This is a genomic window from uncultured Sphingomonas sp., from assembly GCF_964021865.1.
GTDB lineage: Bacteria > Pseudomonadota > Alphaproteobacteria > Sphingomonadales > Sphingomonadaceae > Sphingomonas.
The window spans coordinates 1-42344 of the sequence record NZ_CAXIAM010000026.1; the positions used below are offsets into that span (position 1 = coordinate 1).

At 67.9% G+C, this 42344-nt stretch carries 36 protein-coding genes and 1 tRNA gene; 20 read left to right on the forward strand and 17 right to left on the reverse strand.

What is annotated here, in order from left to right:
- The 9 genes from AADI75_RS08795 to hflX form a co-directional block, all read left to right on the forward strand.
- Positions 1-233 (forward strand): fructose-bisphosphatase class II (locus AADI75_RS08795; RefSeq protein WP_341208660.1); only part of this gene is annotated, 233 nt, incomplete at its 5' end.
- Positions 230-952, forward strand: a complete 723-nt coding sequence (locus AADI75_RS08800) for a CPBP family intramembrane glutamic endopeptidase (protein ID WP_341208661.1) — start codon at positions 230-232, stop codon at positions 950-952. The genes AADI75_RS08795 and AADI75_RS08800, both read left to right, overlap by 4 nt.
- An 88-nt stretch (positions 953-1040) precedes the next feature.
- Positions 1041-2033 carry a tRNA dihydrouridine synthase DusB gene (gene dusB, locus AADI75_RS08805; RefSeq protein ID WP_341208662.1) on the forward strand — a complete coding sequence of 331 codons (993 nt, stop codon included), beginning with the start codon at positions 1041-1043 and terminating at the stop codon, positions 2031-2033.
- Positions 2033-3094: an ATP-binding protein gene (locus AADI75_RS08810; protein ID WP_341208693.1), complete on the forward strand. Its 1062-nt coding sequence runs from the start codon at positions 2033-2035 to the stop codon at positions 3092-3094. The genes dusB and AADI75_RS08810 overlap by 1 nt, the downstream gene beginning before the upstream one ends.
- Complete coding sequence (gene ntrC, locus AADI75_RS08815; RefSeq protein WP_341208663.1) at positions 3091-4512, forward strand: nitrogen regulation protein NR(I); 1422 nt, start codon at positions 3091-3093, stop codon at positions 4510-4512. Before AADI75_RS08810 ends, ntrC begins: the two co-directional genes overlap by 4 nt.
- Positions 4513-4663: 151 nt before the next feature.
- A complete protein-coding gene (locus AADI75_RS08820; RefSeq protein WP_341208664.1) occupies positions 4664-6901 on the forward strand; it encodes an ATP-binding protein in 2238 nt (745 codons plus the stop codon).
- Between the two features lie 5 nt (positions 6902-6906).
- Positions 6907-8277, forward strand: a complete 1371-nt coding sequence (locus tag AADI75_RS08825; protein ID WP_341208665.1) for a sigma-54 dependent transcriptional regulator — start codon at positions 6907-6909, stop codon at positions 8275-8277.
- 311 nt (positions 8278-8588) lie between these two features.
- Complete coding sequence (gene hfq, locus AADI75_RS08830) at positions 8589-9170, forward strand: RNA chaperone Hfq (RefSeq protein ID WP_341208666.1); 582 nt, start codon at positions 8589-8591, stop codon at positions 9168-9170.
- A 10-nt stretch (positions 9171-9180) separates the two neighbouring features.
- A complete protein-coding gene (hflX, locus tag AADI75_RS08835) occupies positions 9181-10473 on the forward strand; it encodes a GTPase HflX (protein WP_341208667.1) in 1293 nt (430 codons plus the stop codon).
- Between the two features lie 15 nt (positions 10474-10488).
- On the opposite strand, the gene mazG is transcribed toward hflX, so the two are convergent.
- From mazG to AADI75_RS08905, 14 genes are all read right to left on the reverse strand, one after another.
- Positions 10489-11226 (reverse strand): nucleoside triphosphate pyrophosphohydrolase, encoded by a 738-nt coding sequence (mazG, locus tag AADI75_RS08840; protein ID WP_341208668.1) that lies wholly within the window; start codon positions 11224-11226, stop codon positions 10489-10491.
- Positions 11227-11244: 18 nt separating this feature from the next.
- Positions 11245-13686 (reverse strand): DUF2235 domain-containing protein, encoded by a 2442-nt coding sequence (locus AADI75_RS08845; protein WP_341208669.1) that lies wholly within the window; start codon positions 13684-13686, stop codon positions 11245-11247.
- Between the two features lie 85 nt (positions 13687-13771).
- A complete protein-coding gene (locus tag AADI75_RS08850; protein ID WP_341208670.1) occupies positions 13772-14083 on the reverse strand; it encodes a GCN5-related N-acetyltransferase in 312 nt (103 codons plus the stop codon).
- A 138-nt stretch (positions 14084-14221) separates the two neighbouring features.
- Entirely contained in the window at positions 14222-15616 is a 1395-nt protein-coding gene (gene lpdA, locus AADI75_RS08855) for a dihydrolipoyl dehydrogenase (RefSeq protein WP_341208694.1), read from the reverse strand.
- A 106-nt stretch (positions 15617-15722) separates the two neighbouring features.
- Positions 15723-16934, reverse strand: a complete 1212-nt coding sequence (gene odhB, locus AADI75_RS08860; protein ID WP_341208671.1) for a 2-oxoglutarate dehydrogenase complex dihydrolipoyllysine-residue succinyltransferase — start codon at positions 16932-16934, stop codon at positions 15723-15725.
- 72 nt (positions 16935-17006) lie between these two features.
- On the reverse strand, positions 17007-19976 hold the full coding sequence (locus AADI75_RS08865; RefSeq protein ID WP_341208672.1) for a 2-oxoglutarate dehydrogenase E1 component: 2970 nt from the start codon (positions 19974-19976) through the stop codon (positions 17007-17009).
- 129 nt (positions 19977-20105) lie between these two features.
- Complete coding sequence (sucD, locus tag AADI75_RS08870) at positions 20106-20996, reverse strand: succinate--CoA ligase subunit alpha (protein WP_341208673.1); 891 nt, start codon at positions 20994-20996, stop codon at positions 20106-20108.
- Between the two features lie 52 nt (positions 20997-21048).
- Positions 21049-21339, reverse strand: coding sequence for a GIY-YIG nuclease family protein (locus AADI75_RS08875; protein WP_341208674.1), 291 nt, complete (start codon positions 21337-21339; stop codon positions 21049-21051).
- A 63-nt stretch (positions 21340-21402) separates the two neighbouring features.
- A complete protein-coding gene (mdh, locus tag AADI75_RS08880) occupies positions 21403-22368 on the reverse strand; it encodes a malate dehydrogenase (RefSeq protein WP_341208675.1) in 966 nt (321 codons plus the stop codon).
- Positions 22369-22485: 117 nt separating this feature from the next.
- A complete protein-coding gene (gene zapE / locus AADI75_RS08885; protein ID WP_341208676.1) occupies positions 22486-23580 on the reverse strand; it encodes a cell division protein ZapE in 1095 nt (364 codons plus the stop codon).
- Between the two features lie 291 nt (positions 23581-23871).
- A complete protein-coding gene (locus tag AADI75_RS08890) occupies positions 23872-24654 on the reverse strand; it encodes a succinate dehydrogenase iron-sulfur subunit (RefSeq protein ID WP_341208677.1) in 783 nt (260 codons plus the stop codon).
- 139 nt (positions 24655-24793) lie between these two features.
- On the reverse strand, positions 24794-25264 hold the full coding sequence (locus AADI75_RS08895; RefSeq protein ID WP_341208678.1) for a VOC family protein: 471 nt from the start codon (positions 25262-25264) through the stop codon (positions 24794-24796).
- Entirely contained in the window at positions 25264-26040 is a 777-nt protein-coding gene (locus tag AADI75_RS08900) for a VOC family protein (protein ID WP_341208679.1), read from the reverse strand. Before AADI75_RS08900 ends, AADI75_RS08895 begins: the two co-directional genes overlap by 1 nt.
- Entirely contained in the window at positions 26037-26453 is a 417-nt protein-coding gene (locus AADI75_RS08905; protein WP_341208680.1) for a VOC family protein, read from the reverse strand. The genes AADI75_RS08900 and AADI75_RS08905 overlap by 4 nt, the downstream gene beginning before the upstream one ends.
- A gap of 201 nt (positions 26454-26654) precedes the next feature.
- Here AADI75_RS08905 and cobS point away from each other — a divergent pair, with 201 nt between their 5' ends.
- The 9 genes from cobS to AADI75_RS08950 all read left to right on the forward strand — a co-directional run bounded on the left by cobS (position 26655) and on the right by AADI75_RS08950 (position 34464).
- Positions 26655-27659 carry a cobaltochelatase subunit CobS gene (cobS, locus tag AADI75_RS08910; protein ID WP_341208681.1) on the forward strand — a complete coding sequence of 335 codons (1005 nt, stop codon included), beginning with the start codon at positions 26655-26657 and terminating at the stop codon, positions 27657-27659.
- Positions 27656-27949, forward strand: coding sequence for a nucleotidyltransferase domain-containing protein (locus tag AADI75_RS08915; RefSeq protein WP_341208682.1), 294 nt, complete (start codon positions 27656-27658; stop codon positions 27947-27949). Before cobS ends, AADI75_RS08915 begins: the two co-directional genes overlap by 4 nt.
- On the forward strand, positions 27927-28280 hold the full coding sequence (locus AADI75_RS08920; protein WP_341208683.1) for a HepT-like ribonuclease domain-containing protein: 354 nt from the start codon (positions 27927-27929) through the stop codon (positions 28278-28280). The genes AADI75_RS08915 and AADI75_RS08920 overlap by 23 nt, the downstream gene beginning before the upstream one ends.
- A gap of 127 nt (positions 28281-28407) precedes the next feature.
- A complete protein-coding gene (locus tag AADI75_RS08925; protein WP_341208684.1) occupies positions 28408-28686 on the forward strand; it encodes a type II toxin-antitoxin system prevent-host-death family antitoxin in 279 nt (92 codons plus the stop codon).
- Positions 28679-29071: a type II toxin-antitoxin system VapC family toxin gene (locus tag AADI75_RS08930; RefSeq protein ID WP_341208685.1), complete on the forward strand. Its 393-nt coding sequence runs from the start codon at positions 28679-28681 to the stop codon at positions 29069-29071. The genes AADI75_RS08925 and AADI75_RS08930 overlap by 8 nt, the downstream gene beginning before the upstream one ends.
- Positions 29071-30894 carry a cobaltochelatase subunit CobT gene (gene cobT / locus AADI75_RS08935; protein WP_341208686.1) on the forward strand — a complete coding sequence of 608 codons (1824 nt, stop codon included), beginning with the start codon at positions 29071-29073 and terminating at the stop codon, positions 30892-30894. Before AADI75_RS08930 ends, cobT begins: the two co-directional genes overlap by 1 nt.
- Before the next feature lie 40 nt (positions 30895-30934).
- Positions 30935-31237 (forward strand): ribbon-helix-helix domain-containing protein, encoded by a 303-nt coding sequence (locus tag AADI75_RS08940; RefSeq protein WP_341208695.1) that lies wholly within the window; start codon positions 30935-30937, stop codon positions 31235-31237.
- 32 nt (positions 31238-31269) lie between these two features.
- Positions 31270-33672, forward strand: coding sequence for a TonB-dependent receptor (locus AADI75_RS08945; RefSeq protein ID WP_341208687.1), 2403 nt, complete (start codon positions 31270-31272; stop codon positions 33670-33672).
- A 108-nt stretch (positions 33673-33780) separates the two neighbouring features.
- A complete protein-coding gene (locus AADI75_RS08950) occupies positions 33781-34464 on the forward strand; it encodes a Fe2+-dependent dioxygenase (RefSeq protein ID WP_341208688.1) in 684 nt (227 codons plus the stop codon).
- Between the two features lie 4 nt (positions 34465-34468).
- Here the strand turns inward: AADI75_RS08950 and AADI75_RS08955 are convergent, their stop codons facing one another.
- From AADI75_RS08955 to AADI75_RS08965, 3 genes are all read right to left on the reverse strand, one after another.
- A complete protein-coding gene (locus tag AADI75_RS08955; RefSeq protein ID WP_341208689.1) occupies positions 34469-35164 on the reverse strand; it encodes an FkbM family methyltransferase in 696 nt (231 codons plus the stop codon).
- A 457-nt stretch (positions 35165-35621) separates the two neighbouring features.
- Positions 35622-40250 (reverse strand): NAD-glutamate dehydrogenase domain-containing protein, encoded by a 4629-nt coding sequence (locus AADI75_RS08960; RefSeq protein ID WP_341208690.1) that lies wholly within the window; start codon positions 40248-40250, stop codon positions 35622-35624.
- Positions 40251-40323: 73 nt separating this feature from the next.
- Complete coding sequence (locus AADI75_RS08965) at positions 40324-41556, reverse strand: hypothetical protein (protein ID WP_341208691.1); 1233 nt, start codon at positions 41554-41556, stop codon at positions 40324-40326.
- Between the two features lie 157 nt (positions 41557-41713).
- Between AADI75_RS08965 and AADI75_RS08970 the strand changes: the two genes are divergently transcribed.
- Positions 41714-41789: transfer RNA gene (locus AADI75_RS08970), tRNA-Thr, on the forward strand.
- A gap of 192 nt (positions 41790-41981) precedes the next feature.
- Positions 41982-42179 (forward strand): hypothetical protein, encoded by a 198-nt coding sequence (locus AADI75_RS08975; protein ID WP_341208692.1) that lies wholly within the window; start codon positions 41982-41984, stop codon positions 42177-42179.
- Positions 42180-42344: the final 165 nt, after the last annotated feature.

A 42344-nucleotide genomic window follows, 5' to 3' on the forward strand; every position in this document is an offset into this window, starting at 1 on the left:
ACGACGAGCGCGGGCGCGCGCGCAAATGGGGGATCGAGGATCTCGACCGCCAGTATGACCTGAAGGATCTGGCGAAGGGCGATTGCATCTTCGCGGCGACCGGCGTCACCGACGGTTCGCTGCTGGAGGGCGTGCGCCGGGTCGGCGGCAAGATGACCACCGAGAGCGTCGTGATGCGCGCCTCGTCGGGCACGGTCCGCTGGGTGAAGGGCGAGCACCGCCTCGACCAGTGACCGGCGCCGCGCTGGCGGTCGCGCTGGCCAGCCTCGCGCTGCTGCTGCACGGCGGGCGGTTCGGTTATTGGCCGCGCCCGCCCGCGGTCGCGCCGGGGGCGGTGCGGCATCGCTGGTTTGCCCGGCTGGCGCTGCGCTCGCTGGTGCATTTCGGCGGCGTCGCCTTGCTGTTGCTGGCGCTGCTCGGGCGCGTCGAGACGATCTGGCATCTCCCCGCGGAATTCGAGCCGGCGCGCGCGCTGGCGATCGCGTGGGTCGGCCAACCGGGCTGGCAACCGCTGGCGGTCGGTGCGCTTGCGGGCATCGTGATCGCGGCGCTGCTCGAACGACGCGGGCGGCGCGTCTCGCTGGGTGATCTGCGCGCGGTGACGCCGATGCGGCGCGCCGAACTCGGCTGGGGCGTGCTGCTCGCGGTCGAGGCGGGGGTGACCGAGGAACTGTTCTTCCGCCTCCTATTGCCGCTGCTGATCGCCGGGGCGAGCGGATCGGCGCTGCTGGGGTTCGCAGGGGCGACCGTGGCGTTCGGCTATGCCCACACCTATCAGGGCTGGCGTGGCGTGATCGCCACGCTGATCGCGGGCGCGTTGCTGGCATTGGTCTATCTGGTGTCGGGCCGGCTGTGGGCGGCGATGCTGGTGCACGCGGCGATCGATCTCAACGGATTGGTGCTGCGCCCGGTGCTGGCGGGAAAGGTGCCGCTTTTTGGGCGATCGAAGTAGCCCGGCGTCCGGCGAGGACGGCGCGCAGCCTTGCCCGAATCGCCTGAAGCGCCTATCTGCCTATTTTTCAGGCAGCTTCCGAACTCCTATGCTCCGACCCATTCAGATCGGCGACGTCCGCATCGACGAGCCCGTCGTGCTCGCGCCGATGACCGGCGTCACCGACCAGCCGTTCCGCACGCTCGTCCGCCGCTATGGCTCGGGGCTCAACGTCACCGAGATGATCGCCAGCCAGGCCGCGATCCGCGAGACGCGCCAGTCGATCCAGAAGGCCGCCTGGCACCTCTCCGAGGAACCGGTGTCGATGCAGCTCGTCGGCTGCACCCCCTATGAGATGGCCGAGGCCGCCAAGCTGGCGCGCGACAAGGGCGCGGCGGTCATCGACATCAACATGGGCTGCCCGGTCCGCAAGGTGACCAACGGCGACGCCGGCTCGGCGCTGATGCGCGACCTCAAGCTCGCGACGCAGTTGATCGCGGCGATCGTCGCGGCGGTCGACGCGCCGGTGACGCTCAAGATGCGGATGGGCTGGTGCCACGACAGCCTCAACGCCCCCGAACTCGCGCGGATCGCCGAGGATCTCGGCGTGAAGATGGTGACGGTCCACGGCCGCACCCGCAACCAGATGTACAAGGGCTCGGCCGACTGGCGCTTCATCCGCTCGGTCAAGGACGCGGTGTCGATCCCGGTGATCGCCAATGGCGACATCTGCTCGATCGAGGATGCCGAGGCCGCGCTGGCGCAATCGGGCGCCGACGGGATCATGATCGGGCGCGGCGCCTATGGCCGCCCGTGGCTGCTCGCGCAGGTCATGCACTGGCTGCGCACCGGCGAGCGGCTGCCCGACCCGTCGCTCGATGAGCAATATCGCGTCATCGCCGAACATTATGACGCGATGCTGGAGCATTACGGCACCTTCACCGGCGTCAACATGGCCCGCAAGCATATCGGCTGGTACACCAAGGGGCTGAACGGCTCGGCGGAGTTCCGCAACCGCGTCAACCAGGAGCCCGACGCCGATCGCGTCAAGGCGATGCTCGCCGACTTCTACGCCCCCTATCGGCTGAGCGCGGCGGCGTGATGCTCACCACGCGCGGTCCGGAGGCGGCGGAGCTGCTCGCCGCGCTGCCGGTCGCGGTGCTGGTGGTCGACGCCGCGGATCGGATCGCGCGCGTCAATGCCGAGTGCGAGACGCTGCTCAACCTGTCCGAGCGCGCGCTGGTCGGCCAGCCGCTCGATGCGATCCTGTCCGTCCCCGATGCCGGAGCGCGGCGCGACGCGCACGCCTTCGCGATCTTCGACGCCGATGTCGAGACCGCGCGCGGGCTGCGGCTGCGCGTCGACCTGATCGAGGCGGCGGTGATCGATCATCCCGGCTGGCGCGCGATCACGCTCCATCATGCCGGCGCGTCGCGGCGGCTGGGCGTGTCGACCGACCGCGCGGCGGCGGCGCGCTCGGCGGTCGGCGCGGCGGCGATGCTCGCGCATGAGATCAAGAATCCGCTGTCGAGCATCCGCGGCGCGGCGCAACTGATCGCCGACGGCGTCGACAGCGCCGGGCTGACGCAGTTGATGATCGCCGAGGTCGACCGCATCACCGCGCTGATCGATCATATGGAGGATTTCACCGACACCCGCCCGCGCGAGGTGGCGCCGATGAACATCTATCCGCTGCTCGCGCACGCGCGCGGGGTCGCGCTGGCGGGGTTCGCGCGCGGCGTGACGATCGAGGAGCGCTACGACCCGTCGCTGCCGCGCGCGATGGGCAACAGCGATTCGCTGCTGCAGGTGATCCTCAACCTGCTCAAGAACGCCGCCGCCGCGCTGGGCGAGCGTGGTGAGCGCCGCATCACGCTCGCCACCGCCTATCGCCACGGCGTGACGGTCGCGGCGGGGAAGGGGCGCGGGCGCACCCCGCTGCCGATCGAGATCTGCGTGATCGACAGCGGGCCGGGCGCGCCCGCCGACATCGCCGATCATCTGTTCGACCCGTTCGTTTCCGGCCGACCGGAGGGCAAGGGGCTGGGGCTCGCGCTGGTCGACAAACTGGTGCGCGACATGGGCGGGATCGTCCAATATTCGCGCGAGGGCACGCCGCATCAGACCGTCTTCCGCATCCTCTTGCCCAGAGCGAACGCATGACCGGCCAGCGCATGACCCGCGTCCTGCTGGTCGACGACGACGACGCGATCCGCACCGTCGTCGCGCACGCACTTCGCCGCGCCGGGCACGAGGTGCGCACCGCCGCGACGCTCGCCGAACTGGCGCGCGAGCTGTCGAGCCACCCGCCCGACGTGCTGCTCAGCGACGTGGTGCTCCCCGATGGCGACGGGATCGATCACGTCGCGCAGGTGCTGGCGGCGCGCCCCGATCTGCCCGTGATCGTGCTGTCGGCGCGCAACACGCTGACCACCGCGGTCCGCGCGACCGAGGCCGGTGCCTACGACTATCTCCCCAAGCCGTTCGATCTCGACACGCTGACCCGCACCGTCGCCGCCGCGCTGGCGCGCGGCGGACGCAGCGGCGAGACGCAGGCGAGCGACGACGACCATTCGCTGCCGCTGATCGGCCGCTCGCCGGCGATGCAGGACGTGTACCGCGTGATCGCGCGTGTCGTGTCGAACGACCTGACCGTGCTGGTGTCGGGCGAATCGGGCACCGGGAAGGAGCTGGTCGCGCGCGCGATCCACGATCTCGGCGCGCGGGCGCCGGCGCCGTTCGTGCCGATCAACATGGCCGCGATCCCGCGCGAGTTGATCGAGGCGGAATTGTTCGGCCATGAACGCGGGGCGTTCACCGGCGCGGCGCAGCGCAACGCCGGCCGCTTCGAACAGGCGGCCGGCGGGACGCTGTTCCTCGACGAGATCGGCGACATGCCGATCGAGGCGCAGACGCGGCTGCTGCGCGTGCTGCAATCGGGCGAGTTCACGACCGTCGGTGGCGCGCGGACGATCCGCGCCGACGTCCGCATCGTCGCCGCCACCAACCGCGATCTGCAACAGGCGGTGGCGGGCGGGCAGTTCCGCGAGGACCTCTACTACCGGCTCAACGTCGTCCCGATCGCGCTGCCCCCCTTGCGCGAGCGGCGCGGCGATGTCGCCGAACTGGCGCGGCATTTCCTCGACCGCGCCGCCGCCGAGGGGCTGCCGCGCAAGACGCTGGAGGGTGAGGCGGTCGCGGTGCTGGAGGCGCACGACTGGCCCGGCAACGTCCGCGAGCTGGAAAACCTGATGCGCCGGCTCGCCGCCCTGTCGCGCGATGACCGGATCGGCGCCGCCGAGGTGCGGGCGACGATCGGCGGCGGCGCGGCGGTCGAGGCGGCGCCCGATCCGGGGATCGAGGCGGCGGTGCGCGCGATGATCGAGCGGCTGGCGCGGCAGGAACCGCGCGCGCTCGACGACGGCTCGCTCTACGCGCGGATCATCGGCGAGGTCGAGCGCCCGCTGATCGAGGCGATGCTGGCGCGCCACGGCGGCAACCAGCTCCGCGCCGCCCGCGCGATTGGCCTCAACCGCAACACGCTGCGCAAGCGACTGGACATGCTCGGCATCGACGTTTGAGACGCGATTGTCGGATCGCTCGTCGATTGAGAACGCGCCGCCCCGGATCAAGTCCGGAGCGAGGCTGGCCAACGACAGCCGCTCCTAACTTGCATCACCCATCGGCAATTATGTGTTTTCCATGCAACACTGATGCTGTACCGAGAGGGGAATGTTCGCAGGAGTGACATCCTCCTCCGCTTCCCCGCCCGGTGCGTTGCGCCGTGTCGGCGTGACACCGGCGATCGAGCTGATGGTGCTGGCCGCCGCGGTGGCGGTGGCGCTCGTCAGCTATTTCGCGTTGCGCGGGGAAGGGGATCCGGGCCGGCTGCTGGAGCCGCCGCTGGTCGCCTCGCTGCTCGTCGCCAACCTCGTCGGCGGGATCGCGCTGATGATGCTGTTCGGCCGGCGCGTCGCGCTGCGCCGCGCCGAACGATCGTCGATCGGCGCGGGTGGCCGGCTCCATGTCCGCCTCGTGCTGCTCTTCTCGCTCGTTGCGGCCGTGCCGGCGCTGCTGGTGACGATCTTCGCGTCGCTGCTGTTTCAATACGGCGTGCAGTTCTGGTATTCCGATCGGTCGCGCGGAATGTTCGAGAATGCGGCATCGCTCACCCGCACTTCGTATGAACAAATCGTCCAGCGCTGGCAGGAAGCGACGTTCACGATGGCGTCGGATTTGTCGGTCACGCTTCAGGAAGTGCCGATCGACACGCTGTCGTTCCGTTCGACCTTCGGGCGGCAGGTCTATTATCGTAGCTTGTCCGAAGGAGCGTTGTTCGTCCTCACGCCCCGGGGTGAAGTCCGGACGCTGGCGGTCGTCAACCCATATGACGTTGACTTCTCGAGGTTCGTAACGAAGCCGGCGATCGAGAAACTGCGTCAGGGACAAAATGCGACGATCATCACCGGTGATCGTATTCAGGTCTTCACGCCAATCCCGGGCAGCGCCGATCTCTATCTCTATGCCGCGCGGGTCACCGATCCCAAGGAAATGACCACCCAGACCGAGCGTGCCGAGGCAGCGCTGGCGAACTACCGCCAATTGCTCGCCCGCGCGCGCTCGCTGCAACTCCAGTTCAACGCCGCGCTTCTGATTGTGTCGCTGCTGATCGTCGGCGTCGCGGTATGGATCGCGCTGACCGTCGCCGACCGGCTCGTCCGCCCGGTCGGCGAGCTGGTCGACGCCGCACGCCGGGTCGAGGGCGGCGATCTGTCCGCGCGTGTGCCCGAAACGCTCGAACGCGACGAGATCGGCACGCTCTCCAACGCCTTCAACAGCATGACCGCGCGGCTGGTCGCGCAGAACACCGCGCTCGTCACCGCCAACGCCCAGCTCGACAGCCGTCGCGCGCTGATCGAGGCGGTGATGTCGGGCGTGTCGGCGGGCGTCATCTCGATCGACGCGCGTGACCGCACGATCCGGCTCATCAACAGCTCGGCGCAGACCCTGATGGGACTTGCCGAGCCGCCGGTCGGGCGCAAGCTGCACGACATCGCCCCCGAACTCGACGCGCTGCTCGATCAGCCGGGGCGCGAGGCGGCGGTGCAGCTCAACGTCGCGGGCGAGATGCGCACCTTCGCGGCGCGGATCGCGCGCGACGGCAGTGGTCCGATCATCACCTTCGACGACATCACGCAGCAGCTGACCGATCAGCGTCGTGCCGCCTGGGCGGACGTCGCGCGGCGGATCGCGCACGAGATCAAGAACCCGCTCACCCCGATCCAGCTCGCCGCCGAACGGCTCCAGCGTCGCTATGGCGGAAAGATCGATCCCGCCGACACCACTTTCGCGCGGCTGACCGACACGATCGTGCGGCAGGTTGGTGACCTTCGGCGGATGGTCGACGAATTCTCGTCCTTCGCGCGGATGCCCAAACCGATGTTCCGCGACGAGTCGCTGGTCGATATCGCGCGCCAGACGATGTTCCTCCACGAAGTCGCGCACCCCGGCATCCGCTTCGTGCTCGATCACGCCGATCCCGCGCCGTCGCTCGTCTGCGATCGCCGCCAATTGGGTCAGGCGCTGACCAACATCGTCAAGAACGCGGTCGAGGCGGTCGAGGAAGCCGACGCCAGCGAGGCCAGCATTACGATGACGCTCGCCGAGGGGGACGGCCGCGTGACGATCGCGGTCGCCGACACCGGCGTCGGGCTGCCGCTGGAGCGCGACCGGATCGTCGAGCCGTACATGACCACCCGTGCGCGCGGCACCGGGCTGGGCCTCGCGATCGTCAAGAAGATCGTCGAGGAGCATTTCGGCACGATCACCTTCGCGGATCGCCCCGGCGGCGGGACGATCGTGACCCTGTCCTTCGACACCGCCCCGCTCGCCGCGCTGGCCAGCGACGAGCATCTCCCTTCCCACGACGACGATCGCACGATCGCGGCGTTGACCAGAAATCGGATCTGAGCCCTATGGCGATCGACATCCTCGTCGTCGACGACGAACTCGACATCCGCGAACTCGTGGCCGGCGTGCTCGAGGACGAAGGCTATGACACGCGCATGGCGGGCGACAGCGATGCCGCGCTGGAGGCGATCGCGACGCGCCGCCCCAGTCTGGTGCTGCTCGACGTGTGGTTGCAGGGCTCGCGGCTCGACGGGCTCGATCTGCTCGAGGAGATCAAGCGCCGCGATCCGTCGATCCCGGTGCTGGTCATTTCGGGTCACGGCACGCTCGACACCGCGGTCGCCGCAATCCGCAAGGGCGCCGCCGACTTCATCGAAAAGCCGTTCCAGGCCGAGCGCCTGCTGCTGATGGTCGAGCGCGCGACCGAGACCGAGCGGCTGCGCGCCGAGGTGAAGTCGCTGCGCGCCGCCACCGGCCGCGGCACCGATCTGACCGGCAGTTCGACCGCGATCAACGCCGTGCGCGCGACGCTCAAGCGCGTCGCGGCGACCGGCAGCCGCGTGCTCATCATGGGCCCGGCCGGCGTCGGCAAGGAAGTGGCGGCACGGTTGCTCCACGGGTGGAGCCAGCGCGCCCACGCCAATTTCGTGATCGCCAGCACGGCGGGCATGAATCCCGAGCGGATCGAGGAGGAATTGTTCGGGGTCGAGGAAAGCGGCGATCTCGTCCGCACCGGGCTGCTCGAACAGGCGCATGGCGGAACGCTGTTCCTCGACGAGATCGCCGACATGCCGTCTGCGACACAGGCGCGCATCCTGCGCGTGCTCACCGACCAGAGCTTCACGCGGATGGGCGGGACGCGCATCGTCAAGGTCGACGTCCGCGTCGTGTCGGCCACCGCGCGCGACCTCAGCGTCGAGATCGCCGAGGGCCGTTTCCGCGAGGATCTCTATTACCGGCTCAACGTCGTACCCGTCACGATCCCGCCGCTCGCCGAGCGTCGCGAGGACATTCCGGCGCTGGTCGAGCATTTCGCCGCACATTACGCCGCCGACCGCCGTGTGCCCCCGCCCGAGATCGCCACCGACGCCCTGGTCGCGCTGCAATCCTACGAATGGCCGGGCAATGTCCGCGAACTGCGCAACGTCGTCGAACGAACGATCATCCTCGCGCCAGGCGACCGGATCGGGCGCATCGACCTCGACCTGCTTCCCGCCGAGGTGCTGGGCACGCAGGACGCCGGAACCGGCGCGAGCGCGATCATGGGCGCACCGCTGCGCGAGGCGCGCGAGACGTTCGAGCGCGAATACCTTCGTGTCCAGATCCGCCGCTTCTCGGGCAACATCTCGCGCACCGCCAGCTTCATCGGCATGGAAAGATCGGCGCTGCATCGAAAGCTCAAGCTGCTCGGCATCACCGAGACGCGGGAGGACTGATCCCGCCGTCACCCCACCCACCGCCCGTCACCCCGGCGAAGGCCGGGGCCCAGTTGGGAAGCCCGTCGTAAGGAAGCGCTGCGCGTCGTCACGATCGTTCCGCAACTGGACCCCGGCCTTCGCCGGGGTGACGGGAGAGCTGTCCTACACCGTCCAACATCCGCTACGATCGACGCGCCCTCCGCGCACCGTCCGCCACCCCGATCGCGCGACACCGCCGTTTTGCGCCACCTTCGCAAACTTCCGCCGCGTGCCCGCCCGCATCTGGACGTTGGCCGACCGGAACCCTAACTAACGCCCGTCGTATTCCGATGCGATCCACCCGACGCCGGCAACGGCGCACCTCGCGGGGAACCTCCCGCCAAGAACAAGGACATTCTTTCATGGCCGACAAGCCGACGTCGCTTCAGGACCTGTTCCTCAACGCGCTGCGCAAGTCCAAGACGCCCGTCACCATGTTCCTCGTCAAGGGGGTCAAGCTTCAGGGCATCGTCACCTGGTTCGACAATTTCTCGGTGCTGCTGCGCCGCGACGGACAGTCGCAGCTGATCTACAAGCATGCGATCTCGACGATCATGCCCGCCGGCCCGGTCGACGTCGCAGGGATCGTCGGTCAGATGAACGACAATCCGCGCAAGCAGCCGCTGCTTCAGGACATTTTCCTCAACGCAGTCCGCAAGTCTGAAGACCCGGTGACGATGTTCCTCGTCAACGGTGTCATGCTGCAGGGTGCGATCGCGGGCTTCGACCTGTTCTGCATGCTGCTCCAGCGCGACGGCATGGCACAGCTCGTTTACAAGCATGCGGTGTCGACGATCCAGCCGTCGCGCCCGCTCAACCTGTCCGACACGGGCGAGGAAGACGACGATATCGACGACGACGGGGAGGATTGATCCGCTGTCCGTGACCACCGGCTTTGAGCGCGACCGCGACGAATTCACCCGCGGCGCCCGCGCAATCGTCGTCTATCCCGATCTCGGCGGGTCGAGCCGCGATGCCGAGGCCCGTCTGGAGGAAACCGCCGGGCTGGCCGAGGCGATCGGCGTTCTCGTCGTCGACCGCGTCGCGCTGCGCATCCGCACCCCGCGCGCCGCCACGCTGCTCGGCTCGGGGCAGATCGAGGAACTCGCCACGCGCGCGCGCATGGAGGAGGCCGGGCTGATCGTGGTCGACGGTAGCCTGACCCCGATCCAGCAGCGCAACCTCGAAACCGCGCTCGAGGCCAAGGTGATCGACCGCACCGGGCTGATCCTCGAAATCTTCGGTGAGCGCGCCGCGACCGCCGAGGGGCGGTTGCAGGTCGAGCTGGCGCACCTCGATTATCAATCGGGGCGGCTGGTGCGCAGCTGGACCCACCTCGAACGCCAGCGCGGCGGCTTCGGCTTCCTCGGCGGTCCCGGTGAGACGCAGATCGAGGCCGACCGCCGGCTGATCCGCGACCGCATGGCGCGGCTGCGGCGCGAGCTGGATCAGGTCACCCGCACCCGCGGGCTGCACCGCGAGCGCCGCCAGCGCGCGCCCTGGCCAGTGATCGCGCTGGTCGGCTATACCAACGCCGGCAAGTCGACGCTCTTCAACCGCCTGACCGGCGCGCACGTGATGGCCGAGGACCTGCTCTTCGCCACGCTCGACCCGACGCTGCGGCAGGTATCGCTGCCCGGCATCGACAAGGCGATCCTGTCGGACACGGTCGGGTTCGTCTCGGAACTGCCGACGCAATTGGTCGCGGCGTTCAAGGCAACGCTGGAGGAGGTCGTGTCCGCCGACCTGCTTGTCCACGTCCGCGATGTCGCGCACCCCGACAGCGCCGCGCAAAAGGCCGATGTCGAGGGCGTGCTCGCCGACGTCGGCGTTACCGAGACCACCCCGGTGATCGAGGCGTGGAACAAGCTCGACCTGCTGGACGGCGACGCGCGCGACGACCTGCTCGCCGAGGCGGCGCGCCGCGACGATGTGGTGCCGCTCTCCGCGCTGACCGGCGAGGGCGTCGACGCGCTCGTCCGCCACATCGGCGACCTGCTGACGCAGGGGCACGTCCGCTACACGCTCCGGCTCGACGCGGCAGACGGGGCAGGGGCGGCGTGGCTCCACGCGCATGGCGAAGTGCTCGACAGCCACGTCGAGGATGAGCGCGTGATTTACGAGGTCCGCATGTCGCCCGCGGACCACGAACGCTTCCTCACGCGCGGGGAGTGAGGCAGGCTTTAGCCATCACTCCCCCGCCTTGACCGTCACCCACAGCGCCTCTTTCTCCGCCAGCGGCATCTCCGCGAAAGCCGCCCCGCCAGCCGTCTCCATCGCGCGGAAGCGCCGTTCGAACTTCCCTGTCGCCGCGCGCAGCGCCGCTTCCGGCTCGACGCCCAGATGCCGCGCCCAGTTCACCACCGCGAACAGCACGTCGCCGACTTCGTCCGCCACCTCGGCCGGCGTTGTCGCCGCTGCGACCTCGGCGAGTTCCTCGTCGATCTTTGCACGCGGGCCCGCCGTATCCGGCCAGTCGAACCCGACCCGCGCCGCGCGGTTCTGGATCTTCTCGGCGCGCAGCAGCGCCGGCAGCCCGCGCGCCACGCCGTCCAGCGGGCTTGCCGCGCCCTTGGCGGCGCGCTCGGCGGCCTTCACCTCTTCCCAGCGATGATGCCCGCCCTCGGCCTTGCCGCCGAAGATATGCGGATGCCGCCGCTCCATCTTGTCGCCGATTGCCGCCGCCACGTCGTCGAACGCGAACGCGCCCGCTTCCTCGGCGATGCGGCTGTGGAACACCACCTGCAGCAACAGGTCGCCCAGTTCGTCTTTCAGCTCGCCCAGATCGCCGCGCTCGATCGCATCGGCGACCTCATACGCTTCCTCGATCGTATAAGGCGCGATCGTCGCGAAGGTCTGCGCGCGGTCCCATTCGCAGCCGTCCGGCCCCCGAAGCCGCGCCATGATGGCGATCAGCCTTTCGATCATCTCCGCTTCCCTCGTCGCTCAGCGCGCGACCGGCGCGCCACAGGTGATCGGTGGTGGCGGGGGCAGCGCGATCGCGCAACCGTCGTTATGGCACGCCGGGCCTTGCTCCGGCTCGACCGCCACCAACGCGGCGCCCCTGTTGTTGTCGTAGAAGACTGACGAGAAAACCGGCGGGAACGCATCGTTCAGCGCCATGTAGAGTCGCCCGCCCGTCGCCGGCGCAACGATTCGCGCGCGGTAGGTATCATCGCCGAGATAGTCGAAGTCGAGCGGATCGATCCGTATCTTCGCATCCGGGCTGCGCACGATCGCCAGCGGCTTGAGCCAGTTGGCGCTGGTCACGCGGCGGTGGAAACGGAACGGCGCCAGCCACCATCCGCCGCGGTCGCCGTGGATCGGGTCGGCGCTGATCCCGAGATCGCACCATTGCTTCGTAACGCGCAGCGTGACGCGATAGGAGGTGCCCGGCGTCAGCGTCTGGTGCAGGTCGGTGCAGGGCCGCTTGGCGGCGAAGTTGACCGCGGCGCCCCCTGGATTGCGGCCGCCCTCGATCGGGCACAACGTGCCGTCGCGTTCGGCCTTGGCGAGCCACCATTGCATCGGCAGCGCAAGCGGGATCGCCACCACCGCCAGCAGCACCGCCAGCGCGGCGACGGTCGGCAGCAATCGCCATTTCACGAAGCGCAACGTGTCCAGCCACGCTGGCGAGGCGCGGACCGAACGTGCCAGTCCGCCGCGATCCGGCTGCGGCGCAGTGCCCCGGAGCACGCACGCCCACGCCTCGGCGGACCGCGCGCGGATCGTCGCACCCAGCCGTCCGCTGGCGATCGTTAGCGCCGCCAGCGAGGCGAGCAGACCGCCCGCCCAGACGGGATTGTTGGTGTAGGTGTCGATCCACGTCGCCGCCACGCCGGGCAGCACCGCCTTCAGCGGGCTGAACAGCCCGGGCAGCAGGCACCGGCTGTCCTCGCACAGTGCGGATCGGGTGCCCCATAGCGGCATCGCGAGCAGCGCGGCCGTGACCAGGATGAACGCGAAATAGACGATGCGTCGCCACCACACGACGTCCCACATCCGCGGCATCATCGCGGCGCGTGCCGCGTTGCGCGCCGGATCGAGCAGCGTTGCGCGCTCGGCGCCCGACAGCAGCGGCACCACCGCGTCCGGTGCGACCTCGACGGCGCGGGGGGCGTCGACGCCCGAGGAAGGCTGCGGCGCATTCTCGCCGGCGCGCTGCGGCGGGTGAATCTCGAAGTGTTCCGGGATCGTGATCGGCGCGTAGCGATCGGTGCCGCGCACGATCCGCGCCAGCGCGCTTTCGTGGATGCGCGCCGCGGTCAGCATCCCGCGACCCCGCGCGCGCTCGGGTGGCCAGCTCAGCCGTGTCTCGGGGGCGGGCGGGTCGAGCAACGCGTCGATCCGACGCGGCAGGTAGCGGTAATAGCTGTTCAGCCCAGCGCGGCTGTCATGGATCGGCCCGGCGCTGTTGGCGAGTGCACGGTGACGATCGGTGATGACGTCCAGCGTGCGCAGCCCCGCCGCCTGCGCTTCCTCCAGCATCCATAGCAGCGAGACATAGCTCAGGCTCTCGTCGGGGTAGCCGCCACCGACATCGGCGTGCATCCCGGTGAACCAGAATTGCCGCAGCCGATCCTCGTCCACCCATCCGCGCGCGATCAGGTCGCGCTCGGCCAACTCGTCCCATACCAGCGGCTGGAACGCGTCGCGCTGATCGTCCAGCGCCAGCGCGTGGCGGGCGCGCCCGACGCGCTTGTTGAGCGCGTAATTGGGCATCGACAGCGGATAGAACCAATCGTCGATCGCGCGCGTGATCTCGACGCTCGGCCCGCCATAGGCCGAAACCGTGTCCCATACGCCGACGAAGCGGATCTCCGGCCGGCGATTGCGGCGCAGGCTGTAGCGATCGTCGGGGCGGCGCAGCGCGTCGCTCAGCGCGGCCCTGAGCGCGCGCCACGCCTTGGTCGGCCATTGCAGCCGGCGCGGCAGGTAGCGCCGCCGATAGGCGCGCCACGCGTCCGCCGCCCCGCGCTGCAACGCGGCTTCGCTCTCGGCGGGCACCAACCCTTGCGTGGCGATCAAGGCGATCACCAGACGGATCGTGAACGCGCCGCGACTGAAACCGAACGCGTAGATCGTGTCGCCGGGGGCGTAATTCCGGCACGCAAACCGGTACAGGTCGAGCACGTTGCGTTTCAGGCCGACTCCGAAAATCCCGCCGAGAATCGCCAATGGCCGGAACGAGGAAGTGCCGACCCCATCGTCGTAGAAGGCGATCTGCGGCCGCAGTCCCGGTTGCGGCGGTCCCAAGTCGGCGGCCTCATAGGTGCGCCAGACGTTCGTTTTGAACAACTTGCCGCTGCTGTTGCCGGTACCGTCGGAGAACAGCAGGATCGATTTCGGACGCGGCGTGGCCGCGCTGTCCTGTGCCTGGTCCGTCATCGGCCGCTCACCCCCCGATCGCGCCCCACGTCGCCGCCGATGCTGCGCCCTCGAACGCCGGCAGGCAAGTGCTTGATCGAAGGCGCTAGCGCTTCCCTCGCCAGCGTAAGGATTGCGCGTTGAGCGATCGCAGGTCCGCGCTGCCGGCGGCCACCGCCTCCCCGAGTTCGATCGCCGCCTCCAGGATGTGCGAGGGTGCGTGTTGGTAGGCCGGTCTTCCGGCGATGTGATCGTACCACCGGCCGCCACATGCATGGTCGAGCAGAACGCGTTGGAAACAATGGTCGGCGCTGATCGGCCAGTCGCGGCTGCGCGCCAGACCCGGCAAGGTTTCGCGGGTAAGCGTCAGCCAATGCCGCTCGCGTGCCGAACGGTCCGGGTCGGAAGGAAGCGTCACTGGACACTCATCTCGAAGCAGCTGGCTGACCGAATTGACGTCCCATCCGGCCCAAACGCATCGGGGGCCGCGAATGCAGCCCCCGAATAGAATTATTGCCGAAGGGCGAGCCTGCGCCGGCTCGCCCTTCGGTTCCGGTCAGATATGGATCGGCTTGCCCTGAACGGCCATCGCGGCCTCCTTGACCGCTTCCGAATGCGTCGGATGCGCGTGGCAGGTATAGGCGATATCCTCGCTGGTCGCGCCGAACTCCATCGCCTGTGCGGCCTGCGCGATCATCGTGCCCGCGACGCTGGCAATGCACCACACGCCCAGCACGCGGTCGGTCTTGGCGTCGGCGATCACCTTCACCAGACCGTCCGGCTCGTGATTGGTCTTGGCGCGGCTGTTGGCCATCATCGGAAACTTGCCGACCTTGATCTCGCCCTGCTCGCGCGCGGCTTCCTCGGTCAGCCCGACACCCGCGATTTCCGGCCAGGTGTAGACGACCGACGGGATGATCGCATGGTTCACGATGCCATGCTGGCCGGCGATATTCTCCGCGACCGCAATGCCTTCGTCCTCGGCCTTGTGCGCGAGCATCGGGCCGGGAACGACGTCGCCGATCGCCCAGACGCCATCTGCCTTCGTGCGGAAGTCGTGGTCGATCTCGATCTGACCGCGCTGGTTGGTCGACAAGCCGGCCGCCTCCAGATTGAGGCCTTCGGTGTTCGGACGGCGCCCGATCGACACCAGCACATGGCTCGCCTCGATCGTCGTCGCCTCGCCGCCCGCGGCGGGCTCGACGGTCAAAATCGCCTTGTCGCCCTCGACCTTGATCGCGGTGACCTTGGTCGAAAGCTGGAAGTCGATGCCCTGCTTCTTGAAGATCTTGTTCGATTCTTTGCGGATATCGCCGTCGAACCCGGGCAGGATCTGGTCGAGATATTCGACGCACGTCACCTTCGCACCGAGGCGACGCCACACGCTGCCCAGCTCGAGCCCGATCACCCCGCCGCCGATCACGACGAGATGCTCCGGCACCGTCGGCAGGTCGAGCGCGCCGGTCGAGTCGACGATGATCTTCTGATCAATCTCGACGCCCGGCAGCGGCGTGACGCTGGAGCCGGTCGCGATCACGATGTTCTTCGCGGTGACGGTCTGCCCGGCGACATCGACGCTATGCGCGTCCTTGAACGCCGCCCGGCCCTTCAGCCACGTCACCTTGTTCTTTTTGAACAGATATTCGATGCCGCCGGTCAACTGCTTCACTGCGTCGCGGCGCTGGCCGTGCATCGTGTCGAGGTCGAGTTCGACCGTCGTCTTGATCCCCAGCTTCGCCATCGCACCGTTGGCGGCGTGATCGTACAGCTCCGAGGCGTGGAGCAGCGCCTTTGACGGGATGCAACCGACATTGAGGCAGGTGCCGCCCAGCGTCTCGCGGCTTTCGGCGCACGCGGTCTTCAGCCCGAGCTGTGCTGCGCGGATCGCCGCGACATAGCCGCCGGGGCCGGCACCGATCACGAGGACGTCATAGTCGTACTGGTCTGCCATCATCTTCCTCCGCCGTCATACCGGCGAAGGCCGGTATCCAGTCCCACCGTCGAACTGGTCTCCGGCGTTCGCCGGAGTGACGGTCATGCTGGGTATATAGGGTGTCTTACAGGTCGATCAGGATGCGCGTCGGGTCCTCGATCGCGTTCTTGAGCGCGACGAGGAAGGTCACCGCCTCGCGGCCGTCGATCAGGCGGTGGTCGTAGCTGAGCGCCAGATACATCATCGGACGCACCACCACCTGACCGTCGCGGACGACCGGACGCTCCTCGATCCGGTGCAGGCCGAGCACCGCCGACTGCGGCGGGTTGATGATCGGGGTCGACATCAGCGAGCCGAACACGCCGCCGTTCGAGATTGTGAAGGTGCCGCCCTTCATCTCGTCCATCTTGAGCGTGCCGTCCTTGGCGCGCTTGCCGAAGTCGCCGATCGTCTTCTCGATGCCCGCGACCGACAGGTCCTGCGCATCGCGGATCACCGGCACGACCAGGCCGTTCGGCGCGCTGACCGCGACCGAGATATCGGCGTAGTCGTGGTAGACGATCTCGTCGCCCTCGACCGAGGCGTTGACCGACGGAATGTCCTTCAGCGCCATCGTCGCGGCCTTCACGAAGAAGCCCATGAAGCCCAGCCGGACGCCGTGCTTCTTTTCGAACAGGTCCTTGTACTTGGCGCGCGCCTCGATCACCGCGGTCATGTCGACGTCGTTGAACGTCGTCAGCATCGCGGCGGTGTTCTGCGCTTCCTTCAGGCGCTTGGCGATCGTCTGGCGGAGACGCGTCATCTTGACGCGCTCTTCCTTGCGGCCGCCCGCGGCTGCGGCGGATGGGGCCGGCGCAGCAGTGGCGACCGGCGCCGCGGCGGGCTTCGACGAGGCAGCGGCGGCGACGTCTTCCTTGGTCAAGCGACCGTCCTTGCCGGTGCCCTTGACGGTCGACGGATCGACGCCATGCTCCAGCACCGCGCGGCGCACCGACGGCGACAGGGCAGCGGCGTCACCCGACGGCGCCGCAGCCGGAGCGGCGGCGGGCGTCTCGGTCACGGCGGGCTGCGGCGCGGCGCTTTTGGCGGGCGCGCCCTCGCCGCTCTCGATCGTCGCGATCAGCGCGCCGACCTCGACCGTGTCGCCGACCTTCACCGCATGCTGCCCCATCACGCCTGCGACGGGCGAGGGGACCTCGACCGAGACCTTGTCGGTCTCGAGGCTCGCAATCGGCTCGTCGGCGGCGACCGCGTCGCCGGGCTGCTTCAGCCATTCGCCGACCGTTGCTTCGGTGATCGATTCGCCCAGCGTGGGGACCAGAACTTCGGTTGCCATCTCAAACCTCGTCGTCGCGGCCGTGGCCGGTAAGTGGTTAGCAGGTCCCGGCGCGTGCCGGGACCGTGATCGTCAGGCGGTCGGCGCCGCTGCCTTCTTCGTCGTCTCGGCTTCGCGCGTGCGGCGGATTTCGTCGCGCACGTTGTGCCCCAGAGCGTCGGCGATCAGCGCACCCTGTTCTGCCTGGTGACGCTTCATCAGGCCGGTGGCAGGCGAGGCCGCTGCGGTCCGCCCGGCGTAGCGCGGACGTGCGACACGCGCCTTGGCGATCCCCAGCGCCTCCTCGATGAACGGCTCGACGAAGAACCAATACCCGTTGTTGCGCGGCTCTTCCTGTGCCCAGATGACCTCCTCGAGGTTGGTCATCCGCGCGATCCGCTCGGCCAGCGCCTCGGTCGGGAAGGGATAGAGCTGCTCGACGCGGACGATCTGCGTGTTCTTGTCGCCCGCGGCGTCGCGTGCTTCCATCAGATCGTACGAGACCTTGCCGGTGCAGAGCACCAGCCGCTTCGTCTCGGTATCCGCCGGCGCCGACGGATCGGAGAGGATACGGCGGAAATGTGAGTCGCCGAGGAAATCCGCCGCGCTGCTCACGGCCAGCTTGTGGCGCAGCAACGACTTGGGCGTGAACACCACCAACGGCTTGCGGAAGTTGCGGTGCATCTGCCGGCGCAGCAGGTGGAAGTAGTTGGCCGGCGTGGTGCAGTTTGCGACCTGGATATTGTCGCCGGCGCACAGCTGCAGGAAGCGCTCGGGGCGGGCCGAGCTATGCTCGGGCCCCTGACCTTCGTAGCCGTGCGGCAGCAGCATCACCAGACCGTTGGCGCGCAGCCACTTGGCCTCGCCCGACGCGATGAACTGGTCGATCAAGATCTGCGCGCCGTTGACGAAATCGCCGAACTGCGCCTCCCACATCACCAGCGTCTTCGGGTCCGCCAGCGCATAGCCATATTCGAACCCGAGCACGCCGTACTCGGACAGCGGGCTGTCGAGCACCTCGAAACTGCCGTGCGGGATCGTCCACAGCGGCACGAACTTGTGCTCGTCGGTCTGGTCGACCCATACCGCGTGGCGCTGCGAGAAGGTGCCGCGGCCCGAATCCTGGCCGGACAGGCGGACGCCATAGCCCTCATGAAGCAGCGAGCCGAATGCCAGCGCCTCGCCGGTCGCCCAGTCGAAGTTGCTGCCGGTTTCGAACATTTGCCGTTTGGCATCGAGCACGCGCGACAGCGTCTTGTGGATCGCGATCGTCTCGGGAACCGTGGTCAGCGTGCGGCCGATCGAGTCGAACAGCTTCTGCTCGATGCCGGTCTCGACGCTCCGCCGCGCGCTCTCGGCGTCGGCGGGGGCGTGCAGCCCCGACCAGCGACCCGCGAACCAGTCGGCCTTGTTCGGCTTGTAGGCGGCGCCCGCCTCGAACTCGCCCTCGAGCAAGGTGACGTATTGCTTGACGTTATCGTCGACCCACGCCTGATCCACGACGCCTTCGGCGACCAGCCGCTTGCTGTAGATGTCGCTGACCGGCGGATGCTCGCGGATCGCCTTGTACATCAGCGGCTGGGTGAAGCCGGGCTCGTCGCCCTCGTTGTGGCCGAAGCGACGGTAGCACCACATGTCGATCACGACGTCGCGGTGGAATTTTTGGCGGTACTCGATCGCCATTTTGGTCGCGAAGGTCACCGCCTCGGGATCGTCGCCGTTGACGTGGAAGATCGGCGCCTGGACACCCTTCGCGACGTCGGACGGATAGGGCGACGAACGCGCGAACTGCGGGCTGGTCGTAAAGCCGATCTGGTTGTTGATGACGAAGTGGACGCAACCGCCGGTGTTATAGCCGCGGATCCCCGAGAAGCCGAGGCACTCCCAGACGATCCCCTGACCCGCAAACGCCGCATCGCCGTGGATGAGCACCGGCAGCGAGCGCGAATGGGTTTCGAGGTCGCCCGCGATATGCTGGATCGCGCGGATCTTGCCGAGCACGACCGGATCGGCCGCCTCAAGGTGCGAGGGATTGGCGACCAGCGACATATGGACCTTGTGCCCGTCGAACTCGCGATCGGTCGAGGTGCCGAGGTGATATTTCACGTCACCCGAGCCGCCGATGTCATCGGGGTTGGCCGAACCGCCGGCGAATTCGTGGAAGATCACGCGCAGCGGCTTGCCCATGACGTTGGCGAGCACGTTCAGCCGGCCGCGATGCGCCATGCCGAACACGATCTCGTTGACCCCCGCTGCACCGCCGTACTTGATGACGCTTTCCAGCGCGGGGATCATGCTCTCGCCGCCGTCAAGCCCGAAGCGCTTCGTGCCGACATATTTGCGGCCGAGGAACTTCTCCCACTGCTCGGCCTCGATCACCTTGTTCAGGATCGCCTTCTTGCCCTGCGCGGTGAACTCGACCTGCTTGTCCTTGCCCTCCATACGCTCCTGGAGGAACTTGCGCTCCTCAACATCGGCGATGTGCATGAATTCGAGCCCGACGTTGCCGCAGTAATTGGCGCGCAGCGTGTCGACCAGTTCGCGGATCGTCGCCCATTGCAGCCCCAGCGAGCCGCCGAGATAGACCGGACGGTCGATGTCGCTGTCGGAGAAGCCGTGATATTCGGTGGTCAGGTCGGCGGGCAGCTCGCGCAGCCCCGACAGGCCGAGCGGATCGAGGTTCGCCGCCAGATGCCCGCGCACGCGATAGGTGCGGATCAGCAGCTGCGCGCGGATCGAGTCCGCTGCGGCCTTGACGATCGCGTCCTGCGAGGGCGCTGCGGCGGCCGGGGCCGCGGCGGGCTTGCCGCCCTTCGCGGGCTTGGGGGCCGGCTCCATCTGCGTCGGATCGAGCCCGGCGGTCAGGTCGTCGGTGGTGGTCAGCGGCCACCGCTTGTTCGTCCAGGACGGCGCGGTCATCGAGCCTTCGAGCCCTTCGAAGAAATTGCGCCAGCCGGTGTCGACCGTATCGGGCGATTCCTTGAAGCGCGCGTAGAGTGCGTCGATGAACTGGGGGCTGACGCCTCCGGCGATGTCGCTGAAATCCTGGCCTTCGTAGCCCATGTCACGCTTCCCCGGCCGCTCGGCTTCTTCTTTTACACGTCACCCCGGCGATGGCCGGGGTCCAGAGCCGCGAGCGGCCCGCCTGCCGCTCTGGATCCCGGCCTTGCCGCCGGAATGACGTCGATCGTCTTACTTGTTGAGCACGCTCAGCAGCGTCGAGCCAAGCTCCGAAGGGCTTGCTGCGACCTTGATCCCGGCGGCTTCCATCGCGGCGATCTTGCTCTCCGCATCGCCCTTGCCGCCCGAGACGATCGCGCCGGCATGACCCATGCGACGCCCCGGAGGGGCGGTGCGGCCCGCGATGAAGCCGGCCATCGGCTTCTTGCGGCCGCGCTTGGCCTCGTCGATCAGGAACTGCGCCGCCTGCTCCTCGGCGTCGCCGCCGATCTCGCCGATCATGATGATCGACTGCGTTCCCTCGTCGGCGAGGAACAGTTCGAGCACGTCGATGAAGTTGGTGCCGTTGACCGGATCGCCGCCGATGCCGACCGCGGTGGTCTGGCCAAGCCCGGCGTTCGAGGTCTGGAACACCGCCTCGTAGGTCAGCGTGCCCGAGCGCGACACGACGCCGACCGAGCCCTTCTTGAAGATGTTGCCCGGCATGATGCCGATCTTGCACTCGCCCGGCGTCAGCACGCCCGGGCAGTTCGGACCGATCAGCCGCGACTTGCTGCCCGACAGCGCGCGCTTGACGCGCACCATGTCGAGCACCGGAATGCCCTCGGTGATCGCGACGATCAGCGGCACCTCGGCGTCGATCGCCTCCAGGATCGAGTCGGCGGCGAAGGGCGGCGGCACGTAGATGACGCTGGCGTTCGCGCCGGTCTTGGCGACCGCTTCCGCGACGGTGTCGAAGTTCGGCAGCCCCAATTCCTCATGGGTGGTGCCGCCCTTGCCCGGCGTCACGCCACCGACCATCTGCGTGCCGTAATCCAGCGCCGCCTTGGTGTGGAAGGTGCCGGTCTTGCCGGTCATCCCTTGCGTGATGACCTTGGTGTTCTTGTCGACGAGGATGCTCATCGGGTGCCTGTACCTTCTAGCCGTCACCCCGGCGTAGGCCGGGGTCCAGTTGCTACGCCAGCGTCGGAAAGAGGTCGTGCCAGTCGGGGTTCATCGCCTCGATCTGGCGCAGCTTCCAGCTCCGCCGCCACTCCTTCATCTGCTTCTCACGCCGGATCGCATCATCGATACGATCATGCACCTCGAACCAGACCAACATCTTGCACCTATATCGGCGGGTGAAGCCTTCCGCGACGTTCTCGCGATGCTCCCACACGCGCTTCAACAGGTCGCTGGTTACGCCGATGTAGAGCGTTCCGTTTCGACCGCTCGCCATGATGTAGACGTAACCGCGCTTCTCCATATTCCGTCATCCTGACTGCGGTCGGGACTGGACCCCGGCCTTCGCCGGGATGACGGGCAGGGCTTACTTCTCCAACGAACCGTCGATGCCCTTGCAGGCGACCAGCAGTTCCTTGACCGCGTCGACCGAGACCTGAAGGTTACCCTTCGCCTCGTCCGACAGCTTGACCTCGACGACCTTCTCGACGCCGCCAGCACCGATCACCACCGGCACGCCGACGTATAGGTCGTCGATGCCATATTGGCCGCTCAGGTGCGCCGCGGCGGGCAGGATGCGCTTCTGATCATAGAGATACGCCTCGGCCATCGCGATGCCGCTGGTGGCGGGCGCGTAATAGGCCGAGCCGGTCTTGAGCAGCGCAACGATCTCGCCGCCACCACCGCGCGTGCGCTTGATGATCTCGTCGACCTTCTCCTTGGTGGAAAAGCCCATCTCGATCAGATCGGCGACCGGGATGCCGCTGACGGTCGAATATTCGAGCACCGGCACCATCGTATCGCCGTGACCGCCGAGCACGAAGGTGTTCACGTCCTTTACGGACACGCCGAATTCCTCGGCGAGGAAGTGCGAGAAGCGCGCCGAGTCGAGCACGCCGGCCATGCCGACGACCTTATTGTGCGGCAGGCCCGAGAACTCACGCAGCGCCCAGACCATCGCGTCGAGCGGGTTGGTGATGCAGATCACGAACGCGTCGGGCGCGTTGTCGCGGATGCCTTCGCCGACCGCCTTCATCACCTTCAGGTTGATGCCGAGCAGGTCGTCGCGGCTCATGCCGGGCTTGCGCGCGACACCGGCGGTGACGATGATGACATCGGCGCCCGCGATATCGGCGTAGTCGTTCGAACCCTTGATCGAGGCGTCGAAGCCCTCGACCGGGCCGCATTGCGACAGGTCGAGCGCCTTGCCCTGCGGCACGCCCTCGACGACGTCGAACAGGACGATATCGCCCAGACCCTTGAGCGCTGCGAGGTGCGCGAGCGTGCCGCCGATATTGCCGGCGCCGATCAGCGCGATCTTCTTGCGGGCCATCCCATCCCTTCCGTCGTTGACGTGTGAATGGTCATGCCGCCTACGCCCTTCGGGGGCAGGGGGCAACCCGTAAAGCGCGCATCGCCAAACTTAAATTGCAAATGGTTCGCAGCATCATTAGTCGCTGCCGTGCCCTTCGGTAAGGTAGCTTTCGGAGCGCATTTCCTCCAGCCGGCTGACGGTGCGCTGGAACTCGAAGGCGCCGTCGCCGCGTGGATAAAGCTGGTCCGGCTCGGCATCGGCGGACGCCAGCAGCTTGACCTTGTGTTCGTACAAGGCATCGATGAGCTGGACGAAGCGCGCGGCCTCATTCCGGTTATCCGGTCCCAGCACCGGGATGCCGACGAGGATGACCGTGTGGTAACGCCGGGCGATCGCGAGATAGTCGGCGGCGCCACGCGCCTCGCCGCACAGCTTCTTGAACGCAAAAACCGCCACGCCCTTCAACGTCTTGGGCACGCGCAGCGGGCGGCCTTGGACGATCAGTTCCTCGGCAGGGACGTGCTGGCGATCCTCTGGCGGATAGTCGGTCAGGCGGAAGAAGGCGGCGGAGAGGTCGGCGGTCGCCTGCTCGCCGTTGGGCACGCACCACGTCTTCTGCGAGCCGAGCCGGTCGCGACGGTAATCGACCGGACCGTTGAGCGCGATGACGTCGAGCCGCTCCTCGACCAGCGCGATAAACCCAAGAAAATGCTCGCGGTTCAGGCCGTTCTTGTAGAGGTCGGACGGGGCGCGGTTGCTGGTCGTCACCACGGTCACGCCGGCCTCGATCAACGCGGTGAACAGCCGCGAGAGGATCATCGCGTCGGGCGAATTGGTGACCATCATCTCGTCGAAGGCGAGCAGCCGCGCCTCCTCGGCCAATGCCTCGGCGACCGGGAGGATCGGATCGCCCTGTTCCTTGCGGCGCTCGACGGCGATGCGCGCGTGAACCTCAAGCATGAACTCTGCGAAATGGACGCGGCGCTTCTTCTCGATCTCAACATGATGAAAAAAGAGGTCCATTAACATGGACTTGCCGCGGCCGACGCCGCCCCACATGTAGATGCCACGCGCCGGAATCGTGCGGCGTCGGAACAGGCCCGCGGTGCGCGGCTTCTCCAGCTCGGCGGCCAGCGCGTCGAGGCGGGCGGCGCCGGCGGCCTGTTCGGCGTCGGGACGCAGTTCGTCGGCCGCGATCAGCGTCTGATAGGCGGCGAGCACCTTGCCCATGTCGTTCCTTCCAACGTCGATGTTGCTGTGCACAATAAACGGCTGCTTTGGGCGAGCCGGCGCGAGGGATCAAGTCGCACGCCGGGAGCGGCGGGTGTCGCGTTTGACGCAGCGGGGGCCAACGTGACCCCGAAAATACCCCCGTTCGGACGCGTGCGGTGGCGCAACGAAGGCGATCCGGGCAACAAACGGCGGCCCCGGTCACGAACGGGAGCACAAAAAAACCAGCGCCCCTGACGGGACGCTGGTTCGTGTTGCTTCGCGCGCGGCGACGGCGGCGAGCGCCTGACGTCAGACCAGCCGCTCGACTTCCATCTTCTTGATCTCCGCGATCGCCTTGGCGGGCGACAGCCCCTTGGGGCAGGTGTTCGCGCAATTCATGATCGTGTGGCAGCGATAAAGGCGGAACGGATCCTCCAGCGCGTCGAGCCGCTCGCCGGTCATCTCGTCGCGGCTGTCGGCCAGCCAGCGATACGCCTGGAGCAGGATCGCCGGGCCGAGGAACTTGTCCGAATTCCACCAATAGCTGGGGCACGAGGTCGAGCAGCAGGCGCACAGGATGCACTCGTACAAACCGTCGAGCTTGGCGCGCTCCTCGGGCGACTGAAGCCGTTCCTTGCCGGCGGGCGGCGGGGTGACGGTCTGCAGCCACGGCGTGATCGACGCATATTGCGCGTAGAAGTGCGTGAAATCGGGGACGAGATCCTTGATGACGTCCATCGCGGGCAGCGGCGTGATCTTGATCTCGCCCTTCACGTCCTCGATCGCGGTGGTGCAGGCGAGACCGTTGCGCCCGTCGATGTTCATCGAGCACGAGCCGCAGATGCCCTCACGGCACGAGCGACGGAACGTCAGCGACGGGTCCTGCTCCGCCTTGATCTTGATGAGCGCGTCGAGAACCATCGGTCCGCATTCGTCGAGATTGACCTCGAACGTGTCATAGCGCGGGTTCTGCCCCGAGTCGGGATCGTAGCGATACACTTTGAAGTTGCGCATCGTGCCGCCCGGTTGCGGGGAAGGATGCTTCTGCCCGCCCTTGATCTTGCTGTTCTTCGGGAGCGTGAACTCGGCCATGCGCGCGTCTCGTCTTCGTCAGGGATCGTCGGCGCACAGAAGGCGCACCGGCGCCGTTACTCGGGCGGCGGGTACACGATCGCGAGGCTCGCCGCAAACATGCCCGTCGCCCGCCTAGTTAGCTATTATACCCCGCGGCTCAAGAGGCGATCGCACGTTCCAGCGCCGCGACGTCGATCCGCACCATCTCCATCATCGCCGCCATCGCCTTCGCCGCGTGCTGCGGGTCGTTCATCAGCTCGGTCAGGCGGCGCGGCACGATCTGCCACGCCACGCCCCAGCGATCCTTGAGCCAGCCGCATTGCACCTCGGAGCCGCCATTGGCGAGGAAGGCGTCCCAATAGCGATCGACCTCCGCCTGATCGGCGCAGTCGACCGACAGCGACATCGCCTCGCTATGCGTGGGACCGGGGCCGCCGTCGAGCAGCGCGAACGGTCGCCCGGCGAGCGTAAATTCGACCGTCAGCACCTTGCCCGCCGCGCCGCCGGGATAATCGAGCGGTGCGCGCATGATTCGGTCGATCGCACTGTTGGGGATCAGCGCGGTGTAGAAGCGCGCCTGTTCCTCGGCGGTGCCATTGCACCAGATCCATGTCGTGACCTTGTCCATCACGCCGCCCGCGGCCCGACGAACCCGATCCGCGCGCCATCCGGGTCGGCGGCGACCACCGAGAAGGCATCGCCGGGGATCGGGTCGGGGCCTTGCAGCACGGTGCCACCCATCGACGTCAGCCGTGCGATCGCCGCGTCGACGTCCTCGACCTCCGCGTAGAACAGCCAGCCGGGCGTGCCGTTCGGCAGCACCGGCATCGTCGCGCCGATACAGGTCGGTCCGGCGTCGACGAAGCGATACTCGCCGAGCGGCCCCATCGACATGCCGCGCTCCTGGGTCCAGCCGAGCAGCCGGGCGTAGAAGGCCAGCGCACCGTCCTGATCGGGGGTGGTCAGTTCGTTCCACACCATCTGCCCCGGCGCGGTTTCGGGCGGCACGGCGAAGGCGCGCGACGGCTGATCCATCGCCCCGCGCATCACGTAGAACGGCTGTCCCTCCGCATCGGCGAGCAACGCCATCCGGCCGACCCCGTCCATGTCGACCGCTGGCATCAGCAGCGTGCCGCCTGCCGCCTGCGCGGTGGCGATCGCGGCGTCGACGTCGTCGACCCCGATATAGAACAGCCAGCCGGCGCGGGCATTCGGATCGGGGCGCGGCATCAGCCCGGCGACTCCTTCGCCGCCGGCGGTGCTGACGATCCGGTAGTCCATGCCCGCGACGTCGCCCGAGGGCGCGACCTGCCAGCCGAACAGCCGTTCGTAGAACGCCTGCGCGCGATCGGCGTCGACGGCGTGATATTCGTACCAGATCGGGGTTCCGTGCGGATTTCTCATGCTGCGTCTCCGGTCGGGGCAGAGTCGCCCATATCCATGTGGACGGTTTCCCACGTATGACCGTCCGGGTCCTCGAACGCGCCGCCGTACATGAACTGCTGGTCGACGATCGGGCGGGTTTCGCGGCCGCCCGCGCCGCGTGCCGCGGCGTGGATCGCATCGACCGCGGCGCGATCGTCGAACGACAGGCACAGCAGGGCAGCGCTTACCTGATGCGTGTCGGCGATCGGCTTGTCGGTGAAGGTCGCATAGAAGCCGTGGTCGAGCAGCATCACGCTGATCGCATCGGACCAGCGCATTGCGGCGGCGACGTCGTTCGAGAAGTCGGGGTTCTTCTCGAATCCGATCGCTTCGTAGAAGGCGGTCGACCGCGCCACGTCGGCGACCGGCAGGTTGATGAAGATCATCCGCATCGCGCTCGTCCTCTCCGAGTCGTTGTCACGCCATCATGCGCGAAGGCGCGGGCGCGGGAAATGGCGGAAACCGGCGCGAAGCGCGCGCGTTCAACCCCCGTCCTCCAGCCCCGACCCGGCCGGGCGAGGCGTGCGGCGGGTTGACGCGGGCGCGCCGGCTTCGCAGTGGTTCGGCAAACTCCAGCGAAACGGCGCCAACGCATGACCGACATCCCGAACACGCAACCCGACAGCCGCGAGTCCACGATCCTCGATGCGCCCGACAAGATGGTGCGCGTGCGCGACCTGTTCGGGATCGATTCGGACATGGAGGTGCCGGCCTTCTCGGTCGCCGACGAGCGCGTGCCCGATCTCGACCCCGCCTATGTCTTCGATCCCGACACCACGCTGGCGATCGTCGCGGGCTTCGCGCACAACCGCCGCGTGATGGTGCAGGGCTATCACGGCACCGGCAAGTCGAGCCATATCGAGCAGGTGGCGGCGCGGCTCAACTGGCCGTGCATCCGCATCAACCTCGACGCGCATATCAGCCGCATCGACCTGATCGGCCGCGACGCGATCGTGCTCAAGGACGGCCAGCAGATCACCGAGTTCCGCGAAGGCCTGCTGCCCTGGGCGCTGCAGACCCCGACCGCGCTCGTGTTCGACGAATATGATGCGGGCCGCCCGGACGTGATGTTCGTGATCCAGCGCGTGCTGGAGACCGAGGGCAAGCTGACGCTGCTCGACCAGAATCGCGTGATCCGCCCGAACCCGTATTTCCGGCTGTTCGCGACCGCGAATACCGTCGGGCTCGGCGACACCAGCGGGCTTTATCATGGCACGCAGCAGATCAATCAGGGGCAGATGGACCGCTGGAACGTGGTCGTCACGCTCAACTATCTGCCGGCGGTCACCGAGGCGCGGATCGTGCTCGCCAAATCGGGCGAATATGACAAGCCCGAGGGCAAGAAGCTGGTCGAGTACATGGTGCGCGTCGCCGACCTGACGCGCAAGGGCTTCGTCAACGGCGACATCTCGACCGTGATGAGCCCGCGGACCGTCATCACCTGGGCGCAGAATGCGTTGATCTTCGGCGATGTCGGGTTTGCGTTCCGGCTGTCGTTCCTGAACAAGTGCGACGAGGCGGAACGCGCGCTGGTGGCGGAATATTATCAGCGCGTGTTCGGCAAGGACCTGCCCGAAAGCGTGGTGGCACACGGATGACACGCGCCGAGGCATTGCGACGGCTCCGTGCGCATCGCGACGATCTGCGGGCGATGGGGATCGAGCATGTCGCGATCTTCGGGTCGACCGCGCGTGGCAGTGCCGGTGCGCAGTCTGACCTCGACCTGGCAGTGCGACTTCGCGACGACATGCGACTGGGATGGGACTTTTTCACGCTCGACGAACGCGTCGCCGCGCTGCTGGGCGTGCCAGTCGATATCGTCACCGAACCCGTTTCGCGTCCCCGCCTGCAAGCCGAGATCGACCGTGACCGCATCGACGCTTTCTGACCGCACGCGCTCCCGGTTGCGCGACATGGTCGACGATGCCGATCGCATCCTGGGCTTCGTGGACGGAATGACCCTTGCGACATTCGTCGCCGACGAACGCACGGTCTTCGCGGTCGAGCGGTTGCTCCAGCGGATCACCGAAGCGGCCGTGCAGATCGCTCCTGCGGAGGCGGCGCTGCTCGGACCCGATGTTCCCGTCGCGAAGATGAGGGCCTTCGGCAATCGCCTGCGTCACGAATATCGCGATATCGCCCGTGACGTGATCTTCGACCTTGCAAGTATCGAGGTGCCGCTGATCCGTGCGGCTGCCGAACGGGCACTGGAGCGCTGATGACCACCGACGCCGCCTCATTTTGTTCGCCGGCGCGTGTTCGGCAAGGACCTGCCCGAGAGCGTGGTGGCGAAGGCTTGATGCCGGGGGTGGACCAAGCTACTTAGTCCACCCAAGGAGACGGGCGATGGCCGAGGCCGATCCGCAGAAGACGTTCAACGTGCACGAGGCCAAGACGCAGTTGTCGCGGCTGATCGAACGCGCCCATGCGGGCGAGGAGATCGTGCTTGCCAAGGCGGGCGTGCCTTATGCCAAGCTGGTGCCGATCGACCCGCCGGTGCCCGCCCGGCGGACGCCGGGGCGGTTCAAGGACTTGCTCGGCGACATCCCCGATTCGGTCTGGTTCGAGCCGTTGTCCGACGACGAACTGGACGCGTGGGAAGGGAAGTATTCCAACATTGTCTGACGTCTACCTGCTCGACACCCATGCGCTGATCTGGTGGTGGGGCGCAGCGGATCGCCTCTCGCCGATGGCAAGCGAGATTCTGTCCGACCCGCGCAACACCATCATGGTCAGTGCGGTGTCGGGGCTGGAGATCGCGACCAAGGTACGGCTCGGGCGGTTGCCGGTGATGGCGGAGCGGGTCACCGATTTCGACGCCGCGATCCTGGCAGAAGGCTTTCGGCATCTGCCGATCGGGCATCACGTCGCCGTACGAGCCGGCTTGATGGCCGGCGCGCATCGTGATCCGTTCGACCGCGTGTTGGCGGCACAGGCGCTGGCGAGCGACGTTCCTCTCCTTACTCGCGATCGTGAGATCGCCCGCTTCGGCTGCAAGGTTCTTTGGTAATGGCCACCGATACTCCCCTCGACCGCTTCAAGGCCGTGCTCGGCGGGACGGCGCGTGCGCTGTCCGACGAGGCGGAGCTGGAACTCGCCTATACCGCCGATGCGCCGGCACAGTCGGGCAAGCATCTGCGCGTGCCGATGCCGGCGCGGACCTTGCCCGCCGAGCAGGTCGCCGAGGCGCGGGGGTTTGCCGATGGCTTTGCGCTGCGGCTGCGCCACCACGACGACGCGCTTCATGCGCGGGGTGCGCCCGCCGAGGCGAATGCGCGGTCGGTCTATGATGCGATCGAGAATGCCCGCGTCGAGGCGCTGGGCAGCCGCGGCTATGACGGGATCGCCGACAATCTGGCGCGCGCGCTCGACGTGCGGCTGCGCAGCGACCCGATCACGCGCGCGCGGACCAGGAGCGAGGTGCCGCTCGGCTCGGCACTGGGGCTGATGGTGCGCGAGGCGCTGACCGGGCGGCTGCCGCCGGCCGAGGCCGAGCCCGCGCTGGCGCTGGTGCGCGAGTGGATCGACGGGAAGGTCGACCTTTCCGCGCTGGCGCTCGCGCTCGACGATCAGCGTGCCTTCCAGGGGCTGACGCGCAAGCTGCTTGAACAGCTCGAACTCGTCGAGGGCGAGCAGGAGCCGCAGGACAGCGACGAGGGCGGCGAGGACGAGGAAGGCGAGGAGGGGCAGGATACCGACGAGGCCGACGAGGGCGAGGCGGAAGGCTCTGAAGGCGAGTCCGAGGTCGAGGCGCGCGGCCAGCAGCGCGACGACCAGGCGCAAGAGGGCGAGAGCGAGCAGCTCGAGGGCGACGATATCGACGACGCCGAGGGCGAGCCGGGCGACGACGGCGAGGAGGGGATGCAGCCGGTGCGCCCCAACCGCCCGCCCGCCGATCTGGCCGCGCAATTCGACTATAAGGTCTGGACCGAGCGCTTCGACGAGGTGGTGGCCGCGACCGAATTGTGCGACGCTGAGGAACTGGCGCGGCTGCGCGGCTATCTCGACCAGCAGCTCGTCCATTTGCAATCGGCGGTGTCGAAGCTGGCCAACCGGCTCCAGCGGCGCTTGATGGCGCAACAGTCACGGTCGTGGGATTTCGATCAGGAAGAGGGCTTGCTCGACGCCGCGCGGCTGGCGCGGGTGGTGGTCAATCCGACGCAGTCGCTGAGCTACAAGATCGAGCGCGACACCGATTTCCGCGACACGGTGGTGACGCTGCTGATCGACAATTCGGGGTCGATGCGCGGGCGGCCGATCTCAATCGCGGCGATCAGCGCCGATATCCTGGCGCGCACGCTGGAGCGGTGCGGGGTGAAGACCGAGATCCTCGGCTTCACGACGCGCGCGTGGAAGGGCGGGCAGAGCCGCGAGACGTGGCTCGCCGCCGGACGCCCGCCGCAGCCGGGGCGGCTCAACGACGTCCGCCACATCGTCTACAAACGCGCCGACGAGCCGTGGCGGCGCGCGCGGCCTGCGTTGGGGCTGATGATGCGCGAGGGGCTGCTCAAGGAGAATATCGACGGCGAGGCGCTGTTGTGGGCGCATGGCCGGATGATGGCGCGCCCCGAGGAGCGGCGCATCCTGATGGTCATCTCGGACGGCGCGCCGGTCGACGATTCGACGCTGAGCGTCAATTCGGGATCGTATCTGGAGCGGCATCTGCGGCAGGTGATCGCGTGGATCGAGAAGCGGTCGCCGGTCGAGCTGGTCGCGATCGGGATCGGGCACGACGTGACGCGCTATTACAGCCGCGCGGTGACGATCATGGATGCCGAGCAGCTTGGCGGGACGATCATCGAGCAGCTCGCGGCGCTGTTCGATGCGGAGTGACGTCGTTCGCTGCGAAGAGTGACGAGTGCGTGTGGCCGACATGATCGCGTCACCGCCCGGCGGGTTCGTCGGCCCGGTCAAGCGCTCGGTCACGATCGCCGGGCACGCCACGTCGGTCAGCCTCGAGCCGGTGTTCTGGATCGCGCTGGAACGTGCCGCGCTCGCGCGGTCGCTGCCGCTGTCGGCGCTCGTCGCACAGATTGATGCGCTGCGGATCGTGCAGGAGGAGCCCCCCAATCTCGCCAGCGCGCTGCGGACGTGGCTCGCCTCCCATCCCGAACATTTTACGACATTGATGCGATCCAATCGCATTAGCGTTGACACTGAAAGTCACTCGCAATAGCTGGGCTTCCATAACAATGGGGGTTCACCAGCATGTCGTCGTCTTCCGCCTCGTTCCTTGCGCTGTCGTGCATCGGTTTCATCGCCTCCGCGCCGGCCTTTGCCGAGACGCCGGACCGGCCAGCGAGCGAACAGGACGGTCGCACGCGAATCGATCGCGACGACGTGGTGGTGACTGGCGCGCGCGAGCGGGCACCCGATCAGCTCGAAAGCCCGAAGGCGACCTCGGCGCTGCTCGATACGCCCCAGACGGTGACGGTCATTTCCGACCAGGTGCTGCGCAAGCAGAATCTGCTGACGCTGCGCGATGCGCTCCAGACGTTGCCCGGCATCACCTTCGGCGCGGGCGAAGGCGGGGGCGGCTATGGCGACAGCATCAACCTGCGCGGCTATTCGGCGAACAACGACATCACGATCGATGGCATCCGCGACAGCGCGCAATACAGCCGCACCGATCCTTTCAACCTCCAGCAGATCGAGGTCTATAACGGCGCCAATTCGGTCTTCAACGGATCGGGATCGGTCGGGGGAACGATCAATCTGGTCAGCAAGGAGCCGCGCCCGGAGGACCTGACGATCGCGCAAGCCGCGGTCGGCACCGATCGTTATTATCGCGCCGCGCTCGACGCCAACGAGCGGGTGAACGACACGATCGGCGTTCGGCTGAACGCGGTCTATCACCACAATGACGTGCCCGGTCGCGACGTCGAGAAGTACGAACGCTGGGGCGTGGCGCCTGCGGTGACGATCGGGATGGGCGCGCCCACCAGCCTGACGCTCGCCTATGTCCATCAGCAGGATCGCAACACGCCGCTGTACGGCATTCCGTTCTTCAACAACGATCTGGTCGGTGGGCTGATCACCGGGGCGGACCGCAGCGATTATTACGGCTATCGCAACCTCGACCGGCAGGACATCGACGTCGACCGGCTGACCGCGACGCTGCGCCATCAGGTCGACGATCATCTATCGGTCCGCAATCTCACGCGTTGGCAGCGCGTCGGGCAATATAGCGTCACCAGCGCGCCGCAGGGCACGTTCTGCCTGTCGACGGGCACGCAGCCGGTGCAGGTGGCGGGCGGCACGACCGGAGCGGCGTGTCCGTCGACGCTGCGCCCGGGGCAATGGCTGCCGTCGGGACCGCGCGGGCTGGTGCGCGATCAGGTGAACCAGCTTTTCGCCAATCAGACCGATATCCGTCTGGAACACGGCGAAAAAGGTGGCGTGCGCAACGTCGCGAACGTCGGCGCTTCGTGGATGGTCGAGGATTACAGGATCATCACCGGATCGCTGTTGCGCAATGCAGACGGCTCGGCGATCGCCGCGTTGCCGGTGCTGGCGATCAGCAATCCCGACACTGTCTATCGCGGGCCGATCAACTACGTCACGACCGCGCATTCGCAGTCCTCGACCCGCAACGTCGCAGTCTATGCGTTCGACACGCTGGAGCTGGGGCGGCATGTCGAAGTGAACGCGGGTGTCCGCTGGGAACAGCAACATGCCGAGTTCGACCAGCTTCCGATCGTCGCGGCGCCCGGCGTCACGCAGCCCGTGGCGGCACAGGCACGGCAGGTGAACCGCGAGCGGCTGTTCTCGTATCGTGCAGGGCTGGTGTATCACCCGATCCAGGACGTCAGCGTCTATGCCAGCTACGGCAACGCCAAGACACCGTCGTCGGCAAGCGTTCGCGCGGGCTGCGTCAGCGTCTCCAATGCGATCGTCACCAACACCTGCGACGTCGCGCCGGAGACCGCGCGCAATTACGAGGTCGGCGTAAAGGCCGGGCTGTTCGGGCGGCGGCTGGAGCTGACCGCCGCGGCGTTCCGCAACGAGCGGACCAATTACCGCATCCCGTCGAACGACCCGGCGTTGCCGACGGTGCAGGTGCTCGACGGACACAGCCGCGTCGACGGGATCGCGCTGGGTGTGTCGGGTAACGTCACGCGCGCCTGGACGGTTTTCGCCAATTACACCTATCTCGACAGCAAGGTGCTGCAGTCGGTGTCGGACTTCTGCCTCGCCAATCCGGGCGGCAACGGCTGCGGCAATACCGCCGCCAACCCCGATCCGCAGCGCGGCAGCCCGCTGGTCCAGACCCCGCCGCACTCGGGCAGCCTGTTCACCACCTACAAGCTGCCGTTCGGGCTCGAGGTCGGCTATGGCCTGACCTATCAGGGGGCGTTCACCACCTATGTCCCGACGCTCGCCAATGCCGCGCTGCTGAAGACCGACGATTACCTGATCCATCGCGCCTATCTGGCGTACAGCTTCCGCGACGGACTGACGATGCAGCTCAACGTCCAGAACGTCACCGACGAAAAGTATCTAACGAATGTCCGCAACAACATCAACGCGACGACCGGCGTGGTCACCGGCGGCTGGGCGATGCCGGGCGATCGACGGCAGGCGACACTGAGTGTGTTTTATAGTTTCTGACGCACGTACATCCGCTGTCATTGCGAGCGCAGCGAAGCAATCCAGTGTTTCGCGTGCTGCCCTGGATTGCTTCGCTTCGCTCGCAATGACGGTAGTAAAGGATCATTTATGCTGATCGCGATCCCCGACGTGCTGGACGCCGCGGCGCTGGCGCAAGTGCGCGCGACGATCGATGCGGCGGACTGGATCGACGGCAACGAGACGTCGGGGCCGCAGGCGGCGCTCGCCAAGCGCAACAGCCAGTTGCCCGAGGACGGCGCGGCGGCGCGCGCGGCGGGGGGCATGATCCTCGACGCGCTCGGCCGCACGCCGTTGTTCGTCGCGGCGGCGTTACCGGCCAAGGTGTTCCCGCCGCTGTTCAACCGCTATGCGGGCGGGCAGGATTTCGGCGTCCACGTCGACAATGCGATCCGGATGAAGCGCGGCAGCGATTTTCGCCTCCGCAGCGACCTGTCCGCGACGCTCTTTCTCGCCGATCCCGACAGCTATGACGGCGGCGAGCTGGTGATCGAGGAGCAGTTCGGGACCCAGGCGGTGAAGCTGCCCGCCGGGCATATGGTGCTCTATCCCGCCTCCAGCCTGCACCGGGTCGCGCCGGTGACGCGTGGGGTGCGGCTGGCGAGCTTTTTCTGGATTCAGTCGATGGTTCGCGACGACGGTGCGCGGCGCATCCTGTTCGAGCTGGATCAGGGCGTGCAGGCGGTGGCGGCGGCGCAGGGGCAAGGCGCGGCGGCGACGGTGCAACTGACCGGCGTGTACCACAACCTGCTCCGCCGCTGGGCGGAGGTGTAAGCGCTTATTTGCGCCGGAACAGGCAGTCGAACTCGACCGCGCAAGCCGGGTCGTCGACCATCGTGTTGACGGTGCGGAATTGCGCGGGGGTGAAGCCGAGCGAATCGATATAGGCGAGCGCCTCGTTGAACGACCACAGCCCCTCGTAGAGCGGCAGCACCGGCAATTCGAGGAGCAGCGCCGAGGTACGGGCCAGCACCGCCTGCGCGCCGTCCAGCACCGCGCGCTCGTGACCCTGTGTGTCGATCTTGAGCAGGATCGAGGTGGCGGGATCGGTCGCGAGCACCGAATCGAGCGTGGCGATCGGCACCTTCTCGGTACCGATCACGCGCGGGTCGACCGCGAGCCGCTCCGCCGTGCCGCCGTCGAGCGCGTGGAGCGAATTGAGCGTGTGGTTGTCGTAAAGGTTGATCTCGACCTCGCCGGGTTCGGCGCCCAGCGCGAGGCGCGAGACGGTCCATAGCGGAGTGCGCGCGGCCTTCTGCTCCAGTGCGGCGAAGACCTTGCCGACCGGCTCGAAAGAGTGGATGCGGCCGGTATAGTCGCGTTCCCGCACGCTTTCGGCGAACTGGCCGAGGTTGCCACCGACGTCGACGACCAGATCGATGTGCCGGGTCCGCAGGAAGTTGCCAAAGGTGGCCGCGCGCGCCGCCTCGATGCCGAAGCGGTTCAGGACCTTGTTCGCGAGCGCACCCAACATCTTCAACCCCCCGTCGTGCGGGGCGGGCATGTCAGAAGCGACGGGAGCGCGCCACTGTAAAGTTGGGTTGTGGAGGGGAGGCGGGCGCGGGTCCCGCGAATGTTGTGAATGTTGAGACGCTGACGGGGTCCTCGCGCGCGTTGAGGGGTTGGTGACCGCGCTGACCATTACGTTTCGGCGGCTCGTGCGGCACGTGCTTCGACAAGCTCAGCACCAACGGGGCGAGTGTGGGGAACGGCGGTGTCAAAGAGCTTCGTCATTGCGAGCGGAGCGAAGCAATCCAGGGCGTCCTGATCCGACTCTGGATTGCTTCGCTCCGCTCGCAATGACGGATCGTGGCGTTGTAGGACAGGCCCCACCCCAACCCCGCCGCAGGTAAACGATGCCCCGCATCGTTTAGGTCATGCTGGCCGCATGACCGACCTGCAACTCCCGAGGGGGGAGGGGTTTCAAGGGGTCAGCGGCCGAGGAGGACGCGCGCCTGTCCCGCGATCTGTGCGAGCATCGCCGCGTTGGGGGCCTGTGCATTACGCGCGCGGTCGATGACGGCGCGGAATTGCCCGACGCGCGCGGCGTTGCGCGCCAGCCATGCATCGACCAGCGCGACCGGATCGCCCGTGCCGCCGCGTCCGAGGAAGTCGAGCCGCAACTGCTGGAAGTCGCGCGCGAGCCCCGCGATCAGCAGCCGTTCCCACGGATCGCTGGGGTTGATGCGCGTCGCGGTGCCCTGCGCCCAGTCGAGCCCCAGCCCTTCGCCGAGCCGGGTGAAGGCGCGCGCGAGCTGGGTCTCGTCGATCGCGGCGCGTTCGCCGAGATCGGCGAGGCCGACCGCGCCGTCCAGCTCGAACAGCCGCACGACGCTGAGCGCGAGATCGTGCGGCGCGCCCGCCGCCTCCAGCGTGTCGGCGATGCGCCGCGAATGCGCGCGTGCCTCGTCGAGCAGCAGATCGTCGGTCGCCGCCGCGAGCCGGTCGATCCCGCCCGACAGCCGTGCGAGCACGGCCGAGGGCAGGGTGCCGGGTGCGGTGGCGCGGAGCAGGTCGGCGATCTGCGACCGCACCGCGACCGCGACCTCGTCGAACAGTGCGAGGCGTCCCGCTTCGGGCATCGCGGTCGTCTCAATCGCCTGCCACAGGGTCGCGAGACCGAACTGGCGTTCGGCGACGACGAACATCGCGGCGATGTCGGCCAGCGTCGCGCCTTCCTCCTCGGCCAGCTCGAACGGATGGAGGATGCCGATGCGGTTGACGATGCGGTTGGCGAGCTTGGTCGCGACGATCTCGCCGCGCAGGCGGTGCGCGTCGATCGCGGCGGCGAAGCGCTCCTGCATCGCATGCGGGAAGGCGGCGTGCAGGTCGGGGAGCAACGCATCGTCCTCACCGAGCGCCGAATGCTCGATCGCGTCCTGCAGCGACAGCTTCGCGGTCGCGAGCAGCACCGCCAGTTCGGGGCGGGTGAGCCCGCGGCCCTCGCCGGTGCGGCGCAGCAGGTCGGTGTTGTTCGCCAGCCCCTCGACCTGGCGGTCGAGCCGGCCCGATTCCTCGAAGACCTCGATCAACCGGACATAGCTGGGCAGCGCCTGCGCGCCGCCGCGCTCCGCGATCGAGAGCCCCAGCGTCTGGAGGCGGTTGTCCTCCAGCACCAGTTCCGCGACATCGTCGGTCATGCTGCCGAGCAGGAGGTTGCGGTCCTCGAACGATAGCCGGCCCTCGATCATCTCGCGGTTGAGCGCGATCTTGATGTTGACCTCGTTATCCGAGCAGTCGACGCCCGCCGAATTGTCGATGAAGTCGGTGTTGATCCGCCCGCCGCGCGCGGCGAAGGCGATGCGCGCCGCCTGCGTGACGCCGAGGTTCGCGCCCTCGCCGATCGCGATCGCGCGCAATTCCTCGGCATCGACGCGGAGACGATCGTTGGCGGGATCGCCGACGGTGGCGTTGTTCTCGGCCGCGGCCTTCACGTACGTGCCGATGCCGCCGAACCAGATCAGGTCGGCAGGGCTTTTCAGGATCGCCGAGATCAGCGCGGTCGGCTCCATGCGGTCGACGGCGATGCCGAGCGCGGCCTGCACCTGCGGGGTGAGGGGAATCGACTTCATGTCGCGCGCGAACACGCCGCCGCCTTGCGAGATCAGCGCGGTGTCGTAATCGGCCCAGCTCGAGCGCGGCAGCGCGAACATCCGCGCGCGCTCTTCCCAGCTTGTCGCCGGATCGGGGTCGGGATCGAGGAAGATGTGGCGATGGTCGAAGGCGGCGACCAGCTTGATCGCCTTCGACAGCAGCATCCCGTTGCCGAAGACGTCGCCCGACATGTCGCCGCAGCCGACGACGCGGATCGGCTGCGTTTGCACATCGACGCCGCGTTCGGCGAAATGGCGCTGGACCGACACCCACGCGCCCTTGGCGGTGATGCCCATCGCCTTGTGGTCGTACCCTTGCGACCCGCCGCTGGCGAAGGCGTCGCCGAGCCAGAAGTCGCGATCGAGCGCGATTGCATTAGCGACGTCGCTGAACGTCGCGGTGCCCTTGTCGGCGGCGACGACGAAATAGGGGTCCTCGCCGTCGAGGATCGTCACGCCCTGCGGGTGAACGACGGTGCCGTTCTCGATATTGTCGGTGATCGACAAAAGCGTGCGGATGAAGATGCGATAGGCTTCGGTTCCCTCCGCCAGCCACGCGTCGCGGTTCGCCGGCGCGGGAAGCTGCTTGGCGTAGAAGCCGCCCTTCGCGCCGGTCGGCACGATGACGGCGTTCTTGACGCGCTGCGCCTTCATCAGCCCGAGGATTTCGGTGCGGAAATCGTCGCGGCGGTCGGACCAGCGCAGGCCGCCGCGCGCGACCGGACCGGCGCGCAGATGGATGCCCTCGACGCGCGGCGAATAGACCCACACCTCGCGCCACGGCAGCGGGGCGGGGAGGCCGGGGATCTTCGCGCTGTCGAGCTTGAACGCGAGTGCCTCGTTCGCCGCTTCGGTGAAGGCGTTGGTGCGCAGCGTCGCGTCGATCACCGCGCGGAAGGCGCGCAGGATGCGGTCGTCGTCGATCCCGGTGACCGCGTCGAGCCCGGCGTCGATCACGCCCTGCGCCGCATCGGCGTCGGCGGTGGAGGCGGGATCGTGGAGCGCGGCGAAGCGCTCGACCAGCGCATGCGTGACGTCGCGGACGCGCGTGAGCGTGTCGACGACGTTGGCGGGGCCGTAGCTCATCCCCGCCTGCCGCAAGTAACGATACCAGGCGCGGAACAGCACCACCGCCGACGGCGACAGCCCGGCTTCCAGCATCAGCCGGTTGAAGCCGTCATCCTCGGCGCGGCCTTCGAGGACCTGCGCCAGCGCTTCCTGCAACGTGTCGGCGCTCGCGAGCACCGCGGGAATGTCCGCCTTGGTCTCGAGCGTGAAATCGTGGATCGAGCTGCGCTCCTCGTCGGTCAGCGCGGTCGGCATCTCCTCGATGACGCGGAAACCGAAATGTTCGAGCGCCGGCACCGCGTCGGACAGCGCGAGCGGGCCGCCCTGGCGATAGACCTTGAGGTGGAGCATCCCGTCGCCGCCGGCGGTGAAGCGCACCTCGCGATCGGCCTCGTCGACCAGATTGGCGATCGCGACGATGTCGCGCGCCGCCTCGTCGGCGGTCGCGCCGGTACGGTAGCGGACCGGGAAGGCCGCGGCGTGGCGCAGCGCCAGCCGCGCGGCGCGCGCCGGCCCGACCTCGTCCGCCAGCGCGGCCTCGATCGATGGCGCCCAGCCGCGCACCATCTTTTCGAGCTGCGCGTCAAGCGTGGCGGCATCGGGCAGCACGCCCGCACCGCGCAGGTCGATCGTGTAGCGGAGCAAGGCGACGCGCCCGTCCTCGACACTGGTCGACCAGTTGAGCACCTGGCCGTTGGCGGCCTCTGCGAGCATCTCCCCGATCGCGACGCGGCGCGCGGTGGTCATCTCGTCGCGCGGCAGCCACACGAACGCATAGAGGTGCCGACCGAGCGGGGAGGGGACCAGCACCAGCTTCGGGCGCGGGCGGTCGGCGAGGCTCATCGCGGTGAGCGCCAGTTCCTCCATCGACGCCGCGCCGATCGCGGTCATCAGGTCGTGCGGGAGCGTCGCGATCGCATGGGTCAGCGCCTTGCCGGTGTGGCCGGCGGGGTCGAAGCCGAACTTCGCCTCGCTCGCCGCCAGCCGCTGGCGCAGCACCGGCACGCTGCGCGGCGGCGCGTTGAGCGCGGCGGAGGTCCACAGCCCGGCGTGGATCGACAGCCCGGTGACGCGCCCGCCGGTGTGGATCGGCACCACCAGCAGGTCGAGCGGGACGCGGCGGTGGACCGGCGAGATCAGGCTCGACTTGAGCAGCAGCGGCGCCGAATTGCCCGCGACGAAATAGTCGATCGCCAGCCGCCGCGACCGGTCGGCGAGGATCGGCACCTCATGCTCGTTGACGACGATGCCGAGCGGGGCGGCGGCGTCGACCTTGCCATCGGCGTGCCAGCGCTCATGCCCGAGCAAGGTGAAATGCCGGTCGAGGAACCAGCGCAGCAGCGCCGCGCCTTCCGGGTCGCCGCCGACATCGTCGATCACCCCGGCGTCCGCGGCGAGCGTGCCCTGCATCGCGCGCCAGTCGCGCACCGCGACGCGGACGTCGGCGAGCAGGCGCTCGATCTCGTCGGTCAGCGCGCGACGGTCGCGCGCGTCGACGCGCTCCAGCTCGATATAGATCATCGATTCGGGCTTGCCGTCGACGTCCTCGATATCGGTCAGCCGCCCGTCGGCATCGCGCGACACGCGGATCACGGGGTGGATGACGCGATCGACCGCAATGTCACGGTCGCCGATCGCCGCCGCGACCGAATCGACCAGGAACGGCATGTCGTCGTTGACGATCGCCAACCGCATCCGCCGCCGCGCGCCGTCGCCGGGCAATTGCTCCAGCGCAAGCACCGGCGTGCCCGGCGCGCGCACCGCGGCGGTCTGCGCCAGGAAGGCCGCGGCCTCCGCCTGCTTGTCCTCGCCGAAGCCGGCAAGCTCGCCCGGCAATGCGCGATAGGTGAGCCGCGCCGCCAGCGCAGCAGACAGTATCTGAAGAGACTTTTCCGGCATGGGCGAAGCTATGCGCCCCTCGCGCGCCTAGCTCAAGCGTTGCCGCACTGCATCGGTGCAGCGTCGAATTGCATCAATGCAGCCGGCGCAGCACCTGCGCGGCGAGCTTGGCATCGTCGCCGACCGTGCCGACGACGACGATCCCGGTCGCGGTGGCGCGGCCGAGCAGCACGACCGGCGCGCCTTCGTCGAGCCCGCTGTCGATCGCCAGCTCGGCGAGTGCCGTCCGCTCGGCGAGCGGCAGCAGCGGCGCGGCCTCTTCGGGCTGGCGCAGGGCGCGTTCGCTCGCCACGATCCCCTTGATCCCGCCCTCGGCGCGCTCCAGCGCATGGGCGAGCGCACCCGCGCCGATACCGGTGCGCTGCGCCCAGGCGAGCACGGTGGCGGCCTCGGTCAGCCGCGTCTTGTCGTGATCCACGCCGAACACGAGCTTGGCGATCGCGGTCATCGGCGCGCGCGCCTGCACGCGGATGTCGTCGGCGGCGAGCAGTTCTTCCAGCCGCGCCGGATCGGCAGCGGCGGCGAGCGCGACATCGTACGCGCGGCCCAGCGCGCGGTACAGCGCCGCATGGCTGCGCAGGTGCGCGGTGCGGGCGGCGGCGGCGCTGTCGCGCGCGGCGGCGAGCAGTTCGTCGAGCGTCGTGGGCGCGACCTCCGGCTCCGGGGCCGGGGCGGCGGCGCACGGGCCGTCCGCCCAGACGCCGCCGGGCAGCGGATCGTGGCGCGGCGCGCGGATCGCCGCGGCCAGTTCGGCATCGAGCCCGGCCTGATCGTCGGCGGCGACCAGCTCCTTCCAGTTGATAACGCCGTAGATATAGTCGATCGACTGCGCATCCGACGAGAAGGGCATCAGGATGCCGCGATACATGGTGTTGTGCCCGCGCGTGCCGGTGAATTCGGCCTCGAACCCGATCGGCGCGCGATTGGCGATGATCTGCAGATAATGATCGGTCAGCCGCGACAGCAGCGAGCGCGACGGCACATCGGAGATCCGCGCGATCGACTGGTCGACCGCGCATTCCTCGCGCAGCGCGCGGCCGATGAACTGGATGGTGGGATCCTCGACGCCGGCGGAGAAATCGAGCAGCACGCTGTGCGGGCCGAAATCGGCGATGCTTTCCGGCTCCAGATCCTCGATCGCCGGATAGGCGCGGCCGCGCAGCAGCGATACCCAGTGATTATAGGCGCGTACCTGCATCCGGCGCTCGTCCGAGCCGACCGGCGCATGCGGTTCGCCGACGCCGCCCTCGGTGGGATCGTCGTCCTGGCGAAGATCGTCGTAGCCGCGTGCGCTGTCCATGCTCATCGTCCGTTCCGGCGAGCGGCCTGTCATTCGGCCGGATTCGCCCGACGCTTTTGCCGCGCGGATGGTAAAGGCCCGGTAAAGCCGCGAGACGCTTGTCAACGCCGTTTCCCGCTGCTAAGCGCCGCCTCCACGACGTTTCCCATGCGGAGACGCGTTGGCCGCTTTAGCTCAGCTGGTAGAGCATCGCATTCGTAATGCGGGGGTCACAGGTTCGAGTCCTGTAAGCGGCACCACCCACTTTCACTATTTTCGTGTTTTTACAGCGCATTGTTGGCGGCAAGCCTATGCGCGACCCCTCAGGCGTTCCCACATTCTGATGCGGCTTATTCCGAACAGGCGCGAACAGCGGCGGCTTAAGCGACTCGCTGTATAGGGCTTTTTCACGCTCACTGATGCAGTCGGTCTGGGTAGACAGGAGATCGACGTTGACCGCCTTCCACCCCGTTCCGCCAACAAAAGCGATCCAGCTCGTCGAGCTGGTCGGCGTCCCGAACGCAGCGCAGCTCATCCGCGACTTCACCGCAGCCGGGTTGGTGAAGTCCTACGCGCTGGTGCTGGAGACGATTGAGGCATCTGGCAGCAGGATATGCGTGCGGGGCGGCGTGCGCACCGTCATGCGTTGATCAACCTGTCGCGCCAGGTGCTACGTGAGGCGGCGCAGCGATCGGCGCAGGAGCCGGTGGGCACGGTCGAAATTCGGCTTGCACTGCATGTCCTTCGCCCGTTTGTGCGGGAGTGTGGATCGGCGTGGAAAAGGGACCCCGGTAGCGGGGTGATCGGCGTCGAAA

Coding starts and splice junctions, on each gene's coding strand:
- mdh (WP_341208675.1), bottom strand. CDS start 22,368: ATGGCCCGCAAGAAGATCGCGCTGATCGGCGCCGGCAATATCGGCGGC.
- AADI75_RS08900 (WP_341208679.1), bottom strand. CDS start 26,040: ATGAGAAATCCGCACGGAACCCCGATCTGGTACGAATATCACGCCGTC.
- dusB (WP_341208662.1), top strand. CDS start 1,041: ATGCTCCGACCCATTCAGATCGGCGACGTCCGCATCGACGAGCCCGTC.
- AADI75_RS08865 (WP_341208672.1), bottom strand. CDS start 19,976: ATGGGCTACGAAGGCCAGGATTTCAGCGACATCGCCGGAGGCGTCAGC.
- AADI75_RS08895 (WP_341208678.1), bottom strand. CDS start 25,264: ATGGACAAGGTCACGACATGGATCTGGTGCAATGGCACCGCCGAGGAA.
- cobT (WP_341208686.1), top strand. CDS start 29,071: ATGGCCACCGATACTCCCCTCGACCGCTTCAAGGCCGTGCTCGGCGGG.
- AADI75_RS08950 (WP_341208688.1), top strand. CDS start 33,781: ATGCTGATCGCGATCCCCGACGTGCTGGACGCCGCGGCGCTGGCGCAA.
- AADI75_RS08905 (WP_341208680.1), bottom strand. CDS start 26,453: ATGCGGATGATCTTCATCAACCTGCCGGTCGCCGACGTGGCGCGGTCG.
- odhB (WP_341208671.1), bottom strand. CDS start 16,934: ATGGCAACCGAAGTTCTGGTCCCCACGCTGGGCGAATCGATCACCGAA.
- AADI75_RS08875 (WP_341208674.1), bottom strand. CDS start 21,339: ATGGAGAAGCGCGGTTACGTCTACATCATGGCGAGCGGTCGAAACGGA.
- AADI75_RS08845 (WP_341208669.1), bottom strand. CDS start 13,686: ATGACGGACCAGGCACAGGACAGCGCGGCCACGCCGCGTCCGAAATCG.
- lpdA (WP_341208694.1), bottom strand. CDS start 15,616: ATGGCAGACCAGTACGACTATGACGTCCTCGTGATCGGTGCCGGCCCC.
- mazG (WP_341208668.1), bottom strand. CDS start 11,226: ATGATCGAAAGGCTGATCGCCATCATGGCGCGGCTTCGGGGGCCGGAC.
- sucD (WP_341208673.1), bottom strand. CDS start 20,996: ATGAGCATCCTCGTCGACAAGAACACCAAGGTCATCACGCAAGGGATG.
- AADI75_RS08820 (WP_341208664.1), top strand. CDS start 4,664: ATGTTCGCAGGAGTGACATCCTCCTCCGCTTCCCCGCCCGGTGCGTTG.
- AADI75_RS08890 (WP_341208677.1), bottom strand. CDS start 24,654: ATGGCCGAGTTCACGCTCCCGAAGAACAGCAAGATCAAGGGCGGGCAG.
- AADI75_RS08940 (WP_341208695.1), top strand. CDS start 30,935: ATGATCGCGTCACCGCCCGGCGGGTTCGTCGGCCCGGTCAAGCGCTCG.
- AADI75_RS08825 (WP_341208665.1), top strand. CDS start 6,907: ATGGCGATCGACATCCTCGTCGTCGACGACGAACTCGACATCCGCGAA.
- cobS (WP_341208681.1), top strand. CDS start 26,655: ATGACCGACATCCCGAACACGCAACCCGACAGCCGCGAGTCCACGATC.
- AADI75_RS08945 (WP_341208687.1), top strand. CDS start 31,270: ATGTCGTCGTCTTCCGCCTCGTTCCTTGCGCTGTCGTGCATCGGTTTC.
- AADI75_RS08965 (WP_341208691.1), bottom strand. CDS start 41,556: ATGAGCATGGACAGCGCACGCGGCTACGACGATCTTCGCCAGGACGAC.
- AADI75_RS08955 (WP_341208689.1), bottom strand. CDS start 35,164: ATGTTGGGTGCGCTCGCGAACAAGGTCCTGAACCGCTTCGGCATCGAG.
- hfq (WP_341208666.1), top strand. CDS start 8,589: ATGCGATCCACCCGACGCCGGCAACGGCGCACCTCGCGGGGAACCTCC.
- AADI75_RS08925 (WP_341208684.1), top strand. CDS start 28,408: ATGGCCGAGGCCGATCCGCAGAAGACGTTCAACGTGCACGAGGCCAAG.
- AADI75_RS08810 (WP_341208693.1), top strand. CDS start 2,033: ATGCTCACCACGCGCGGTCCGGAGGCGGCGGAGCTGCTCGCCGCGCTG.
- AADI75_RS08960 (WP_341208690.1), bottom strand. CDS start 40,250: ATGCCGGAAAAGTCTCTTCAGATACTGTCTGCTGCGCTGGCGGCGCGG.
- ntrC (WP_341208663.1), top strand. CDS start 3,091: ATGACCGGCCAGCGCATGACCCGCGTCCTGCTGGTCGACGACGACGAC.
- AADI75_RS08915 (WP_341208682.1), top strand. CDS start 27,656: ATGACACGCGCCGAGGCATTGCGACGGCTCCGTGCGCATCGCGACGAT.
- zapE (WP_341208676.1), bottom strand. CDS start 23,580: ATGGGCAAGGTGCTCGCCGCCTATCAGACGCTGATCGCGGCCGACGAA.